The sequence below is a fragment of the Streptomyces sp. NPDC002809 genome (assembly GCF_040295435.1).
In the GTDB taxonomy this organism is placed as follows: domain Bacteria; phylum Actinomycetota; class Actinomycetes; order Streptomycetales; family Streptomycetaceae; genus Streptomyces.
The window spans coordinates 1-56,014 of record NZ_JBEOVJ010000016.1 but is presented as its reverse complement, the minus strand read 5'-3'; the positions used below and the strand labels follow the sequence as shown (position 1 = coordinate 56,014).

Here is a 56,014-nt window from a genome sequence, read left to right as displayed (position 1 = left end):
CCCGCAGGGGACCGGGAGATAGCCGGCACCACCTTCCGCTTCCCCGGTGCCGCCGCCGGGGCCAAGAACAACATCGTCGCGCTCGGGCAGCGCATCGAGGTACCGCCGGGGCGATACCTCTCCGGCCTCTTCCTCACCTCGTGCAGTTACGGGGCCGCATCCGGCAGAGCCACGGTGCACTATGCCGACGGCACCACCGCGTCCCCGGGCCTCGCAGGGCCGGACTGGTACTCAGGTAGCGGCGAGCTGACCGCCGCCTACCGGTACACCTCCGACGGTACGAAGGACCCGCACCCGGTCTCCCTCGCCGTTTCGGAGATCGCGCTCGACCCGACGAGGGAAGCCGTCGCTCTGACGCTTCCCACCACCCGGCCCGCCGAGGAGAACAAGTCCAGCCTGCACATCTTCGCCCTCTCCCTCCAGCCCGCAGCGGAAGGAAGGGCGCTGGCGGTGCGCGACGCACACTCCACCGCCTCGCTGCTTGACCACGGGGCCCAGAGCGTCGAGGCGACCGTCGTCAACGCGGGCACGGTGGGCATCCTCGCCGCCGACGGCCTCACGCTCTCGGTGGACGTCCCCGGAGCGCGTACGGTCGCACCCGCCCGCATCACCCGGCTCGCCCCCGGTGACCAGGCCCGCGTCCGCATCGGCATTCGCAACAGACCCGGCACCTCTCCCGGCACCGCCCAGGACGGCAACGTGGTCGCACGCGGCCGCGGGAGGCAGGCGGCAACGGTCCGGCGCTCGCTCACCCTCGGCGTGCCCGACTACACGCCGACGGACGCGTCCCTCTCCACCCACCAGGCGCCCTACTGGTTCCAGGACGCGAAGTTCGGCATCTTCATCCACTGGGGCATCTACTCCGTGCCGGCCTGGGCGCCGGTCGGCACGCAGTACGCCGAGTGGTACTGGAACCAGATGCAGGACCCCGGCAACCCCACCTACGCGCACCACCGCGACACCTACGGCGAGTCCTTCGCCTACGACGACTTCATCCCGCTGTTCCGCGCCGAGCGCTTCGACCCCCGCTCCTGGGTGGAGCTGTTCCGGGACGCGGGCGCTCAGTACCACGTCCTCACCTCCAAGCACCACGAGGGCTTCGCGCTCTGGGACACCAAGCTCTCCGACCGCAACTCGGTGAAGATGGGGCCCGGGCGCGATGTGATCAGGGAACTCTTCGACGCCTCGCGGCGCTACACCCCCGAACTCCACCGGGGGCTGTACTTCTCCATGCCCGAGTGGTTCAACCCCGACCACCCGTGGATGGGGCACGCCCCGCGCAACCCGTACACCCAGGAGCCCGTGCCGTACACCGGCCACACGGCGGGCAAGGACTACGTCACCGAGTTCCAGGGCCCGCAGATGCTGGAACTGATCGAGGGATACGACCCCGAGATCATCTGGTGCGACATCGGCGGCGACAACGACAGTCACCGCGTGCTGGCCGAGTACTTCAACCAGGCCAAGAACCGGGACCGTCCGGTCGACGTCACGGTCAACGACCGCTCCGGGATCGGGTCCCACGACTTCACGACGCCCGAGTACACCACGTACGACCAGATCGTCACCGCCAAGTGGGAGTCCAGCCGCGGACTCGACCCGTACAGCTACGGCTACAACGCGCAGACCCCGGACGAGAAGTACATGACGGCCGAGGAGATCGTGCACTCGCTCGTCGACATCGTCTCCAAGAACGGCAACTTCCTGCTCGACATCGGGCCCAAGGCCGACGGGACGATCCCCGACATCATGCAGCGCAGGCTGCGCGAGACGGGGGTGTGGCTGAAGACCAACGGGGAGGCGATCTACGACACCACCTACTGGTCGCGGATGCCGCAGCTCGGCGAGGAGCTGAGGTTCACCGTCCGTCCCGACCGGGCGTTCTACATCCACTCGCTGGTCAGGCCCGGGGCGACGCTGACTGTCGAGGCGCCGGTACCGGTGCGCACCGGCGATCGGATCACCCTGCTCGGACACGACCGGCCGCTCACCTGGCGCACGGCGGGCGGCTCGCTCGTGATCGACGTACCGGCTGCGGCCCGCAGGACCGGCGAGCACGCCTGGGTGTTCAAGATCGCCTGGGCGCGCTGAGCGGAGAGGGGCCGTCCGGCGGCTCCGGACGCATGAACTCCCGCACGTAGGTGCGGTGCCACCAGCACCCGGTGGTCCGCAGTTCGCGCCAGGTCGTGTACCGGTAGCGGTACACCCTGGCGCGCACGTGTGCCGGCGGTCGACCGGGGAACGGGTTGTGCCGCAGCAGCCGCAGGGTGTCCCGGTCGTTCTCCAGCAGCCGCTCCACGAACGGCCCGAACCAGGGCCGCGCGTACGCGGGCGAGAGAGCCGCGAACCACATCATCCAGTCGAGTCGCAGATGGTACGGGGCGAACTGGCGCGGCAGCCGCCGCGGATCGCCCGGCTTGCCGCGGAAGCCGTACTCCTGCCACACCGTGCCCGGGTGGATCACCTGCTCGCCGGTTCCCTCGACGACCACCTCCATGCGGACCCGGCTGATGCTGCCGAACGCGCCGTAGGTGTTGACCAGGTGCAGCGGGTCGAAGGAGCGGTTCATCACCTGCCGGCGCGAGAGCAGATTGCGGGCCGGGCGGTAGCTGAGGACCACGACCAGGGCGGTGACGGCGATGACCACCACCTCGTACCAGAGGGGCGCGCCGGCCTGCGAAGGCGGCTCCGCGACCGGGAACCAGTCGATGGCGGACAGGGCGAGGGCGATCGTCAGCCAGTTGAGCCAGGCGAAGTTGCCCGACAGCACCAGCCAGAGCTGGGTGAGGACCATCAGCCCGGCCGCCGCGCTCGCCACCGGCTGCGGGGTGAAGAGCAGCACCGGAACGAGGAGTTGGGTCACGTGGTTGGCAGCCACCTCGGCACGGTGCAGCGGCCGGGGGAGGCGGTGGAAGAACCAGCTCAGCGGGCCCGGCATCGGCTGGGTCTCGTGGTGGAAGTACAGACACGTCAGCTTGCGCCAGCACGCGTCCCCACGGATCTTGATCAGCCCGGCGCCGAACTCCACCCGGAACAGCACCCAGCGCAGCAGCCACAGCACGAGCACCGGTGGTGCCGTGTCCGCGTTGCCGAGGAAGACGGCGAGGAAGCCCGTCTCCAGGAGCAGCGACTCCCAGCCGAATCCGTACCAGACGCCGCCGATCTGCACGATCGACAGGTACAGCGCCCAGGGCAGGGCCCACAGGAGCATGGATCCCCACAGCGGTACGTAGCGGTCCGCGCCCGCGAGCAGGGCGACGGCGAGCACGCAGCCGGACCAGGCGACCACGGCGAAGAACCGGTCGGAGTAGTGGAGGCGGAACAGCCCCGGTGCGGCACGCCAGTCGGTGCGCCGCAACAGTTCGGGGGCGGGCAGCATGCCGCGCTCGCCGATCAGCGCCCGGAACTGGAGCGCTGCGGTGAGGAAGGCGGTCAGATAGATGACGGCCAGGGCCTTCTGGAAGAGGAGCCGGCCGAGCCAGTACCCGTCTGCGGTGAACCAGTCCATCTCTTCCAGTATCGGTCCGCCGCCGCGCCCCGGCGCCTCAGTCCCGAGGTGTGTTCCCCTCCGCGACGATCCGGCGCAACGTGCGGCCGAGCCGGCGCGCGTACCAGCGCTGGGCCACCGGCACGAGGGGGCCGGCGAGCCGGGAGTACCACCGGTCGGGCCGGCTGAACGCCATCACGGTGAACGAGACCGTGCCGTCTTCCGCGAGCTCGGCCACGAAGCACTCCTCGCCGCATTCGGGGTGGCGGGCGAGCGTTCCGTACGCGAAACCGATGCGCTCGGGACCGTACTCGGCCCAGACGACCCGGCAGGGCGCGCTGAACCGGAACGGGCCGGCCCCCAGCGCCACCCGAACGGACGCACCGGCCTCGGCGCGCGGAGCCGAGGCCGTGACCCGGGCCCCGGAGACGCGGTGCATGCGGAAATCGGTGATCGCGGCGCCCGCGGCCTCGAAGTCGGCGCGACCGTGTCCGATCCGGGCGCGGTGATGCAGGTGGTGGTAGCCGTCGGGCAGCGGGCCGAGGCGGGTGGCGCCCGCCTCCGGATACGTGAGGGTGCTCATGCGGTCCTTCCTCCGTGGGTGGTGGGGTGGTTCAGGCGCTGCCATGCGAGCACCGAGCAGAGGGCGAAGCCCAGCGCGTTGCCCACACCGTGTGTGGCGGCCATCCAGGTCAGGGTGGGGTGCGGGAGGCCGGTGGCCTCGCCCAGCGCCCAGCTCAGTGCGAGCACCATGGTCGCTGCGAGCACGGCGGCCGATGCGGCGAGCAGCAGCCGGGTGGCCCGGTCGCGGGCCGCGGGGCGTACCGTGCGCCACGTCAGGAAGGCGACGGTCCACATTCCCGCTGTCAGGACGACCGCCCCCGCCAGTTCGGCCCGGTCGCCGATGAAGTAGCCGATCAGGACGAGCAGGGTGCCCAGCGGAACGCTGAGCGCGGCGAACCTGCCCGCCGCACTGTCGGCGACGCGGCTCACCAGCCCCGAGACCAGAGCGGCCGCGAATCCGGCGAAGTGGAAGTGCGGCACGGTGAGCGCAAGAATTCCGAGGCCGAAGCCGAACAGCGGGCGCCCCGAGCGTTCGGCGACCAGCGCGGTGGCGGCGACGGCCGGGGTCATCAGCGCGGTGCACAGCGCGACCTCGGCGGGTGCCGTCCGCCATGACAGCAGCGGTTGCGGGCACCGGACGACACGGGCCGGGGCGTGCAGGGCGAGAAGGGCGGCGCCGAGTCCGTAGCCGAGGGCCAGGACGGTTGCGGTGGGTCCGCGCGGCAGCCAGAGGGCGACGGCCCCCGGCACGGCGAACACCGGCCACAGCCGCCGCATCCGTTCCAGCTCCGGCACGTCCGCCAGTCGTAGACCCGCGGGCACGATCACCAGCATGCCCAGCATCACGATCAGCCCCACCAGGACCGACATGGCTTCGCCCCCCTCGCACTTGAACGCGTTCAACTGCTCGATGTCCCGACTCTAGGGCTTTTCTTGAACGCGTTCAAGGTGGTGGTCGCGCGTCTCCCCGAGCCCCTGCGCCCGCCAAGTGGCTCCGGCTTGCGGGGGAGGGGGAACTACGGCAGACATGAGGGAACCACCCGGGACCGGTGACCAGGCAGGAGACCCCTTCGTGCACGCACCGATACGCATGCGCCGCGCCGTGCTCGCCGTGCTCTCCGCCGCAATCCTCGTCACCGCGGGCTGCGCCCGGGAGGCGGGGGGCGGCGGACAGGGGACCGAAGGCACGGCCGACGCCGAGGAGGTCCTCCTCCAGCCGGCCGCCGCGCAGGGCCCCGACCCCTTCACCAGGTCCACGGTGGAACCGGCCGGTGCAGCGCCGGCCGCAACTCCCACGGCCGCGCCACGGACGCCCGCGCCCGGCGACGGGGCCCCGCACACCCTTCCCGGATCGACCCCCGGCCTCTACGGGGGCACCCGCTCCGTCGCTTCCTGCGATGTCGGGCAGCAGATCGGCCTCCTCGCGGCCGACCCGGCCAGGGAAGAGGCTTTCGCGCAGTCGGCGGGCGTGTCCCGCGCCGGCGTCCCGGACTTCCTGCGCGGCCTGACGCCCGTGGTCCTGCGCGCCGACACCCGGGTGGGCAACCACGGCTTCCGTGCGGGCTCCGCCACCACCTTCCAGTCCGTGCTCCAGGCAGGCACCGCCGTGATGGTGGATGGCCGTGGCCTCCCGCGCGTGCGCTGCGCCTGCGGCAATCCGCTGAGCCGGCCCGCCGGTGCGGGGGACACAGGGAGTGGACAGGGCGAGCGGTGGACGGGCTACGACCCGGCGCGGATCGTCACCGTCGCACCCGCCGGGAAGGCGGTCACGGACCTGGTCGTCGTCGATGCGGACCACAACAGCTGGATGGAGCGGCCGGTCGGGGACGAGGGCGCCCGGGACCACACCCCCGAGGTGCCGCCGCCCTACGCTCCCGGCACCGACATCACCGGGCCGCTGCCCGACGCGCCTCCGAGGAAGCCGAAGAAGCCGGGGGAGCCGGCTACGCCGACCCCGTCGCTCTCCACCCCCGTGCCCGGGGACTGCCCCACTCCCGGCTCCCCGACACCGCCCGGCGAGGCTGTCGCCTCGACGGAGGAGCCGAGCGGCACGCCGGCACCGACGCATTGCCCGACGCCGACGGACGTGCCGTCGGACGGTGCCACGGACGGATACCCCGACCCGTTCCCGGAGCCTCCGACGGACGAGCCGACCGGCACCCCCGTCGACCCTGACGATCCGCCGCAGGACCTGGTGCCGCTCATGACCGACGAGCCGCAGACTGCGATCCGGCTGCCGTGGCAGGACGTGGCGGAGGGCGTTCCGGAGGACGGCTCGGAGCCCGTCGGCGGCTGACGGGCGGGCCGCGGCACGGCCCCGCGTTCCGGTGTGAGGGGAAGGCGATCACTCCTGCGTCGGCAGCCAGTTCCCGTGAAGGCCGAGCGGGACCCGTACCGGGATCCTCACCCGGGCGACCGGGCCGGAGCCGGGGTCGTCGGCGGGGATCACGAGCAGCCAGCTGCTGTTGTCGGTGCGGTCGGTGGCGTACGTCATCCAGTGGCCGCCCCCGCCCGGCCCGGTGCCCGGCGAGGGCGCGAAGACCGGTTCGCCGACGGACAGATCCCCGGCCTGCCACACCACGCTCGTCCCCGACGCGTCCCTCCCGTCGTACCAGCGCAGCGCGTCGAACTCGCCCGGGAGCAGATCCGGGTTCCCGGAGTCCGCTGCGACGGCCAGCTGTTGGTGCGGTCGGCCGATCAGACGGTCGTCCGTGCGGGGGAGTTCCATCCTGGCGTCGTCCAGCATGGTCCGGTGCATCGTGCCGGCCACGGGGTCGATGACCGCGCGGACCAGACCTGCGGTGTTGGGCGCCTGTGAACCGTCCGGCGCGCCCAGGGAGAGGCGGGTCCACTGCACGTAGTCCAGTACGACATCACCGCCGCCGGTCTCCGTGTCGTAGGCGTTGACCGTGTGCCACAGCCAGAAGGCCTCGTCGGACGCCCACCGCACAGGACCGCCGTCACGGGGGACCAGGGCCACCCGGGTGCCGCGTTCGGGCCGCCAGTCGATCATGGATCCACCGTTCATCGCCGCGGCGATGTCGAAGAACACCGGTGCCAGCACGATCACCAGGAACCGCCCGGTCAGCCCCATGTCGTGGATCATCATCGGTTCGTCGAGCCCGTCGACGGCGGTGGGACCGCGGGTCACGGTGCCGGTGGGGCCGATGGCCGACCAGGTGAGGTAGGGCGGTTCCAGGCCGTAGCAGAAGACCATCATCTCGCCGGTGACCGGATCGATCTTCGGGTGCGCGGTGATGCCTGCCGGCAGCGCCCCGCCGAACGTCTCCTTGCCGACCGTCTCCAGCTCCGGCGTCATCAGGAAAGGGCAGTCGGATTCGGCGAGGGCCAGCAGGCGTCCCGCGTGGCGCACCACGTTGATGTCCGGCAGATCCCGGAAGGTGCCGGCCAGCTCCGGTTCCACGTCCGGGACCTGAGGCATGATCATCGATTCGATACCGCCCCACAGGGCCCGGCCCGCGCGTTCTTCGGCGACCACGGCCGGTGTCCGTACGAAGCGGTTGCGGTACCGGGCCCGGCCGCCGGACAGCCACACCCCGTGCAGCATGCCGTCCCCGTCGATCGGGTAGAGGAACGAACCGATGGGGCTGAAACGGGGATTGGGGCCGTTGCGCAGGAACAGACCGTCGAGCTCGTCCGGCAGTTCGCCCAGCACCTGGAGTCCGGTCTCGTCGACCTCGTCGGTCACCGGGGCGAACCGGCCCGAAAGGTGGACGACACGGGTCGGGTCGAAGGTCTGTGAGGCATGTGCGGCCATGGCGGCCTCCCTTGCCGGGACGTGTGCGCACCTGGATGCTCGTCGTGCCGATCCTTCATTCAATCTCCCGGCCGGACCCGCTGCAACGCGGGTCCGCAGGAGCGGGGATGCGGCGGGCGGGCCCCGGCGCCACCATGGAACGTGCGGCAGGGTGCCGTGCCGGCGGCAGGGTGCCGTGCAGGGCCACACCCGGAGGTGTCCCGTGACCCAAGCCAAGTCCGGGCGGCGAACCGGGAACCTGTTCTTCGCGTTCGCCCCGTGGATCATCTTCGACGTCATCGCGGGTCCCAGCACCTGGGAGTACGCCGCGCTGGCCGGCCTCGTCGCCGCCGTGGTGCTCAACCTGCCCGATCTGCGCCGGGGTTCCTACAAGGTGCTGGAGATCGCCGGTATCGCGTTCTTCGCGGTCCTCAGCATCCTGGCGCTCGTCCTGGACCGGCAGGATCTGGACTGGCTGGAGCGGTACGCCCAGGTCCTCTCCAGCGGGGTGATCGCGTCGGTGGCCCTAGGATCGCTGGCGTTCGTCCCGTTCACGGAGCAGTACGCGCGGGAGACCACACCCCGCGAGGTGTGGGGCACGCCCGTCTTCCGACACGTCAACCGGGTGCTGACACTGGTCTGGGGAGGGGTCTTCGTCGCCACCGCGCTGCTGGGCCTGCTCGCGGTGCACACGTCGTCCGGCTCCGACTGGTACAGCTGGGTCATCCCCGTGGTCCTGCTGGTCCTGGCGGTCCGCTTCACGGAGCGCTACCCGGACCAGGTGCGCGAACGGTCCCTGAGGGCGCGCGGCGCTCCGTGAGGCCGCCCGAGCCACCGCTTTTGGTCCAGACCTATTGACGGAAGGTCTGGACCACTTTACGTTGGGCGCGTCCGTGGTCCTGGCCTTGATTGTCAGGGGCATGCCAATTTGGAAGGGGTGTCGCCGTGTCCGGTCGTACATCACGTCTGCTGGGGGTCGGTCTCGCGGCGGCATGCATCGTGCCGATGCTGGTCGCCGCCACACCGAGTTCCGCGCAGGAGGACACCTGCGCGGTCAAGTCGAAGCCGTCGGGCAAGGTGCTTCAGGGGTACTGGGAGAACTGGGACGGCGCGTCCAACGGTGTGCACCCGCCCCTGGGGTGGATCCCGGTCACCGACAGCCGTATACCGCAGCACGGCTACAACGTGATCAACGCGGCCTTCCCGGTGATCCTCCCGGACGGCACCGTCCTGTGGGAGGACGGCATGGACTCGACCGTGAAGGTCCCCACTCCGGCCGAGATGTGCCAGGCGAAGGCGTCCGGGCTCACCACCCTGATGTCCATCGGCGGTGCGGCCGCCGGCATCGACCTCAGCTCCAGCGCCGTCGCCGACCGTTTCGTCGAGACGGTGGTGCCGATCCTGAAGAAGTACAACTTCGACGGCATCGACATCGACATCGAGACCGGCCTGACGGGCAGCGGCAACATCAGTCAGTTGTCCGCCTCGCAGGCCAACCTGATCCGCATCATCGACGGCGTGCTCGCGCGGATGCCGTCCAACTTCGGTCTGACCATGGCACCGGAAACCGCCTACGTCACCGGCGGCAGCATCACGTACGGATCGATCTGGGGCGCGTACCTGCCCATCGTGAAGAAGTACGCGGACAACGGCCGGCTCTGGTGGCTGAACATGCAGTACTACAACGGCAGCATGTACGGCTGCGCGGGCGACTCGTACTCCGCCGGCACCGTCGAGGGCTTCACGGCGCAGACGGACTGCCTCGACAAGGGACTCGTCATCCAGGGCACCACCATCAAGGTGCCCTACGACAAGCAGGTCCCGGGTCTGCCCGCCCAGCCGGGTGCGGGCGGCGGCCACATGGCGCCGAACCTCGTCTCGCAGGCCTGGAACCACTACGGCGGCAGCCTCAAGGGCCTGATGACCTGGTCCTTGAACTGGGACGGCTCCAAGGGCTGGACCTTCGGCGACAACGTGAAGGCGCTGCAGGGCCGTTGACGTCCCCGTAACGGCGAAGGCCCCGGAACACCCCTGGGCGGGGTCTTCCGGGGCCTTCACCGGCGTGTCAGTTACCGGGCTCGGAGGCGTCCAGCATCGCGTCGCGCTCCACGACCTTCACCCGCTCGCGGCCCTGCGCCTCGCCCAGGGCGCGCTCGTGCGCGTCCAGGCGGTACCAGCCCTCGCGGGTCGTGTAGCGGACGCCGCGGGACTCCAGGAACTCGGTCACGGCCGCCGGCTCGGGCTGTGCCGGAGCGGGCAGCCGGCCGGTGGTGTGGTCCTCCAGCAGGCAGGCGACCGTTTCGTTGGCGTCGCCCTTGGTGTGCCCGATCAGACCGATCGGTCCCCGCTTGATCCAGCCGGTGACGTACACCGACTCCATCGGCTCACCGCCGGCCAGAACCCGTCCTGCGGCGTGCGGAACCGTCCCGGACGCGACGTCGAAGGGGAGCTTGGGCAGCTCCTGCGAGTAGTAGCCGACCGCACGGTAGACGCTCTGCACGTCCCAGTCGTTGAACCGGCCGGTGCCCTTCACGTTGCCGGTGCCGTCCAGCTCGGTGCGCTCGGTCCGCAGTCCTACGACCTTGCCGTCCTCGCCGAGGATCTCCACGGGGGACTCGAAGAAGTGCAGGAAGAGCTTGTGCGGCCGGTCGCCGACGTCGCGGATCGCCCAGTTCTCCAGGGTGGAGGCGACCATGTTGGCCTGCTTGTTCCCGCGCCTGGTCTCGATCGAGCCCGCGTCGTAGTCGATGTCCTCGGGGTTGACGATGACCTCGATGTTCGGCGAGTGGTCCAGCTCCCGCAGCTCCATCGGGCTGAACTTGGCCTGGGCGGGGCCGCGCCGTCCGAAGACGTGCACCTCCAGTGCCTTGTTGGCCTTGAGGCCGTCGTGGACGTTGGCGGGGATCTCGGTCGGCAGCAGCTCGTCGGCGGTCTTGGCGAGGATGCGGGCGACGTCCAGGGCCACGTTGCCCACGCCCAGCACGGCGACCTTCTCGGCCTCCAGCGGCCAGGTGCGTGCCACGTCCGGGTGACCGTCGTACCAGGAGACGAAGTCGGCGGCACCGTGCGAGCCGTCCAGGTCGCCGCCCGGTATGTCGAGGGCGCGGTCGGCGTCGGCGCCGGTGGAGAAGATCACGGCGTCGTAGAACGTGCGGAGCTCGTCCAGGCCGATGTCGTTGGGGTAGTCGACGTTCCCGAAGAGCCTCAGCTGCGGCTTGTCCAGCACCTGGTGCAGTGCCTGCACGATGCCCTTGATCCGCGGGTGGTCCGGGGCCACGCCGTAGCGGATCAGGCCGAAGGGGGCGGGCATCCGCTCGAACAGGTCGATGGAGACACCCGGGTCGGCGGCGGCGTCGGATTTGAGCAGCGCGTCCGCTGCGTAGATGCCGGCGGGACCGGCTCCGACGATGGCGACGCGGACGGGGCGTGTCATGGAGGGCTGTTCCTTAGGACGGGCGAGCAGGGGCGGGGCGGGCCGTGGTAAGGCTTGACTTACTCCGCCCCGACGCACACGTTAGCCGCTGGTCCTGCCCGGTTTCGGAGGGGGGCGGTGTTCTGCGGCGATATCCGGCAGCCCGCACCTTTGCCGGCCCTTGAAATCCCGCGGAATCCCCGGGAAAACGCTCCCGTCAAGCGTCTCGAAAATGTGTTTCATCGCACGTTCACCTGGTGGACGGTTCGCTCGAAGAATCGGACAAATGGTGGCAGAGTGACCCACATGGATGATCGGGTAGCGGGTGCCCTGTCACTCCCGGACGACTGGCCCGCCCACCCGGACCTCAGTCTCGCCCTGAACCGTATGGGCAGCTTCGACTGGGATCTCGACAGTGGCCTCATGCACATGGACCAGGCGGCCCTCGACGTGTTCGACCTGAGGGCCGACGAGTACGACAACAAGCCGACGACGCTCGGGATCCGGGTGCCGCCGGACGAGGGCGTGCGGCTCGACGCCATGGTCACCGAGGCGCTCAAATCAGGCCTGACCAACTACGGGGCGTACTTCCGCATGGTGCGGCGCGACGGCAGCCTGCAGTGGACGCACACCCAGGGCTTCGTCCGCCGAGACACCACCGGCCGGCCGCGTCGCATCATCGGCATCGTCCGGGACGCGACCCAGGAGCTGGCCGACTCCACCGCCCGCCGTGACCTGGACGTGGAGCGGCGGCGGCGCACCAGTCTGGTGGAGGCCACCACGGCCGCGCTGGCCCACGCCCGTACCGTCAAGGACGTCATCGACGTGCTCAAGAACTCCCAGGGGCTGGCCCATCTGGGGGCGACCAGTCTGGTCATGGGGCTGATCGAGGCCGGGCGCATCCATCTGGTGGCCGACGGGCCCGAGGGGGCCTTCGTACCGGGTACCCGGTACACACGGACGGACGAGGACTACCCGATGAGCGAAGTGGTCCGCACGCTCGGACCTCGTTTCATCGAGTCCGCCGAGGACTTCGCCGATTCGTACCCGGTCCTGTGGCCCCACATCAGCCATCTCGGCATCACCTCCGCCGCCTATCTGCCGCTGATCGCCCAGGCCCGCCCGATCGGCGCACTGGGGCTGCTCTACAGCGACAAGAACGGATTCACCGGCGACGAACGCAATCTGCTGGTCGCCCTCGGCAGCTCCATCGCCCAGAGCCTCCAGCGCGCCATGCTGTACGAACAGGAGCACGACCTCGCCGAGGGGCTCCAGCAGGCGATGCTGCCGCGCCGCATCCCCGAGGTGCCCGGTGCGCAGATCGCCGTGCGCTACCGCTCGGCGAGGCTCGGCCGGGACATCGGCGGCGACTGGTACGACGTCATCCCACTGCCCGGTGGCAGGGTCGGCACCGTCATCGGGGACGTGCAGGGCCACGACACGCACGCCGCCGCCGTCATGGGGCAGCTGCGCATCGTGCTGCGCGCCTACGCGGCCGAGGGGCACAGCCCCGCGACGGTCATGGCGCGGGCCTCGGTCTTCCTGCACGAGCTGGACACCGACCGCTTCGCCACCTGCACCTACGCCGAGGCCGACCTCACCACGGGCGTGGTGCAGGTGGTCCGGGCCGGTCATGTGGACCCGCTCGTGCGGGATGCCGACGGAAACTGCCGCAAGGTGCTCGTCGAGGGCGGGCTGCCGCTGGGGCTCTCCGCGGAGTTCGGACGGCTGGAGTATCCGGTCAGCACGGTGGAGCTGGACCCGGGGCAGACCATGGTCCTGTTCACCGACGGCCTGGTGGAGCTGCCCGGAGCCGACCTCGACGAGGGTATGCAACTGCTCACCGCGATGATCAGGAACGGCCCTCAGGACCTCCAGCGGCTCGCGGACCAGCTCTGCGAATCGGTCGACGAACGCGGCGGCGAGGACGATGTGGCGGTGCTGCTGCTGCGCCGCAAGGCCGCCCACGCCCCGCAGGCCGGCGGCCGGCTCCAGCAGCACGTGGGGCAGAACGACCCGGAGGCGCTCAGCTCGGCGCGGCACATGATCCGTGCGGCTGTGCGGGCCTGGGGTGCGAAGGAACGGGCCGACGAGGTGGAGCTGGCCGCGGACGAGCTGACGACCAACGCCCTGATGCACACCGACGGCGGCGCGATCGTCACCATCCGGGTGCTCACCGGGCCCGAGCGCCGCCTGCGTGTCGACGTCGAGGACCGGTCCAGCGCGCTGCCGCGACGCAGGGACGCGGGCGAGTCGGGCGTCTCGGGCCGCGGGCTGATGCTCGTCGACCGGCTGGCGGACGCCTGGGGTGTCGAATCGCGGGGCACCGGCAAGTGCGTCTGGTGCGAATTCGTCATCCCGCCCCGCGACTGATCCGGTGAAGGGCACTGCTGTTCACGGGGACAGAAACATTACTGAAAAGTAACAGAAAGTAACATGTCTGTACTTGACCGTAACCGATCGCGAGGGATTGACTGCGACTTCGTCAGTCTTCGTCTTCCATGACATTTCGCCTTCCATGACATGAGGACCTGTTGGGAACTGAGCTACTGGCACCTCTCGATCTGGCCTTCTGGCACCTCGAGTCCGATGCGCATCCCATGCACCTGGGTGCGCTCGCCGTCTTCTCGCCGGGGGACCGCCGGACCCCTGCCCCCGACGACCTTCTCGAACTGCTCGGCACCCGGGCCGCCGCCATTCCCCGGTTGCGGATGCGGGTGCGTGACGTGCTGCTCCCCGTCGGGGGCGCGGCCTGGTCGGTGGACAAGGACTTCGACGTCCACCGGCACGTCAAGCGGGTGCGCCTGCCCGAGGCGGAGACCGCCGGTGCGGGCGAGGCCGGATTCATGGCGGCCGCAACCCGGCTCGCGGGCGAGCTGATGGAGCAGCCGCTGCGCAGAGGGCTGCCGCCCTGGCAGATGTACGTCATCGGCGGCGCCCCGGACGGCCCCTTCGCCGTACTCGTCAAGCTCCACCACGCGCTCGCCGACGGGATGCGTGCGGTTGCCATCGGCGCCGGGATCTTCGACGAGATCGCCTCGGTCGCGGGCCGGGCCCGGCCGGGACCGCCGGCCGGCCGGGTCCGCCCCGTGCCGCCGCGCTCCTGGATGCCCGGACCCCGCCAGGTCGCCGGTCTCGCCCTCGGGCGGATCGAGGACCTCGGCCGGGCCTTCGGCGTCGGAGCCTCGCTGGTACGCGCCAGCCGACTCGATCTGCGCGGCGCCCCGTCGCTCAGCGCCAGCTCCTCCGGTACCCGGCGCCTCGCCACGGCCGATCTCGACCTCGAATCCGTGCAGCGGATCCGCCGGGCGGCGGGCGGCACGAGCAACGACGTACTGCTCGCGATCGTGGCGGGCGCGCTGCGCCGCTGGATGCTGGAGCGCGGCGAACCGCTGCCCGGCGCCGATCCGCGCGCCCTGGTTCCCGTCTCCCGGCGCCGCCCCGGCGGAGCGGCCACCGGCAACCGGCTCTCCGCCTATCTGCTGGGCCTCCCCGTCTCCGAACCCGACCCCTGGGAGCGGCTGCGGGCCGTCCGTGGCGCCATGGACCGCAACAAGTCCGCCGGGCCGCTGCGCGGAGCCGGGGCGGTCGCCGTGCTCGCCGACCAGCTGCCGTCGCTGGCCCACCGCTTCGGCGCGCCGCTCGCCGGGAACGCCGCCCGGATGCTCTTCGACGTGCTGGTGACCAGCGTGCCGCTGCCGCGCTCGGCCCTCTCGCTCGGCGGCTGCCCGCTGCGCGCGCTCTACCCGATGGCTCCGCTGGCCCGCGGACAGTCCCTGGCCATCGCGCTGACCACCTACGGCTCCACGGTGCAGATCGGGCTGGTGGCCGACGGCAAAGCGCTGCCCGATCTGGAGCGGCTGGGGCGCTGCGCCGAGGACGAGGTGGCCGAACTGCTGACCCTGCTGCCCGCGCACGCCACCTCATAGATCGGACTGATCGCGGAGCAATCGCCGCGGTTGATGCCCTCCAGGGTGTTGACGCGCCCAAGTGATCCGATGAATATTCACTGTATGCAGGAAGTGATCTTCGGGGAGGGCAGCGGATACATGCGGCGCAACAGGCTGGGAAACAGCGCGGTCGAGGTCACCGAGCTGTCCTTCGGGGCGGCTGCCATCGGCAATCTCTTCAGCGCCGTGGAACCGGCACAGGCCGCGGCCGCGGTCGACGCGGCCTGGGACGAGGGCGTCCGCTACTTCGACACCGCGCCGCACTACGGGCTCGGCCTCTCCGAGCGACGGCTCGGCGAGGCCCTGCGCGCCCGGCCCCGCGACGCGTACGTCCTGTCCACCAAGGTGGGCCGCGTGCTCGACCCGCTGCCCGGCGGCGGGGCCGCCGCGTCCGAATCGCTCTCCGAGGGCTTCGCCGTCCGCGCCACGCACCGCAGGCGCTGGGACTTCAGCGCCGCCGGTGTCCGCCGCAGCATCGAGGACAGCCTGGAACGCCTCGGGCTCGACCGCATCGACATCGCCTATCTCCACGACCCCGACGACCACGCGGAAGCCGCCTTCGGCGAGGCCTACCCGGAGCTCGAGAAGCTGCGGGCCGAAGGCGTCATCGGCGCCATCGGCGCCGGGATGAACCAGACCGCGATGCTCACCCGCTTCGTCGTCGAGACCGACGTCGACGTGGTGCTCTGCGCCGGCCGCTACACCCTCCTCGACCAGTCGGCCCTGGCCGGTCTGCTGCCCGCGGCCGCCGCCCGCGGCCGCAGCGTCGTCGTCGGCGGCGTGTTCAACTCCGGCCTCCTCGCCGACCCGCGCCCCGGCGCCACGTACGACTACGCCGCCGCGCCACTGAACCTCCTCGACCGGGCGCTGCGCCTCAAGGCCGTCACCGAGGGCCACGGCGTGCCCCTGCGCGCCGCCGCCCTGCACTACCCGCTCGCCCACCCGGCTGTCGCCGGCGTACTCGTCGGCACGCGTTCCCCGGACGAGGTGCGCGACGCCGCCGCACTGCTCCGCCGGGAGATCCCCGACGCACTCTGGGACGACCTGCGCTCCGAAGGCCTGCTGACCGAGAACGGACACTGACATGCGTATCGCCCTGCACACCAAGGTCCGTGCGGACCGCATAGCGGAGTACGAGGCCGCGCACCGCGAGGTCCCGGCCGAACTGACCCGTGCGATCCGGGCCGCCGGAGCCACCTCCTGGACGATCTGGCGCAGCGGCACCGACCTGTTCCACGTCATCGAGTGCGACGACTACAGCAGGCTCCTCGCCGAACTGGAACAGCTCCCCGTCAACGTCGCCTGGCAGGCCAGGATGGACGAACTCCTCGACGTCGCACACGACTACTCCTCGGACGGCGCCGAAGCGGGTCTCCCCGTCGCCTGGGAGCTCTGAGATGACCGGCCGGCCCCGCATCGTCGACGCCCACCACCATGTGTGGGACCTCTCGGTACGCGACCAAAACTGGATCACCGGCGAGGAACTGGCGCCCCTGCGACGCGACTTCACCCTCTCCGACCTGGAGCCGGAGGCCCGGGCCAACGGCGTGTGCGCGACCGTGCTCGTCCAGACCGTCACCGTCCCGGAGGAGACCCCCGAGTTCCTCGCGCTCGCCGACGGCAGCGAGCTGGTCGCCGGCGTCGTCGGCTGGGCCGATCTCACCGCTCCGGACATCGCCGACACCCTGGCGGCCCTGCGCGAGCTGCCCGGCGGCGACCGGCTCGTCGGGCTGCGCCACCAGGTGCAGGGCGAACCCGACCCGCGATGGCTGCTGCGCGCGGACGTCCGGCGCGGACTGGCCGCGGTGGCCGACGCCGGACTCGTCTACGACCTGGTGGTCCAGCCCCACCAGCTGACCGCCGCCGTCCGTGCCGCCGAACTGCTGCCCGGTCTCACCTTCGTACTCGACCACGCGGGCAAACCGCCGGTCGCCACGGGTGAGCTTCGTCCCTGGGCCGACGACGTGCGGGCGCTCGCCGCCCTCCCCAACACCGCGTGCAAACTCTCCGGCCTGGTCACCGAGGCGGACCCGCACAACTGGACCGTCAAGGACCTGCGCCCGTACGCCGGCACCGTCCTCGACGCCTTCGGGCCCGACAGGGTGATGTTCGGCTCGGACTGGCCGGTGTGCCGCCTCGCGGCGTCGTACACCGAGGTCGTCGATGCCGCACTCGTGCTCCTCGACGCCCTCGCCGAGGACGAGCGGGACGCCGTTCTCGCCACCACCGCCGAGCGCGTGTACGGCCTCCGGTAGGCGCCGGGGCGACGGCTGCGGCAGGCTGGGAACCATGCCCGAACTGCCGGAAGTCGAAGCCCTGCGGGTCTTCCTCGACGACCACCTGGTCGGCAGGGAGATCGACCGCGTCCTGCCGCTCGCCATCAGCGTCCTGAAGACGTACGACCCTCCGCTCACGGCCCTGCACGGCGGTACGGTCACCGGCGTCCGGCGGCACGGCAAGTTCCTCGACATCGCCGTCGGACCGCTGCACCTGGTCACCCACCTCGCTCGCGCCGGCTGGCTGCACTGGAAGGACTCCTTCCCCGCCACCCCGCCGCGCCCCGGCAAGGGCCCCCTCGCGCTGCGGACCGTACTCACCGGCGGCGACGGCTTCGACCTGACCGAGGCAGGCACCACCAAGCGCCTCGCCGTCCACCTGGTCCACGATCCGGCCGAGATCCCCGGGGTGGCGCGGTTGGGGCCCGACCCGCTCGGCCCGTCCTTCGACCGGGACGCGTTCGCCGCGCTGCTCGACGGGGAACGGCGCCAGATCAAGGGCGCCCTGCGCGACCAGTCGCTCATCGCCGGCATCGGCAACGCCTACAGCGACGAGATCCTGCACGTCGCGAAGATGTCACCGTTCAAACTCACCGCACACCTCTCCGACGACGAGATCACCCGGCTCCACACAGCCCTGCGCACCACGCTGGACGACGCCGTCGCCCGTTCCAGCGGACTGGCGGCGGGACGGCTCAAGGCCGAGAAGAAGAGCGGCATGCGGGTCCACGGGCGCACCGGCGAGGCCTGCCCGGTCTGCGGGGACACCATCCGCGAGGTGTCCTTCAGCGACTCCTCGCTCCAGTACTGCCCGACCTGCCAGACGGGTGGCAAGCCCCTGGCGGACCGCCGGCTCTCCAAGCTGCTCAAGTAGGAGGGCCCCTTCCGGCGGATCGCGGCGGCGACGCGGCGAGATCGTCAGTGTGAGTCGCAGTCGCAGCAGCCCCGCCAGCCGGTGTGATCGGCACAGTGTGAGCCGTAGCCGCTCCGCCGGCCGGTGTGATCGTCAGCGTGTGAGCCGTAGCCGCTCCGCCGGGCGGCGTGATCCTCAGCGTGTGAGCCGCAGCAGCCGCCGACCCGCCGCCGTACGCACCTCGAACCCGGCGATGGCCCCGGGCCGCAGCGCCACGCCGCCGCTCACCCGGCGCGGCCCCTCGCCGCCGCCGGCCGACGACCAGGTGGTCACGGTCTCTTCGTCCCCGTCCCGCCCCACGGCGACCAGGGAGCACACACCGGTGTCCGGCACCCCCGCCACCTCCAGGCCGACATCGGCACCCCACTCCCGAGCCCTTGCCGTCACGACGGCCGTCATCCCGGAACCCCGGTCCGCGCCCGTCCACCGACCGGCTTCCCGCTCCCCGCCCGGCCCCGCGAACGGCACCCCGGCAGCCAGTACCACAGCCGCCGTCGCCGCCAGCCGTCGGCGCCGCGTCCTGCGCCGCCCTGCCGCCACCGCCCGGGTGGCCCGCCGCTCCAGCCCGGGACCCGCCCGCACCACCGGATCGACGCCCGGCGGCGTCAGCCGCGCATACCACCGCAGGGCGGCTGTCAACCCGCCAAGCTCCACCACCCCGCCCGCGCACAGGGGACAGCCCTCCAGATGCTCCTCGAAACGGAAGGTGTCGGCGGCGCCGAGCACGCCCAGGGCATAGGCGCCGACATCGCGACGGTGGGGCGGGGTGCACATGCCGTCCCGTACGGAAACAGCCCGTGAATCACTCAGCCCAGCACCCCCGCACTCCGTCGCACACCCCTTGAGGGCTGTTCCGTAATCCCTGGCGGGCGCACGACGACGGCTACGGCGCCCCGCCGCGTTGTCGGAACGCCCGAACACATCCGGGATGCGAACGCCGCTCCGCCTTGCGATGCACCGCATCCGACGCCGCGCGCTGATCCACCGCGGATTACGGGCAGCCCTTAAACTCCGGCCATGCTCCGCGTACTCGCCGTCGACGACGAAGAACCCGCTCTGGAGGAACTGCTGTACCTCCTGCGCGCCGATCCCCGGATCCGCAGCGCCGAGGGAGCCACCGGGGCCACCGAGGCGCTGCGGCGCATCGGCGGTGCCGTCGAGGCCGGTCCCGACGACCCCGCCGCCATCGACGTCGTCTTCCTCGACATCCACATGGCGGGCCTGACCGGACTCGATGTCGCCCAGTTGCTGGCCGGGTTCGCCGCGCCCCCGCTCATCGTCTTCGTCACCGCCCACGAGGGCTTCGCCGTGCACGCCTTCGACCTCAAGGCCGTCGACTACGTCCTCAAACCCGTACGGCGTGAACGTCTCGCCGAAGCAGTGCGCCGCGTCGCCGAGCAGGTCGGTGAACGCTCCGCGCCCGCCCACGACACGGCACACGACCAGATCCCCGTCGAACTGGGCGGTGTCATCCGCTTCATCCCGATCGACGACATCGCGTACGCCGAGGCCCAGGGCGACTACGCCCGGCTGCACACCGCCACCGGCAGCCACCTCGTCCGCGTCCCCCTGACCACCCTGGAGGAGCGCTGGCGCACCCGCGGATTCGTCCGGATCCACCGCCGTCACCTCGTGGCGCTCGGCCGGATCGACGAACTGCGCCTGGACGCGGGCAGCATGAGCGTGCGCATCGGCACCGCTTCGCTTGCCGTCAGCCGCCGGCACACCCGCGCGCTGCGCGATCTGCTGATGCGGCAGACCGGCCGCTGACCAGCGTCTACCCGCGCCCGGACCCCTTCCCAGCGGGGTCGGGTGCTGCGTACACTCCGGCCCCATGTCCGCAGAGCCAACGCCCCGGCGTGAAGTGGTGACGGGGGAGCCCCGCCGGGTGCGTCCGCTGCCGCGCTACCGCACCCAGTCGGAGATCGACGAGCAGACCGCACTGGGCGGTGCCTACGTCCGTTCGCTGATGCGCAGCCAACTGCGCGCCGGACTCACCGCCTTCACCGCCCTCGCCGTCGTCGTCGGCACCCTGCCCCTGGTCTTCGAGGCCCTGCACAGCTCCGCCGTCGTCTGGGCCGTCCTCGGCTTCGCCGCGTACCCGCCGCTGACGCTGCTCGCCTGGTGGTACGTGCGCCGGGCCGAGCGCAACGAACGCGACTTCGCCCGGCTCGTGGAAGGCCGCCCCGCACAGTGAGCCGCACATACGCGGTGGCGGCCGTCGCCGCCGTCGTCCTCGCCACCGTCCTCGTCGGCGGGTTCGGGCTCCGCATCTCCCGTACCACCTCCGACTTCTACGTCGCCTCGCGCACGGTACGGCCCCGGCTCAACGCGGCCGCCATAAGCGGCGAGTACCTCTCCGCCGCCTCCTTCCTCGGCATCGCCGGTCTGGTGCTGGTCCACGGACCCGACATGCTCTGGTACCCGGTCGGCTACACCGCCGGCTACCTGGTGCTGCTCGTCTTCGTCGCCGCGCCGCTGCGCCGCTCGGGGGCGTACACCCTGCCCGACTTCGCCGAGGGCCGGCTCGAATCCCGGCAGGTGCGCAGACTCGTCAGCGTGCTCGTCGTCGGCGCCGGCTGGCTCTATCTCGTCCCGCAGCTCCAGGGCGCCGGACTCACCCTCAAGATTCTTACCGGGGCGCCCGGCTGGCTGGGCGACGTCCTCGTCGCCTCCGTGGTCGTCCTCGCCGTCGCCGCCGGCGGGATGCGCTCGATCACCTTCGTCCAGGTCTTCCAGTACTGGCTGAAGCTGACCGCGCTCCTCGTCCCCGCCATCTTCCTGGTGCTCGCCTGGCAGGGCGACGGGCGGCCCCGCGTCACCTTCGACGAGCAGCTCTCCGTCTTCCGCGCCGACCATCCGCTGTACGCCACCTACGGGCTCATCGTCGCCACCTTCCTCGGCACCATGGGCCTGCCGCACGTCGTCGTCCGCTTCTACACCAGCCCCAACGGCCGCGACGCCCGCCGCACCACCGTCGCCGTCCTCGCCCTGATCGGCGTCTTCTACCTGCTGCCGCCCGTCTACGGAGCACTCGGCCGCCTGTACGCACCCGAGCTCATCCAGGGAGGCGACGCGGACGCCGCCGTACTGCTGCTCCCCGGCCGGGTCATCGGCGGCCTCGGCGGCGACCTGCTCGGTGCGCTCATCGCGGGCGGTGCCTTCGCCGCGTTCCTGTCGACCGCCTCAGGTCTGACGATGGCCGTCGCCGGCGTCATCACCCAGGACGTCCTGCCCTCGCGCGGGGTACGGCACTTCAGGCTGGCCACCGTCCTCGCCATCTCCGTCCCGCTGGCCGGTTCGCTGATCGTCAGCCGGGTACCGGTCGCAGACTCGGTGGGGATGGCGTTCGCCGTGTCGGCGTCCTCCTTCTGCCCGCTCCTGGTCCTCGGGATCTGGTGGCGGAGGCTCACCCCGCCCGGCGCGGTGGCGGGGCTCGTCCTGGGCGGCGGTTCCGCCCTGCTCTCCGTCGCCATCACCGTCAGCGGGGCGGTGCGCCCGCCCGGCTGGCCGCACGCCCTGCTCGCCTGGCCCGCCGTCTGGTCCGTGCCCGTCGGCTTCCTCGCCATGATCCTGGTCTCGCTCGCCACACCGGGGCGGATACCCGCCGGCACCAACGCCGCGATGAGCCGCTTCCACCTGCCCGAGGCGCTGACCGCGGGGAGGCACCGGTGACCGGGGCCGGATACGCCGTCATAGTGCTCCTCGCCCTGCTGCTGTTCGGCGGCGGCCTGCTGACCGGCCGGCGCACCGCGCGCCCGGTCCGTACCAGCGACGTCGGCACACCCGTCGAACACGCCACGTTCGAGACCCTGCACACCGCCTCGCTCGCCGCGCCCCCGCTGCGCGCCGGACTGACCGAGGAGAGCGCCCGCAGATCGGCCCGCCGACTGCGCTCGCTGCTCGGCACCGACGCCCTGTGCCTCACAGACCGCGACCGGGTCCTGGTCTGGGACGGCGAGGGCGACCACCACGGCCGTCACGTCATGGAGGAGGTGGGGGACCTCCTCGCCAGCGGCCGCGGGACCGCCTTCCGCAGCGAGTGCGACGACCTGGACTGCCCGCTGCGCTGGGCCGTCGCCGTGCCGCTCACCGTCGACCACCGGGTTCTCGGCACCCTGATCGCCTACGCCCCGCGCGAGTCCGCGGTCCTGGCGAGGGCGGCGGGCGAGGTCGCCCGCTGGGTCTGCGTACAGCTGGAACTCGCCGAACTCGACCGCTCGCGCACCCAGCTCATCGAGGCCGAGATCAGGGCCCTGCGCGCGCAGATCTCCCCCCACTTCATCTTCAACTCGCTGGCGGCCATCGCCTCGTTCGTCCGCACCGACCCCGAGCAGGCCCGCGAACTCCTCCTGGAGTTCGCCGACTTCACCCGGTACTCGTTCCGCAGCCACGGCGACTTCACCACCCTCGCCGACGAGCTGCACTCCATCGACCAGTACCTGGCCCTCGTCCGGGCCCGCTTCGGCGAACGGCTCTCGGTCACCCTCCAGGTCGCCCCCGAGGTGCTGCCGGTGGCCCTGCCCTTCCTCTGCCTCCAGCCCCTGGTCGAGAACGCCGTCAAACACGGACTCGAAGGGGCCGTCACCTCCAGTCGCATCACCATCAGCGCCCTGGACGCCGGCTCCGAGGCCGAGGTCGTCATCGAGGACGACGGCACCGGCATGGACCCGGAACGGCTGCGCCACATCCTGCGCGGCGAGGGCGGCAGATCCACCGGCATCGGACTGCTCAACGTCGACGAACGGCTGCGCCAGGTGTACGGGGACGACTACGGGCTCGTCATCGAGACCGGCATCGGCGCCGGCATGCGCATCACCGTGCGGCTGCCGAAGTACCGTGCCGGGGTGCACGGTTCCTGAGCGGCTCCCGGCACGACTCCCAAGGACGCCGTGCGGGCCGGGTGCGGACTCAGTACAGGTGGATCGCCAGATGTCCCAGCGGCAGCCCCAGCTGCCAGGCCGGAGTCCACACCTGGACGGCGTCCTGGCCGTCCGGTTCCTCCCGGCCGGCAGGGGCCTCCCACGGCAGCGGGCCGATCGCGTCGAGGTCGGCCGCCAGCAGCTCGGTCTCCTCCAGCCACCGCCAGGCGGCCCGCGCCAGCGTCAGATCGGGGCCCGTGCCGCCGGGTGCCGCCTCCAGTGCATCGAGCCGCTCACACACCCAACGGCGCCAAGGCGTCCCGCACGCCGTCAGCAGCCGCAGCTCGTCCACCCGGGTGGCGGGCAGCGCCTCGGCCACCGCACCGTCGGAGAGGAACACGGTCAGGGCGAGCGCATCGCGCCCCGCACGGTACTCCAGACTCGCCGGCTCCATCAGATCGCCGGTCCGCAGCAGTTCGTCGGCGATGTACTCCGCGTACATCCAGGCCATCGGGACCAGCAGCCCGCCCCCGTCGGCTCCGTCATGACGTTCCGGACACATCCCGTCTCGCCTCTCTCCTCAATCGGGGCCGGGCCGGGGGCTGCCCGGCGGACCGGGGCACGACCGGCCCCACACGCAGCATTGAACCGGGAGAGCGCGCCCCGCGTGGCCAGAAGGGCAGGATCCGTCGGACCCGATCCGTCACAGACATGAGGTTGCGATGACCGCAGACCCAGGGGAGGAACCACATATGCGGCAGTTGCTCGGCGCCTACGTCCTGGACGCGCTTCCGGCCGCGGAGACGCGCACCGTCGCCCGGCATCTCCAGAGCTGCGACCGCTGTGCCGCCGACTACGTGGCGGTCGCGGAGGCGGCGGCACTGCTGCCGCTGCTCAGTGAGGAGGACCTGCTGGACTGACTTCCGCTCCCCGCCCAGGACGACGATGCCGCGAAGGACGGGGATTCCTGCCACGGCCGGCTGGCCGCCTCGGCGGGTTCCCGCTTCTTCACGCCGCGCCGGGGTCAGGGATCCCCGTCCTGCCCGTACTCGACGGACTGACACCACAGGTCCGCCACTACTGGCGGGCCCGGCACCTGTGGTCGGGCTCCTACTTCGCCGGGCCGGTCGGCAGGGCCCCGCTACCGCGTCCGTCAGTACACCGAGCAGCAGAACCGTCCGCTCCGCCATGCCGCTCGGAGCCATGCTTCAGAATCGCTCACCACAGGGCTGAAGCCCCGATGCGCTGCGATCAGTTCCGGTAGCCGGGCAGGTTACGGGAGAGCAGGCGCAGCGCGTAATAGGAGCGGGACTTCACCGTGCCGGCGGGTATCCCGAGCACCGCGGCGGTCTCGCCCACGCTCAGCCCCCGGAAGTAGATCTGGACGAGCACGGCCCGGTGCTCCGGGCTGAGGGTGCGCACCGCTTTCCGCACGTCGAGCGCGGCGACCGTGGACTCCGCGGGGTCCTCCCGGCCCGGGGCACCCTCCAGCACGGCGTCGCTGACCTCGGTCGGCCGGGCCAGTCGCGACCTGCGGGCGTCGATCGCCAGCCGGCGCCCGACCGTGAACAGCCAGGGCCGCATCGATTCGTACGGGCCGTCGAAGGCCTCCGGGTGCTGCCAGGCACGCACCAGCGTCTCCTGGACGAGATCCTCGGCCCGCTGCCGGTCGCCGAACGTCAGGCCGAGCAGGAAGTGGAACAGGGCGGGGCCGTGCTCACGCTGCAGATCCGCGAGTGCCCGCGCATCGGTCTTCGTCGTGGCCATGGTGAACGCCCTTCCCCGCGGAGGCCCCTGTCGCCTCGCTGCTGACTGGCGTATACGAACGCATTCACGCCCCTGGGGACAGGACAAACGCGGCCCTGTGCGACGAGCGGTCGCACAGAGCGGCGAATGGTGCGGTGAACGGTCGGGCGGCGGGGGAGCGGGGCGGAGGAGGGGGAGGGCGGCGCCGGTGAAGCGGCGCGGGGAAGAGGGGGAGGGCGGCGCCGGGTGGAGCGGCGCTGGGGAGGATGATGCCGGAGCTACGGGACCACGGTGACGGGCCAGCGCCCGGCTTTCACCAGGCGTACGGCCACCGAGCCGATGAACCGGTGGCCCGCCGATTCGGACGCGCCCACCACGACGGCGTCCGCCTTGAGTTCGTCCGCCGCCGTCACCAGCCCGTTGTACGGATCACCGCGGAAGGTGTGGAACTCCCAGCGCACATCCCATATGTCCTTCATCCGCTCCGTCGACTCCCGGATCTCGTTCACCAGGCCCTCCGCGACGTCTCCGGTCGCGTCGCCGACCGGCGCACCGAGTGCGGCACCCGCCGTCAGTACGGGCTGTACGTAGACGAGGGCGAGCATGGCCCGCTGCCTACGGGCGAGGCCTGCGGCGTACGCCGCGGCGCGCATGGAGGAATCGGAGCCGTCGAGGCCCGCGACGATCACTTTCGGACCGTCTGTGCCACGTTCGAACTGGTGGGGCTGCTGATCTGTCACGGCAGTGAGGTTATCGGCTCCCCCGGACGGTCCCGGTCCGGGATCCCGAGTGCCCCGGCGCGATGCTGCCGGATGCGCGGACGCGCTCCCTCCATCGGGTGCAAAACCCTCCGTGGGCGGTGTCGTTGAGGAGGGTGACAGAGCGGACGTGCGAGCAGTTGGTCATGAAGAATGATCAGATGCCGCCGATGCGCAGAACGCTGCTGAGGCTGGCTGCCGGGCTGGGCGCCGCCGCTGTCGTGCGCCTGGTCGCCGCGGACTCCGCCGGCACCCCGTTCCGGCATCCCGCGTCGCCGTCGGCCGCCGCCGGTCCGCAGGCAGCGGCCCTGCGGATCCGGCCGCTCGCCTACCGGCTGAGCCCCATGACCGCGAACAACCCGCCCCGCTACCGGCCGGCGGCACCGCCGGTCCGCACCCGGCCCTTCGAGGAGCTGCCCGATATCGGCCGGGCCATGGTGCTGAGCTTCGACGACGGACCGGATCCGCTCTACACCCCGCACATCCTGGACACGCTGCGGAAGCACGACGTACGGGCCATGTTCTTCCTCTGCGGGGAGATGGCCCACGACAACGAGGACCTGGTACGCAGGATCGCCGACGAGGGCCACACCGTCGGCAACCACTCGTGGACCCATCCGCTGGTCACCAAGCTCTCCCGGGCCGGCATCACCGACGAGCTGGGCAGCACCAGCGACGTGATCGAGAAGCTCACCGGCGCTCCGCCGCTCTGGTACCGGGCGCCCTACGGGGCCTGGAACCGGAACTCGTTCGAGATCGGGGCCGCGCTGGGCATGGAGCCGATGGCCTGGACGGTGGACACCCTGGACTGGACCGAACCGGGCACCGACAGCATCGTGCGCCGGGTCAGGGACGGTGCCGCCCCCGGGGTCGTGGTGCTCTCGCACGACGCGGGCGGCAACCGTTCGCAGAGCGTCGCCGCGCTGCGTCGCTATCTGCCGCAGCTGCTGGACGACGGGTACCGGATCACGGTGCCGCGGCGTCGCTGAGGTGTGCGACGGCTGCTGCCGGGGACCGGGCTGGGTTCCCGGCAGCAGCCGTCAGCGGGTTTCGACCAGGCGGGCGAAGGCCACCACGTTGCCGTCGTAGCCGTTGGCCTTGGTGTACCCGCCGCCGCAGGTGATGACCCGCAGCTCCGCCTGTCCCGTGTCGCCGTACACGCGGGCGCCGGGGAAGTCGTTCTTGGCGAAGACCTCGACGCCGTACACCTCGAACACCGCGACCTTGTCGTCACTGCGGGTGACCTCGACGCGGTTGCCCTTCTTCAGCGAGCCCAGCCCGTAGAAGACGGCGGGTCCCGCCTGGTTGTCGACATGGCCGACCATGACGGAGGTACCGAGCTGTCCCGGCGCGATGCCGTTCTGGTACCAGCCCGCCAGGTTGGGGTCCTGAGGGGGCGGTGTCTCGATCCAGCCGTTCTCGTCGAGGTTCACATCGATGACCGGTGCGTCGACCCCGATCGACGGGATGGCCACGCGTGCGACGGGCGCGTAGGCGAGTGGCTTCACCGCCGGTCCGGCCACGGGGGCCCCCGGAGCGACCTTCTGCTGGCCCACCGAGGTGGCGGCCACCGGCTGTGGCGGGCCGGGTGAGAGGTCCGCGCCGTTCTGCATCAGCGCGAGACCGGTGAGCATCGCCAGCGCGAGTGCGCCCCACGGCGAGTGTCTGATCCGTTCGGGGTGCCAGTTGTCCCGGCCCATGGTTCTCCCTTCGTCGCGACGAGGGGAACGCTAGGCGGGGGGCGGTCGCGCGGCATTCAGGGAAGTGCGAACGGGTGGCGGCTGTGGGGCGGGCTTCTTATCGGAGTAGTGGTCGGATAAAAATTCTGACGCTCTGTGACCTGCGCGTCCATCAGATTCACAGGTGTCCGCACGGTGTGTCGGATCACCGGGGTGGAGCAGTGCCGAAATGCGGTGGATCAAGGATCTGGTGAGGGTTCGTCATGGGAGGCGTACTCGTCGATCCATCCCGGTGTACAGAGCTCCGGGGCGCTTCCCGCTGGAGGTTCGAACGATGCGTGCTACACGCGCTCTCGTTGTCGCCGCGACCGCCGTTGCTGCTCTCGGGCTCGGTGCCCCGATGGCCGCAGCCGGTGGAGACGTCGGAAACGGACAGAACAACGGCAACACCCAGAACGACTGGAACGACCCGGGCGACTGGGACAACGGAGACGGCAACGGGAACGGGAACGGCAACGGGAACGGGAACGGCAACGGGAACGGGAACGGGAACGGCAACGGGAACGGCAACGGGAACGGGAACGGCAACGGGAACGGGAACGGGAACGGCAACGGGAACGGGAACGGGAACGGCAACGGCCGCAACAACGGCCCGAACAACGTGACCGTCGACCCCGAGCGCGTGCACCAGGGCGCGGCGATGCAGGTCAGCGCCGAGGGCTGCGGGCGGGGCGGCAGCGTCTCGTCCAACGCGTTCCGGACCACGCGGCTTTCGGCGGGCCGGGTCGGCCACGCCAGGGTCCGGATCTTCAACGACGCGACGCCCGGCTCCTACAACCTGACGGTGCGCTGCGACGGTACCGACCGCACGGCCGGACACCGCTTCACCGTGCTCAACAGCCGCGGTGCCCAGGGCGGCTTCGGCGGTTCGATGGCCGCGAGCCCGACGGAGATGGGTGTCGGCGCGGGCCTGGTCGCCTCGGCGGCCCTCGGCGGAGGCATGTACATCATGCGCCGCCGGAGGACGAGCCATGGGGCGATCTGACCGTAGAGACGCTCCCACCGGCCCGATAACCGAAGTCGCCCCGAGTCCTCCAAGAGGACCCGGGGCGACTTTCGTTACGTCGGCGGCGCCGTCAGTGCGAACGGTTCTCCTTGCGCCGCCGCACCACGAAGACGGTGCCCGCGGCGGCGGCCACGGCCAGCGCGGTGCCGGCCACGATCTGGCCGGAGTTCATGCTGTCGATGCTGCCGCCGAGACCGCCCTGAACACCGGCCGGGGAGGCCGAGGACACCGCGGAACTCGTCGAGCTCGTGGTGGGCGTGCTCGTGGCGGCGCTGATCGTGAGGTTCACCTTGGCCGTGGAGCTCGGCGAGGTGTTGCAGGTGAACGTCACCTCATATACGGCGCCTGGCTTGGCGTCCCAGTCGACCGTTGCCCTGCCGGTGCCGTCCTTGGGGATGGTGACGGTGTCGAACACCCCCGAGGACGCCGTGGCCGTGGTGGAGCACCCCTTGGCCGCCAGGGTGACCTGGCCGCCGGGTGCGATCACAGAAGGCGTGACGGTGTAGCCGGGCCCGCTGTTGGACGGACCGCCCGTGGTAGCGGCATACGCGGTCACGGCCGGGGCGGTCAGGGCGAGTGCTGCGGCGCCGAGCAGAGCGACGGGGGTGACACGTATTGCGCGCATGGTGAATCCTCCGGTTCCCCGAGGCGCAGCTGCGGAACGGGTTTCCACAAAGTGTCAGAAATGCACCTCGATGCGGACAACGCTAGAAGTGGTGCATTTCGCCCGCGATCGGGGTCCGGCGAATGGGGCACCGGTGTCCCCCGGGCGGCGCACCGCCGGGGGACGGGTGCTCCTATCCGTCCGCCGCGCCGGGGAAGAGATCGAGGAACGGTGCGGCGGTGGCGGAGATGCCCCGGCCGAAGGGGGAGTCGAAGTCCCAGATCAGGAAGAGGAGGAAGGCGATCAGCACGCTGAAGAGGCCGGCCAGCAGGAGTTCGCGGAACGTACGCCGGATCTGCAGGGTGAAGATCAGCCCCACCGTCACCAGCGCCCCCGTGATCAGCCCGAACCAGACGACGCCCGGCATCGTGGCACCGGCGCTCTGCCCCCGGGCGTTGCGGGCGTCGTCGGCTGCGGCGACCTGGTCGACGAGCGGTTGATAGGCCTGCCCTTCGTGGTCCGTCTTCGGCCGGTACTCCGTGACGTCGGCGCGCAGCTGTCCGAGAAGCTCGGCGCCCCGGTCGCTGAGCGTGCCGTGCTTACTCATGGTCCGCCACTCGTCGTGCACGACGTAGCTGACGTAGGCGTCGACGTCTGCGCGGATCCGGGTACGGACGTCGGCCGGGTAGACGGACGAACGCACGCTGACCTCGTGCAGCGCCTGGGCCTCCTGGCGTACGTACTCCTGGGCGGCGCCGCGGCCCTCCCACACGCCCGCGATGGCGAGGCCCAGCACGATCGCGTAGACCACCCCGATCATCATCGTCATGTACTCGATGACGTCAGGGGTTTCGGACGGATCGTCGTCCTCGGGCAGCCGGCGGTTGTTGAGTACGGCGATGGTCAGTACGACGGTGCTGGCCGCGGCCATGGCGAGGGTGAGAACCAGCCATTCCGACATGAGTGCCTCCGGAGGTCATCGGGAACGGGGCCGCAGCACGGCGACGGCGAACACTGCGGGGGCTGTGATCATCAAGGTGAGTGTGACCAGGGAGGTATGGCGTTCCGGTGCCTTCCGTACGGGTCTGCGGTACGAGGGGAGTGCCACGGGCGCGGGGGGCGCCGGGCGTGCGGACGGGGAGGGCGTGGGTGTCGGAGACGGGGTGGGCTTTGGAAGGGGTGGGGGTGGGGGCGGTGCGGGCGCGACCACGGGTGGTGGTGGCGGAGGTGGTGGAGGAGGTGGTGGAGGGGGAGTTGGCGCAGGAGGAGATGGAGGAGGCGGAGGCGGAGGCGGAGGTGAGGGCGGAGGCGTGGGCTTCGGCTTCGGAGTCGGCGGGGGAGCTGGCTCGGGTTCCGGACCCGCGTGGCAGGCCCCGTCGCCGCTGTCCGCCACCGCCGATCCGCCGTCACCGTCACCGATCGAGGCATACGCGCAGCTGTCGGCCACCGCCGGCGCCGGGGCGGTCAACAGCCAGGTGAGGGCGACGGCTGCGGTGAGCCGCCCGATGAGTGATCCGTACACGACGGGGAGCATGTTCCGGGCCGTGGCCGGACACGCCGGACATCCGCCGGATTCCCCTGATGGAGGGGACCTGGGGCACTCGAGGTTTGCGGCTCGGGAAGAATCTGCGTACGCATTGAACAAAGAACGGCCCGGCGCCCGTACCTAGGGCCATGAACGGCGCGCACCCGCGCCGCAACTGGCGGAAGTAACACGGGAGTTGACATGAACACCTGGCGAAACGCCTCGCTCGCGGTGACCGCGGTGACTCTGTTGGCGCTGACGACGGCGTGCGGTCAGGACAAGGGCACCGAGTCGCCCAACGGGCAGAACGTGGGCAACGCGAGTCCGGCCGGTCAGGCCGCGGACAGCTTCGGATCGGACAGCGGATACGGCTCCGGCGCGGCGGCGGAGCCCGCCTCGGCCGAGGAGGCAGGTCAGCTCGCCGTCCGGGACAGCGAGGAGCTCGGCAAGGTCGTGACGGACAGCGAGGGATTCACGCTCTACCGATTCGACAAGGACACCGCGAGCCCGCCCAGGTCGAATTGCGAAGGCGACTGTGCGAAAGCCTGGCCGCCGGTACCCGCGGGCAATGTCACCGCCGCGGCCGGGACCGATGCCGCTCTGATCGGGAAGGTCACCCGGGCCGACGGGGTGCAGCAACTCACGCTGGCCGGCCGGCCGATGTACCGGTACGCCAAGGACGCGGCGCCGGGCGACGCCGAGGGGCAGGGAGTGGGGGGAACCTGGTTCGCCTCGGCGCCCAACGGCAAGAAGGCGGCGGTGAACGCCGACGGTCCTTCCGGCGCGCAGCCGGCGGGCCTCGCGGGCCTCTCGGTGCGCAAGGATCCGGAACTCGGCGATATCGTCGTGGACAAGCGGGGGATGACGGTCTACCGGTTCAAGAAGGATGTCGCGTGGCCGATGAAGTCGGCCTGTACCGGAGCCTGTCTCTCGAAGTGGCCGGTTGTCGCACCTGTCGAGAAGAATGATGTGAAGGGTGTCACGACGAAGGGTTTTGTCACATTCGACCGGCCCGACGGACTCAAGCAACAGGCCGTCGACTGCTGGCCCGTCTACACCTTCTCCGGAGACGTCAAACCCGGTGACACCAACGGCCAGGGCGTCGGGGGGACATGGTACGCGGTTTCCCCGCAGGCCAAGCTGGTCGGGGCGGCGAAGTAGTCCGGAAATAAACTTCTTGCGTGATCCCGTCGCCGAATGTCACGGGCAGCGACGGGACGGTTGCACATGCCACGGGTGTGTGACCAATAACGGACCGCTAATTTCCGTTTCCGCTCGCTCTCCTGGCGGTGGGTCAGTAGCCTCTGGTCAATACTGACCATGAACATGGCCGGATCACCGAGGCGACTTGTTGGAGACATCGATGGAGCGTCCCGCCTGGGCACCGCAAGGCATTGACATTTCAGTGCCGAGCGTGTCTCGAATGTATGACTTCTATCTGGGCGGATCGCACAATTTCGAGGTGGATCGGGAAGCGGCCCGCAAGGCCATGAAGTTCATGCCGGGACTTCCCAAGATCATGCAGGCGAACCGCGCCTTTATGCGCCGGGCCGTGCGCTTCGCGCTGGACGAGGGCGTCACACAGTTCCTGGACATCGGTTCCGGGATACCGACCTTCGGAAACGTTCACGAGGTCGCCCAGACGATCGACCCGCAGGCCAAGGTGGCTTACGTCGATCACGATCCGGTGGCGGTCGCCCACAGCCAGGCCGTGCTCGAAGGCAATGACCGCGCGGTCATCGCCACCGCCGACCTGCGCCGTCCCGAGGAGATCCGCGACCACCCCGAGGTCTCCAAACTCCTCGACCTGGACCGTCCGGTGGCGCTGCTGCTCGTCGCCGTACTCCACTTCGTCGAGGACGCCGACGACCCGCACGCGGCCGTCGCCGCCCTGCGCGACATCCTGGCCCCCGGAAGCCTGCTCGTCGTCACCCACGCCTCGTTCGAGGGGATCCCGTTGACGAGGGAGGAGGCCGGCGGCACGGTGGGGGTGTACAAGAAGATCCGCAGCCCGCTGGTCATGCGCTCCCGCGACGAGGTCGGCCGGTTCTTCGACGGCTACGAGATGGTCGAGCCCGGACTGGTGTCGATGCCGAGCTGGCGCCCGGAGAACCCCGCAGCGCAGGACAACGAGGACCCATACGCCTTCTCGGGCTTCGCTGGAGTGGGACGCAAGGCGTGAGTATTCCCGCCCAGGCGTCCGGAGCTCCGGACGCGGAGCCGGACGGTCCCGAGGACCGGCTCCGGAGATTCGCCACGATCTGGAGCCGGGCGATCTTTCCGTCGACGGCCACCTCCTTGACCCGGCCGGAGTTCGAGCAGCATCTGCTCCCACTGGCCCGTGCGCTCAGCGACACACTGCACGCCCGCCCCTTCGATCCGGCGTCCGCGAGCGGGGTGGGCAGCGCCCTCGTCGCAGCGCACTGCACGGACCCGGACGCGCTCAGCTCCACGCTCGGCGTCGTCGACTCGTATCTGGTGCTCTACTGCGGAAGCAACGGCCCGGACGCGCTCTCGACCGAGGACAGCCGGTCGCGCTGCGCGCGCATCCAGCACGCGGTCGCGGGGGGTTTCTCCCAGGCGCTGCGCGAGCGGACGCTCGCCGAGCAGGAGGCGATCGCCCGCTCGGCGCTCACCGCACGCTCGCACGCCGAACAGGCCCTGCATGCGACCGAGGCGCGCTTCAGGGCCGTCTTCAAGGACGCGGCCATCGGTATCGGGATCGCCGACCTGGACGGCAATGTGCTGGAGATCAACGACACCCTCACCCGGATGTTCGGCGGTCTCGAGAACCACGTCCTGAGTCACCGCGTCAACGAGTGGGTCCATCCGGAGGACTCCCCGCAGGTCTGGAAGTACTACAACGAGCTGGTCCGCGGCGAACGCGAGCACTACCGGGTCGAGAAGCCGTACTACCGCAACGACGGCACCGTCCTGTGGACCAATCTGACGGTGTCTCTGCTGCGCGACTCGGAGGGCCGGCCGGAATACCAGCTGGCCCTGATGGAGGACACCACCGAGCGACGGCTGCTCAATCTGCGGCTGCGGTACGAGGCCACGCACGACGCGCTCACCGGCCTGCCGAACCGGACGCTCTTCTTCGAGCGCCTCGAGAAAGCGCTCTCGGCGGGTGACGGAAGCCGCTTCGGCCTCTGCTATCTGGACCTGGACGGTTTCAAGGCGATCAACGACAGCCTGGGCCACGCATCGGGCGACCGGCTGCTGGTCGAGGTCGCCGACCGGCTGCAGAGCTGTGCGACCGCACCCGGCGAGATGGTGGCGCGCCTGGGCGGCGACGAGTTCGTCGCGCTCACCACGGGCGCCGAAACCGAAGAGGAGGTCGACGAGCTGGCGTGCCGGATCCTCGGTGTGCTCGCCACGCCGATCCGGATCGACGGGCGCGAGCTGACCGTTCGCGGGTCCATCGGAGTCGTCGAGGGGCCGGCCGGCGAACGCAGCGCCGCGGAGGTGCTGCGCAGTGCCGACATCACGATGTACCGGGCCAAGTCCGCGGGAGGCAACCGCTTCGAGCTCGCCGATGCGGAGGCGGACGCCCGCGCGATCACCCGGCACGGTCTGACCACGGCGCTGCCGGCCGCGCTGGAGCGCGGCGAGTTCTTCATCGAGTACCAGCCGCTCGTGCACCTCGACGACGGTTCGGTGCACGGCGCGGAGGCGCTGGTGCGCTGGTGCCACCCGCAGCACGGGGTGCTGGGGCCCGACCGGTTCATCACGCTCGCCGAACACACCGGGCTGATCGTGCCGTTGGGCCGCTGGGTCCTGGAGGAGTCGGTACGGCAGGCGAACTTCTGGCAGGAGCGGCACACCGACGGCGGTCCGCTGCGGATCAACGTCAACCTCTCGCCGGCCCAGCTGCACCATCCGCGGCTGGTCGCGGAGACCGTCAACATCCTGGAGCGCTCGGGTCTCGAACCGGGGGCGCTGTGCCTGGAGGTCACCGAGTCGGCGCTCATCGGGGCGGACGAGGACCTGCTGAAGCCGCTGCGGCAACTGGCGGAGATGGGCGTCGACATAGCGCTCGACGACTTCGGTACGGGGTACTCCAACCTGGCGAACCTGCGGCGGCTTCCGGTGAGTGTCCTGAAGCTGGATCGTTCCTTCACCCAGGGGATGCAGCACCATCCGGCCGACCCGGTGGACCTGAAGATCGTCGAGGGGATCGTCTCGCTCGCCCACAGCCTGGATCTGGCCGTGACGGTGGAAGGCGTGGAGACGAGGGCCCAGGCGGATCAGCTGCGGCAACTGGGCTGCGACACCGCCCAGGGCTGGTACTACGCGCGCCCCGGCGCGCCGGACCGGATCCACTCCCTGCTGCTGGCCGACGCGGTGTGAGGCGGCCGTTCCACATGCATGCCCCCGGCCGCCGGATCAGGTCCGTCCGGCGGCCGGGGGCGGGGTCTGTGCCCTGCTGGCCAGGAGTACCCGCTGCAGCTCCCGCGCCGCCCGTGGCGGAGCCACGTCGCTGCGGTGCGCCAGGGCGATGGTGCGGCGCAGCCCCGGCCGCGCCAGCGGTGTCGTCCGCAGATCGTGGCCGGCCCGGTCGGCGACCATGCTCGGGACGACCGCGACACCCAGGCCGGCGCGGACGAAGCCGAGTACGGCGTCCATCTCGCCGCCCTCCACCGTGAAGGACGGTTCGAAGCCCGCGGAGCGGCAGGCGGCGACCGTGAGCTCCCTCAGGTCGTAGCCGTGCCGGAACATCACCAGGGGCTCGCCCTGAAGATCAGCGATCCGGACACTGCCGCCCCGGCCGGGGCGCGGGCCGTCCGTCGAGGAGACCACCACCAGATCCTCCTGGAGCAGCTCGACCGTGGTCAGCGCCGGTGAGGCCGCGGGCAGCGGCAGCACCACCAGGGCCAGATCGAGCGTGCCGCGCGCCAGTTCCCGTACCAGGTCGTGCGAACCGCCCTCCTCCAGCAGCAGCTGGATCCCGGGGTGCAGGTCATGGAAGGCGCGCAGCACGTCGGGCAGCAGGCCCGTGCAGATGCTGGGCGTCGCGCCCAGCCTGACCCGGCCCCGTCGCAGCTGGGCCAGCTCCTGGACCTCGTGCCGTGCGGTGTCGGCGTCGGCCAGGATGCGCCGGGCGAGGGGCAGCAGGGCCTCGCCCGCGTCCGTCAGTGCGATGTTTCCCCGGGCCCGGCTGAACAGCTCGGCACCCAGCTCGTTCTCCAGGGCCCTGATCTGCTGGGAGAGCGAGGGCTGCGAGACGTGCACCGCCTCCGCGGCGCGGGTGAAGTGCCTGGCCTCGGCGACCGCCACGAAATACGTGAGCTGCTGGAAGTGCATACACGCACCCTACCGCCGATGATAGTCAAAGCCTATGGAGATGAGCTGTTCCATGTCTTGGACTGATCGGGCCCTTCGGCCCTAGCGTCGTGTCCATGGCATTGGCAACACGGACGGACCGACGGCCGTCCATGACGCGCACGCTCTGGGACTCGTCCGTCGGCAAGAAGACGATCATGGCCGTGAGCGGTCTGATCATGCTCCTCTACTTGGTCGTCCACATGGTCGGCAACCTGAAGATCTTCTTCGGGGCCGACGAGTTCAACGGCTACGCGCACTGGCTGCGTGTGATGGGCGAGCCGTTCCTGCACCACGAGTGGGCGCTGTGGATCGTCCGCGTCGTGCTCGTGGCCGCGGTGGTACTCCACGCCGTCTCCGCGTACCAGCTCAGCCGGCGTGATCTCAGGGCGCGCCCCGACAAGTACGTCCACAGGAAGCCGCGCGCGAGCTATGCCACCCGCACCATGCGCTACGGCGGCATCATCATGGCGCTGTTCATCGTCTGGCACATCCTCGACCTGACCACCGGCACCGTGCACTCGGGCGGATTCCAGTCCGGGCACCCGTACCAGAACGTCATCGACACCTTCTCCACCTGGTACGGCAACGTCATCTACATCGTCGCCATGCTCGCCATGGGGCTGCACGTCCAGCACGGCTTCTGGAGCGCGGCGCAGACCCTCGGTGCGGGCCGCGCGACCCGCGACCGCGTCCTGAAGACCCTCGCCAACGTCCTCGCACTGGTGCTGACAGTGGGCTTCATCTCCGTACCCGTCGCCGTCATGACCGGAGTGGTGAGCTGACATGAACGACTACACCGACTACGTGACCGGCGCCCCGGTCATCGACACCAAGGCCCCCGAAGGGCCCGTCGCCGAGCGCTGGGACACGCGCCGCTTCGAGGCCAAGCTGGTCAACCCGGCCAACCGCCGCAAGCACACCGTCATCGTCGTCGGCACCGGCCTGGCCGGCGGTTCGGCCGGTGCGACGCTGGCCGAACAGGGCTACCACGTCGTCCAGTTCTGCTTCCAGGACTCGCCCCGCCGGGCCCACTCGGTCGCCGCCCAGGGCGGCATCAACGCAGCGAAGAACTACCGCAACGACGGCGACTCCGTCCACCGGCTCTTCTACGACACCGTCAAGGGCGGTGACTTCCGGGCCCGCGAGTCCAACGTCCACCGGCTCGCCCAGATCTCCGTCGAGATCATCGACCAGTGCGTGGCGCAGGGCGTCCCCTTCGCCCGCGAGTACGGCGGCCTCCTCGACAACCGCTCCTTCGGCGGCGTCCAGGTCTCCCGTACCTTCTACGCCCGCGGCCAGACGGGGCAGCAGCTGCTCCTCGGTGCCTACCAGGCGCTGTCCCGGCAGATCGCCGCCGGCAACGTCGAACTGCACTCCCGCACCGAGATGCTCGACCTGGTCGTCGTCGACGGCAAGGCCCGCGGCATCGTCGCCCGCGACCTGGTCACCGGAAAGATCGAGACGTACTTCGCCGACGCCGTCGTACTGGCGAGCGGTGGCTACGGCAACGTCTTCTACCTCTCGACCAACGCAATGAACTCCAACACCACCGCCATCTGGCGCGCACACCGGCGGGGCGCGTACTTCGCCAACCCCTGCTTCACCCAGATCCACCCCACGTGCATCCCGCGCACGGGCGACCACCAGTCCAAGCTGACCCTGATGAGCGAATCGCTCCGCAACGACGGCCGCATCTGGGTGCCGAAGGCCAAGGGCGACGACCGTCCCGCCAACGAGATTCCCGAGGACGAGCGCGACTACTACCTGGAGCGCATCTACCCCGCCTTCGGCAACCTCGTGCCCCGCGACATCGCATCCCGCGCCGCGAAGAACGTCTGCGACGAGGGCCGCGGGGTCGGACCCGGCGGCCAGGGCGTCTACCTCGACTTCGCCGAGGCCATCGAGCGGATGGGCCGGGCCAAGGTCGAGGAGAAGTACGGCAACCTCTTCGACATGTACGCGCAGATCACCGCGGAGAACCCGTACGAGACCCCGATGCGGATCTACCCCGCCGTGCACTACACGATGGGCGGACTCTGGGTCGACTACGACCTCCAGACCACGGTCCCGGGGCTGTTCGCGATCGGCGAGGCCAACTTCTCCGACCACGGGGCCAACCGGCTCGGCGCCTCCGCGCTGATGCAGGGGCTCGCCGACGGCTACTTCGTCCTGCCGTCGACCATCAACGACTACCTGGCCCGCAACCCCCACCACGACGAGGTCGACGCCTCCCACCCCGCCGTGGAGGAGGCCGTGGCCGAGACCGAGGACCGGCTGAACCTGCTGCTGGCCGTCGACGGCGACCGCACCCCCGATTCCTTCCACCGGGAGATCGGCGAACTCATGTGGGAGTACTGCGGAATGGCCCGCACCGAGGAGGGGCTGCGCAAGGCCCTCGACCGGATCCCCCGGATCCGCGAGGAGTTCTGGCGCCGCATCAAGGTGCCCGGCACCGGCGAGGAGTTCAACCAGTCGCTGGAGAAGGCCAACCGCATCGTCGACTACCTGGAGCTCGCCGAGCTGATGTGTCTCGACGCGCTGCACCGGGCGGAGTCCTGCGGAGGTCACTTCCGCGAGGAGTCGCAGACCCCGGACGGCGAGGCCGCCCGGCGCGACGAGGAGTTCTCCTACGGCGCGGCCTGGGAGTTCACGTCCACCGGCGACGCCCCCGTGCTGCACAAGGAAGACCTGGTCTTCGAGTACGTCCACCCCACTCAGCGGAGCTACGCATGAAGCTCAACCTGCGCGTCTGGCGCCAGAAGAACGCCGACGCCCCCGGCGCCATGTCCACCTACCAGGTGGACGGCATCTCGCAGGACATGTCGTTCCTGGAGATGCTCGACACCCTCAACGAGGAGCTCATCCTCGCCGGCGACGACCCCGTCGCCTTCGACCACGACTGCCGTGAAGGCATCTGCGGCGCGTGCAGCCTCGTCATCAACGGCGACGCCCACGGCCCGGAGCGCACCACCACCTGCCAGCTCCACATGCGGTCCTTCGAGGACGGCGACACCATCGACATCGAGCCGTGGCGGGCCTCGGCCTTCCCGGTCGTCAAGGACCTGGTCGTGGACCGTTCGGCTTTCGACCGGATCATCCAGGCCGGCGGCTACATCTCCGCCCCCACCGGCACGGCACCCGACGCGCACGCCACGCCCGTGCCCAAGCCGGACGCCGACTTCGCCTTCGAGCACGCCGAGTGCATCGGCTGCGGAGCCTGCGTCGCCGCCTGCCCCAACGGTTCGGCGATGCTGTTCACCTCGGCGAAGGTCAACCACCTGAACGTCCTGCCGCAGGGCGCCCCGGAGCGTGAGACCCGGGTCCTGGACATGGTCGGTCAGATGGACAGTGAGGGCTTCGGTGGCTGCACGCTCACCGGGGAGTGCGCCACGGCGTGCCCGAAGGGCATCCCGCTGCCGTCGATCTCGGCGATGAACAAGGAGTGGCTGCGGGCCACGCGCAAGGTCCACCGCTGAGCGCGGTGACCGGCTCCCGGTCCCGGAGGCCGCCCGCCTCCGGGACCGGGAGGTCCTGTGTGTGCGGCAGGGTCAGGAGGTCACGGAGAGATCGTCCCCGTAGACCGTGCCCTGCCCGTACCAGCCGTGCAGATAGACGGTCACGGTGCCGCTGGACCCGGTGGTGAAGGCCACCGACTGCTTGGCGTATCCGCTCGACGAACCCCAGGTGCTCGCCGACGCGCCGCCCCGGACACCGAGGTATCCGTAGCTCCCCTGCACCCATCCCTGAAGCGTGTACTTCGTGTTGGGGGACAGGGTGAGCGTCTGGGTGCACTCGCCGGTCTGCGAGGACGTGGCCGCAGCGGCGAGGGCGTGAGTGCCGCCGTGCACCGGGGTGGAGACGACCGCGCCGCCGGACTCACAGGTCCAGGGGCCGAGCGAGCCGGTCTCGAAACCGCCGTTCACCAGCGAACCCGTGCCGCCGCCCGGACCGGACACCGTCAGGGTGAGGCTCGCCGCGTGGCTGAGCGTGCCCGACGCACCGGTCACGGAGATCGTGTAAGTGCCGGGCGTGGCCGACGCCGACGCGTTCACGGTGAGGGCCGACGTGCCCCCGGCCGTGACCGACGCCGGGCTGAGCGCCGCCGTCACACCGGCCGGCGCCCCGCTGGTCGTCAGCGCGACTGTCTTGGCGCTCCCCGAGGTGACCACGGTCTTCACGGTGGCCGTGGTCGAGCCGCCCGGTGCGACCGTCGCCGATGCGGGGGTGACGGCCACCGAGTAGTCGTCCGTCACCGGACCGGTGCCACCGCTCGTGAACGGGGCGAAGGTGTGGCTGAAGTACCAGGTGTCCTGGGCGATCCCGGAGCAGGTGTCGCTCCCGCCGGTGCCGGGGCAGCCGCCGTTGTCGCGCTGGAGAGCCCAGAACGACAGGGTGCTGACGCCCTTGGAGACGGCCCAGTTGTAGACCGAGGTGGCGTCGGCCGTGGTGAACGTCTCGGCCGGGCCGTAGTCGTCGATGCCCGGCATCTCGATGATGCCGGTCATGCCCCACAGTTGCGCGTCGGTCTTCGACGGGTACAGATCGGCGAGTTGGCCCTTGAGGCCGGTGATCGACGTCTGGGTGTCCTGCGCCATGTTGTGCGAGGCGCCGTCGTAGTAGTCGAACGTCATGAGGTTCACGACATCGACCTTGGCGCCGTTGGACACCGCGTTCTCCAGGACCGCGAGACCGCTGTCGGCCAGACCGCTCGTGGTGGTGGGCAGGGTGTACGAGATCTGCACCGAGCGCCCGTTGGCGGCCGCCCAGTCCTGGACCTTCTTGATCGCCTTGTTGCGGCGGTCGATCCCGGCGCTGTTATCCAGGGAGTTGTCCTCGATGTCCATGTCGAGGCGGGACACGTCGTAGGTCGTGATGACCTTCTCGTACGCCGCCGCGATGGAGTCGACGTTCGTACAGCTGTCCGCGATCTCGGTGCCGCCGTTGTCGGCCGAGTAGCCGCCGAACGACGGGATCACGTCGCCGCCGCGCGAGCGGATGGTGGTGAAGTCGGCGCCGAACTCGGACTGGGCGATGGGGGTGCCCGAGTCGCCGTTCCAGTAGGGGGTGCAGGAACCGCGGGCCTCCGTCTGGATGAAGGCCATGGTCAGGTACTTGGCGCCGGACGCCTGCGAGAGCGCGGCCGGGCTGTCGCCGTTCCACGCCTCGAAGTACGGGGCGAAGACGTGCGCGGGCAGGGGGGTGGCGGCGGTCGCGGCGGCCTGTGCGCCGGCGCCTGATCCGAGGACCAGGCCTGCGGTCGCGACGACGGTGGCCAAGGCGCTCAGGACGGCGCCGACTGTTCTTGGACGTCTCATGGGGCAGCTCCCAGCGGGGTGGGACAACGGGGTATCGCACGGGTCTGCCGCGCCCGGTGAGGGGCGCGGCCCGTTCCTGTGATTCCCGGCCGGGGTCACGTGCCGCACGGAGAGGAACGACCGTGAGGCATGCCCATGATTGGTCTGGACCAGCTAACTGTCAACGTTCTTTACTGTTTCATTCCTCTTTGCTTGCCGGGGCGCACAACTCATTTGTCTTGCTGAGGAGTTGTGGCTATTCGAGGTGGAGTGCCGCCCGAAGGTACGCCGCCGTCCGGCTCTCCCGCGCGCGGGCCACGTCCACCGGCGGTCCGGAGGCCACGATCCGGCCACCGCGGTCGCCGCCGCCCGGCCCGAGGTCGATCACCCAGTCGGCGCCCGCCACCACGGCCATGTCGTGCTCCACGACCACCACGGTGCTCGCCGCGTCGACCAGCCCGTGCAACTGCCGCATCAGCACCTCGACATCGGCCGGATGCAGCCCCGTCGTCGGCTCGTCGAGCAGGTACAGGGTGTGGCCACGACGGGCACGCTGCAGTTCTGCCGCCAGCTTGATCCGCTGCGCCTCGCCGCCCGACAGTTCCGTCGCCGGCTGCCCGAGCCGCAGATAGCCCAGCCCCACGTCGAGCAGTGTGCGCAGGCTGCGCCCGGCGGCCGGCGTGTCCGCGAAGAAGCCGGCCGCCGACTCCACCGTCAGGTCCAGCACCTGAGCGATGTTCAGCCCCCGCAGGGTGACCTCCAGCGTCTCCGGGTTGTACCGCGCGCCGTGGCAGTCCGGGCAGGGCGCGTACGTGCTGGGCAGGAAGAGCAGCTCCACCGAGACGAACCCCTCGCCCTGGCAGGTCTCGCACCGCCCGCCCGTCACGTTGAAGGAGAACCGGCCCGCCCGGTAGCCCCGCTCGCGCGCCACGTCGGTGGCGGCGAACAGCTTGCGCACGACGTCGAAGAGCCCGGTGTACGTGGCCAGGTTGGAACGGGGCGTACGGCCGATCGGCCGCTGGTCGACCTGGACCAGGCGGTCCACCGCATCCAGCCCCTCGGCCGAGGCGCATCCGGGCGCCGCCCGCTCCGGCCGCGGCTCCGAAGCGTCCGCGGTCCGCCGGTCGGCCAGCACACCCGCCAGTACCTGGCCGACCAGCGTCGACTTGCCGGAGCCGGAGACGCCCGTCACGGCCGTGAACACCCCGAGCGGGAAGGCGGCGTCCACACCGCGCACGTTGTGCCGGTCCACCCCGTGCAGCCGCAGCCACCCCGAGGGTGTGCGCACCTCGCGTTCGGGGACGGGGGCGTCGTCGAAGAGGAAGCGCCGAGTCGCCGACTCCGCGACGTCGGCGAGCCCGGCCGGCGGCCCGCTGTGCAGCACCCGGCCGCCGTGCTCACCGGCCAGCGGCCCCACGTCGACGAGCCAGTCCGCCTGCCGCACCACATCCATCTGGTGCTCCACGACGAAGACCGTGTTCCCGGCCTCCTTGAGCCGGCCGAGCACCGCGAGCAGCGACTCCGTGTCCGCCGGGTGCAGTCCGGCCGACGGCTCGTCCAGGACGTAGACGACCCCGAAGAGCCCCGACCGCAACTGGGTCGCCAGCCGCAGTCGTTGCAGTTCGCCCGAGGACAGCGTCGGAGCCGTGCGGTCCAGACTGAGGTAGCCGAGTCCCAGCTCGGTGACCGTTCCGATCCGGGCCAGCAGATCCCCCGTCAGTACCCGGGCGGTGTCGTCCCCGCCCGCCGCCGACAGCACCTCCGCGAGTCCTGTGAGCGGAAGGCCCGCCAGCTCCGCGATCGTACGGCCCGCGAAGGTCACCGCGAGGGCCTCGGGCCGCAGCCGGCTGCCGCCGCAGACCGGGCAGGGAGCACTCGTCAGGAAGCGCTCGGCCTTCGCCCGAAGTGTCCGGCTCCGGGAGTCGGCGAAGGTGTGCATCACATAGCGCCGCGCGCTCATGTACGTACCCTGGTAGGGGCGTTGGATGCGGCCCGCATCGCGCACCGGATGGACCGTCACCACCGGCTGCTCGTCGGTGAACAGGATCCATTCACGGTCGGCCGGGTCGAGCTCGCGCCACGGCCGGTCGATGTCGTAGCCGAGGGCGTCCAGTACGTCGCGCAGGTTCTTGCCCTGCCACGCCCCCGGCCAGGCGGCGATCGCCCCGGCCCTGATCGACAGCCCCGGGTCGGGGACCAGGAGCTCCTCGGTGGTGCTGTGGACCCGGCCGAGACCGTGGCACCGGGGGCAGGCCCCGGCGGCGGTGTTCGGCGAGAACGCGTCCGAGTCCAGCCGCTCGGCCCCCTCCGGGTACTCCCCGGCCCGCGAGAACAGCATCCGCAGGGAGTTGGACAGGGTGGTCACCGTACCGACGGACGACCGGGCGCCCGGTGCGGAGCGGCGCTGCTCCAGCGAGACGGCGGGCGGCAGTCCGGTGATCTCGCCGACCTTCGGTGCACCCACCTGGTGGATGAGCCGCCGGGCGTACGGCGCGACGGACTCGAAGTAGCGGCGCTGGGCCTCCGCGTAGATCGTCCCGAAGGCGAGCGAGGACTTGCCGGACCCGGAGACGCCGGTGAAGACGGTGAGGGTGTCGCGTGGGATGTCGACCCGGACGTCCTGCAGATTGTGCTCGCGTGCGCCGCGGACCCGGACGTACGGATCGTGGGGGGTGGCCATGAGGGTGGGGCTCCGTACGGTTCGGGGCGGGCTGATCTGGACAAACGGTTTGATTCTAGGCTTCGGTGCGCGGCCGGGAAGCGCGGAGGCCGACCGGTGTCGCGGTTTGCGCCGTGCCGGGTCGTCGAACGCTGTCGCACCTTGGTTTGCTGGGCGCATGAGAGACGACGCCCGGCCGTTGGCCGTATTCGATCTGGACGGCACGCTCGCTGACACCGGCCACCGGCAGCACTTCCTGGAGGGGCCCCGGCGCGACTGGGCCGGTTTCTTCGCCGCCGCGCCCGACGACCCGCCCCTGCCCGAAGGCGTACGGCTCGCTGTGAGCAGCTCCGAGGAGTGCGAGGTCGTCTACCTCACCGGACGCCCGGAGCGCTGCCGCAAGGACACCGTGGCCTGGCTGGCCCGGCAGGGGCTGCCCGAGGGGCGGCTCCACATGCGGCGCAACGACGACCGGCGGCCGGCCCGCAGGACCAAGCTGGAGATCCTGAAGCGGATGGGGCGGGACCGCGAGGTGCGGATGCTGGTGGACGACGACGAGCTGGTCTGCGACGCCGCCGAACAGGCGGGATTCACGGCGGTGCGGGCCCGCTGGGCGCAGACCTCGCCCGCGTTGAAGGACGCTCAGGAGCGCGAGGGGCGCACCTGAGCGAGGGCGGGAGCCGTCTGTTGTGCGGGGCCCGGGGGTGGCCGTTGCTGCCGGGGACCGGGGCCGGATCCGTCACTCCTTGTCGTCGAGCCTGAAGCCCACTTTCAGGCCGACCTGGTAGTGCTCGATCTGGCCATCTTTGATCTGTCCGCGCACCTGGGTGATCTCGAACCAGTCGAGATTGTGCAACGTTTCCGAGGCTCTTGCGACGCCGTTGCGGATGGCCGCATCGACGCCCTCATGGGAGGTTCCTACGATCTCGGTGACGCGATACGTGTGATTCGACATGATGTGTCCCCTCTCGTCCCTACCAAGGTGCCCCACCTTGGCGCGGTTCGCGAGAGGTCGCGGAGCGGCGGTCCTTCCGGAACGGCCCTTGACCAAAGTATTGGTCCATACCAAAATCCAGCCACGCCCGTGCGAGCGCAGCCCGCAGTCCCCCACACCGGGTCCGCAATTTTGTCCTGCCGTTTCGCAGAAGGTGACCCTCGTGAAGAACCGCATGCTTGTCGGAGCCATCGCCCTGATTTCCACCGTTGCGCTGGGCGGGTGCGGAATGATCCCCGGGTCGGACGGTTCGGGCGGCAAGAAGGTCACGATCTGGCTGATGAAGGACAGCGTCAGCGCCGACTTCCTGGAACGCTTCAAGAAGTCGTACGAGGAGGAGCACTCCTCGGTCGAACTGGAGTTCAAGATTCAGAGCTGGAGCGGAATCGGACCGAAGGTTCTCGAAGCCCTCAGCGGTAAGGACACCCCGGACGTCATCGAGGTCGGGAACACTCAGGTCGCCCAGTACGCGGAGAGCGGCAACCTGCGCGACCTCACCCTGGAGTCGATGCGTGATCTGGGCAGCGAGGACTGGCTGCCGGGCCTCGCCGAGCCGGGCAGCATCGGTGGTGTCCAGTACGGAATCCCGTGGTACGCGGCCAACCGTGTAGTGATCTACAACAAGGACCTGTTCGAGCAGGCGGGAATCAAGAGCCCGCCGAAGACGCGCGCACAGTGGATCGAGGACACCGGCAAGCTGAACCGCGACGGCAACCAGGGCATGTATCTGCCCGGCCAGAACTGGTACGTGCTTGCGGGATTCATCTGGGACGAAGGCGGCGAACTCGCCAGCGACAAGAACGGCGACTGGCAGGGCACTCTGGGCACCTCCGCCGCGCTCAAGGGCATGGACTTCTACTCCGAGCTCCAGGCGCTGGGCGACGGCCCCAAGGACGCGGACGAGGAAAAGCCCCCGCAGAGCGATGTGTTCGCCGAGGGGAATGTCGCGCAGATCATCTCCACCCCCAGCAGCGCGACACTGATCGAGAAGGCGAACCCCGAACTCAAGGGAAAGCTCGGCTACTTCCCGATACCGGGCAAGACCGCGAAGGCGCCCGGTTCCGTATTCACCGGCGGCTCCGACCTGATCATCCCGCAGAAGGCGGACCAGCGCAGCGCGGGGTACGAGGTCATCAAGGCGCTGGCCGGGGCGAAGTGGCAGGAGGAACTCGCCAAGGCCATGAGCTACGTTCCCAACAAGCCCTCCCTGGCTCATGTCATCGAGGGTGAGCAGAGCACCGCCGCGATGGCCGAAGGAGCCGCACGGGGCCACGCGACCCCGAACTCGCCGCAGTGGGCGGCCGTCGAGGCCGCCAACCCGATCAAGCCCTTCATGACGGCGGTCCTCCAGGGCGGGGATCCCGCGACCGAGGCGAAGACCGCGTCCGAGAAGATCACCGCGCTGCTCGCGGGCAGCTGACCCGGCAGCCGTCGCACACCCCCGCGCGGTACGGCGGGGTGACCGCGCCCTTGCGGGGTACGGCGGTCCCCCTCGCGCAGCGGGGTGCGGCAGGACCGCCGCACGGCACCGCGGGGTGCGGCCGGCCGCAGCGCACCGCGGGATTCAGCCGTCGCACATCCCGGCTCTCCATGGTGGTCACGTCGAATCCAGCCGGTCACGGAAGAAGTAGGAGGGGCCGGGTCCCGCGACTGCGCGGGGCCCGGCAGCCGCCCTTGCCGACCCGTCCCCGGAGTCCGTCATGCATGTGCTGCCCACCGCTTCCCCTGCCACCCCCGCCGCCGTCCCGTCCGTTCCGGCGCAGCAGTCCGACCGGACCGTCACCGACGGGCCGCCGCGCTACCGGGTCTCCCTCGCCGTGGACCAGGCGGAGATACGCGCCGCCCAGCGGCTGCGCCACCAGGTCTTCGCGGCCGAGTTCGGCGCCCGGCTGGACGGCCCCGAACCCGGCCTGGACAGCGACGCCTTCGACGCGTACTGCGACCACCTCCTGGTCCGGGAGGCGGCCACCGGCAAGATCGTCGCCACCTACCGGCTGCTGCCGCCCGACCGCGCACGGATCGCCGGACGCCTCTACGCCGAGAGCGAGTTCGACCTCACCCGGCTCGCGTCCGTCCGTGACGACCTGGTCGAGGTCGGCCGCTCGTGCGTCCACCCGGCCCACCGGGACGGCGCCGTCATCGCGCTCATCTGGGCCGGTCTCGCCCGGTACATGGAGCGCAGCGGACACAACTGGCTGGCCGGCTGCTGCTCGATCTCCCTGTCCGACGGCGGGACGGCGGCCGGCCGGGCCTGGGAGACCGTACGGACGAAGCACCTGGCACCCGAGGAGTACTGGGTCTCCCCGCACCGCCTCTGGCAGCCCCCGGCCGCGCTCCCGGACGGTCCCGGAGGGCTGTCCTCGCTCCCGCCCCTGCTGCGCGGCTATCTGCGGCTCGGCGCGCGGGTCTGCGGAGCACCGGCCCACGACCCCGAGTTCAACGTCGCCGATCTGTACGTCCTGCTTTCGCTGCGTGCCACCGATCCCCGCTACCTGCGCCACTTCCTCTCGCTCGCCCCGCAGCAATGAGCACCTGGCTGCCCGTCTCGCCCTGCACCCCGCCCGGCTGCGCCACCCACGACGGCGCCGCCCGGCACCCGGTCCCGGCAGCGGCCCTGCTGCTCGCCGGCTGCGCGCTCACCCTCACCGGCGCTCTGTGCGCCCCGCCCGCCCTGCTCCTGGGCCGCGTCCGCCGGGAGCGGCTGACCCGGGCGTGGGCGCACGGGGTGCTCCGCGCGTTCGGGGTGAGGATGCACGTCGTCGGCCGGCCGGAGGGACACCGGGACGGGCCTGGGGTCCTCGTCGTGGCCAACCACGTCTCCTGGCTGGACATCCCTCTGGTCGCGGCAGTGTGTCCCGGCCGGATGCTGGCCAAGAGCGACATCAGGAACTGGCCGCTGCTGGGACCGCTGGCCGCGCTCGGAGGCACCCTCTTCGTCGAGCGCGAACGGCTGCGCGCGCTGCCCGCGACCGTGCAAGCCCTGGCCTCGGCGCTGCGGGGCGGGGCCAGGGTCGTGGTCTTCCCGGAAGGCAGCACATGGTGCGGCCGCGGGCCCGGCGGCCGGTTCCGGCCCGCGGCCTTCCAGGCGGCGATCGACGCCGAAGCCGCGGTCCAGCCCGTCCGCATCCGCTACCGCGACGCTGCCGGGGTGCGCGGGGCCGCCGCGGGGGCCGCCGCGTTCGTCGGTGACGATCCGCTGGCCGTGTCCCTGTGGCGGGTGGTGCGGGCGGCCGGACTGACCGCCGAGATCCACGTCATGCCGCCGATCCCGGCGAGCAGCGTCCACGGCCGCCGCGCACTGGCCGGACTGGCTCAGTCCACTGTGGCCAGCGACAGCGCGAACCTGCCTGCCGAGTCGGTCCACCACTGACTCAACCGAAGGCCCGCAGCGGCGAGTTCATCCCGCACACCGTCCTGGCGGAACTTCGCCGACACCTCCGTCCGCACCTCCTCACCGGCCTCGAACGACACCAGCAGATCCAGTTCCGGAATCTTCACCGTGAGCGCCCGGCGGGCCCGCAGCCGCATCTCGATCCACTCCTGCTGCGGGTTCCACCGGGCCACGTGCTCGAAGTCGTCCGGTGCGAAGTCGGCGCCCAGCTCCCGGTCGACGACCGACAGGACGTTCCGGTTGAAAGCGGCCGTCACTCCGGCCGCGTCGTCGTACGCCGCGACCAGCACCGCCTCGTCCTTCACCAGATCCGTCCCGAGCAGCAGCGTGTCACCGGGGGAGAGCAGCGACCGCACCGAGGAGAGGAACGAGGCCCGCTCGTCAGGCAGCAGATTGCCGATGGTGCCGCCGAGGAACGCCACCAGCCGGGGACCCGGAGTGGCGGGCAACGACATCTCCGCCGTGAAGTCGGCGATCAGCGCGTGCACGGACAGCCCCGGCCGCTCCTCCAGCAGCGCCTTCGACGCGCCGCGCAGCGCGCTCTCGCTCACGTCGACCGGCACGTAACTGTGCAGCTCCGGCAGCGAGTCCAGCAGGTGCCGGGTCTTCTCCGAGGAACCCGATCCCAGCTCCACGAGCGTCCGGGCACCGGAGGCGGCGGCGATCTCGGCCGCCCGGTCGATCAGGATCTCCCGCTCCGCGCGCGTCGGGTAGTACTCGGGCAGCCGAGTGATCTCCTCGAACAGGTCACTGCCGCGGGCGTCGTAGAACCACTTGGGCGGCAGCGTCTTGGGGAGCCGGGTCAGACCGTGCAGCACATCGGCGCGCAGCGCCGCGTCCGTCGCGTCCACCGGCAGGGTACGGGTCAGCAGAAAGGGACTCACTCGGTGGGCTCCTTGAGCGGGGTCAGCAGAACATCGGCGCGGGTCGCGGTCAGCAGCGTTCGGTCGGGGACCTCGCACCAGCGGGGATCGTCGTCGTACGGCTCCGAGGCGACGACCGTGTGCCGGCCGGGCTCGGCCAGATACCACAGGGTGTCTCCCCAGGCCGTCGCCACGATGGTGCGGCCGTCGGTGAGCAGCAGGTTGAGGCGGGAGCCGGGTGCCGCCTCGGCGACCTCCCACACCGTGTCTGCGACTGCCTGCGGGAGCGCGTCGCCCGCCGCAAGCCGGTGCTGCACGAGCGCCCACACCAGTGCGGAGTCGCAGCGGGCGGTGAGCCGGAGCAGCTCGGCCGGGGGAAGCGTCGCCGCCAGCGGGGCCACCGATCCCGGCCAGCCCTTCACCGCTCCGTTGTGGCTGAACAGCACACCGCCGCCGCTGAAGGGTGCAGCCGCCGCCTCGCCGTCCGGGTCCGCCTCGGTGGCGTCCCGGACCGCGCCCAGCAGGGCCTGGCTGCGCACCACCCGGGCCAGATCGGCGAAGGTCTGGTCGCCCCAGATCGGGCCCTGCCGACGGTACCGGCCCGGGACCGGGTCCCCGTCCGCGTACCAGCCGACACCGAAACCGTCCGCGTTGACGGTCCCGTGCCGCTGTCGGCGCGGCTCCCAGGACTGCCGGACCAGTGAGTGCACCGGCTGTGTCAGCACCACGCCCAGGGGCACCTCCGGCCCTACATAAGCGATATGACGGCACATCAGAGATCCCTGGCCGTACGGAATCCGGAGAAGATCTGGCGCCGCACCGGCAGGTCCCAGTTGCGGAACGTGCCCCGGCAGGCCACCGCGTCCACCGCGAACGATCCGCCGCGCAGCACCTTGTGGTCCGGGCCGAAGAACACCTCCGAGTACTCGCGGTACGGGAACGGCGCGAAGCCCGGATAGGGCAGGAAGTCGCTCGACGTCCACTCCCACACGTCGCCGATCAGCTGACCGGCACCGGACGGTGAGCGCCCGGCGGCGTACGCTCCCGCGGGTGCGGGCCGCAGATGGCGCTGCCCGAGGTTGGCGCGCTCCGGAGTCGGGTCCGCGTCGCCCCACGGGTAGCGCCGGGAGCGCCCGGACGCGGGGTCGTGGCGGGCCGCCTTCTCCCACTCCGCCTCGGTGGGCAGCCTGCGGCCGGCCCAGCGGGCGTACGCGTCCGCCTCGTACCAGCTCACGTGCAGCACCGGCTCGTCCGCCGGGACGGGCTCGGTCACCCCGAAGCGGCGGCGCAGCCACTGCCCGGCCTCCCGGTGCCAGAACAGCGGCGCCGCCAGCTCGTGCTCACGCACCATCGCCCATCCCTCGGACGCCCACCAGCGCTGCTCCGTGTAGCCGCCGTCCTCGATGAACGCCCGGTAGGCGCCGCAGGTCACCGGCGCGGTGTCGATGAAGAAGCCGGGGACCTCGCGCCGGTGCGCGGGACGCTCGTTGTCGAGTGCCCACGGCTCTGTCGAAGTGCCCATGGTGAACGGCCCGCCCGGGACGAGGACTTCCGCCGGAAGGGAGGTCGCGTCGGTGGCCCGGGGCGGCTCGGGCGCGCTCAGCGCGGCGGGGCCCGAACGCAGCTGATGGGTGATCAGCATGGTCTCGTCGTGCTGCTGTTCGTGTTGCGCGATCATGCCGAAGGCGAACCCGGCCCGCAGCAGCGGGCGGCCGCCCAGCGGCGTGGACTCCAGTACGTCCAGGGCCCGTCCGCGTACCTCCGAGGCGTAGGAACGGGCCTCGGCGGGCGCCAGCAGCGGAAGGGAGGGGCGGGACGCCCGGGGATGCTCGAAGGCGTCGTAGAGGCCGTCGATCTCCGGGCGCATGGCCTCCCGGCCGGCGACGCCGCGCAGCAGCCACAGCTCTTCCTGGTTGCCGATGTGCGCGAGGTCCCAGACCAGGGGCGACATCAACGGCGAGTGCTGGGCGGTGAGTTCGTGATCGTCCACACTGTCGGTGAGAAGTGCGGTGCGCTCACGGGCGGTGAGCAGCGCGGCGAGCGCGCGCTCCCTGAGGACCTCGGGGTCCTGGGCGTCCGGGCTCTGCGGCCCGTACGGCGAAGGTGCGGGGGAGTCGGTCATGAGAGGGTCCCCTTCGGGTGGGCCGAACCGTGGCGCCGGTCCGTTGTGAGCAGTTCCCGCAGGTCGTCGGCCGGGCAGCGGCCCCGGGCGACGTAGCGGTCGCGGAAGCCGGCCACCGCGTCCCGCACGGCCTCCGTGGCGCCCATCCGCGGGAGTGCCTCCAGGGCCAGCTCGAAGCAGGTGGCCGCCGCCGCCCGCAGCTCCGGATCGGCCAGCCCGTCGCGGGCGGCCGCGACCCAGAGCGGATTGCGCGGTGCGGCCAGGGGGCCCGCCGTCTCGGCCAGGGGTTTGACGGTGCGGTACACGGTCTCGGCGGCCTCCGGGTCGTCGAACAGGGCAGTGGTGACGGCCAGCGGCACGATCCAGCCGTCGTCACCCGGCTGCGCGTCGATCATGCGCAGCTCCAGATGTCCGCGTGGGCGCACCGGCGGGAACAGCGTGCTGATGTGGTAGTCGAGATCGTCCCGGACCGGGCGCTGCGGTGCCCCGTGGCGGATCCAGTCACGGAAGGTGAGCCCCTTGGGCACGGTCCACGGCCCCTCGTCACCCCGGATACACATGACGGGCGTGTCGAGGACGTAGGCGGCCCAGGCGTCCCGGGGCGGCAGCTGCCCGGCCGGGGCCAGCGTGCGCAGCGGATCGAGGTCCGCCCACAGCGACTGACGCGTCGAGCGCCACGGCGTCGGCCTCCCCAGCCGGAAAGGCGAGTTGGCGAACGCCGCCACCAGAACCGCACCCAGCAGATGGGACAGCTGCCAGCGCCGCCCGTACCCGAGCGGTCCCGGCTCCTCCTCTCCGGCGTCCAGGCACACCTGGACGGACGCGGTCGTGCACATCATGGCCCGGCCCGCCGGGCCCGACCGGTCGAACGCGAGCTCCATGGCGTCGTAGCGGGGCCGGTGCAGCAGCCGGTTCGGCGGATTCCAGGGATCGACGCCGAACCCGGCCGGAGCCAGGTCCAGCCGGCCGAGAGTGTTACGTACGGCGACGAGATCGGCGGCCGTGTCGTTGATGCACGCCATGAGTGATTCGGCAGGGCGCGAGCTGAGTTCCAGCTGACCGCCGGGTTCGAAGGTGAGCGCCGCGTTCAGGGGCAGCGCCCGGACGGCCGTCGAGGCCGCTTCGAGACGGTGGTGCGGGACAGGAAGGTGAGGCAGCTCGCGATCGTGCAGGAGCCATTCGAGCTCGACCCCCACGATGCGAGGCGGTCCTGTCTTGAAGCAGATACATCGCAGTAAATCCTCCGCCTCGCCTTCGCCGATGGGCGTGGCCTGTTCGGGCGGACGGTGTTCGCCGGGTGCGTCGGATGACATGGCCGGGCCTCCTGTTCCGGTGCGTCCGTCCTACCCAAACCCCTGTCGGGAGATCGCACAAGAGTGCCTTGTGCGTCGGAAAATCACTTGCGTCCCTGCCGTGGAGGCGTCGACGATGCCCCGTATGCACCATAAGGGGGAGGGCCGATGAGCGCCCGGCTGCGCGGCATCGCGCGAGAGACCGAGGCCATCGTCGAGGCGGGCCGCTACCGCACACCGCAGGGCCGGGAGGTCGGCATCGAGCGTGCGCTGGCCGCCGCCCTTTCGGGCACCAGGCTGTACGGCCCCGAGCCGGTGCATGTCGCCGCGCTGGACGGGAACCGCACACCGCGTATCGAGGTGACCGGAGAGAGCAGCCTCCGTGCGGCCGCCCGGATGACCGGTGAGGGACCCGGCAAGGTCGCCGTCCTGAGCTACGCCTCCGCCCGCAACCCCGGCGGGGGGTACCTCAACGGGGCGCAGGCGCAGGAGGAGGCCCTGTGCCGCGGGTCGGCCCTGTACGCGACGCTGTTGCGGACCCCCGACTACTACGCCCACCACCGGGCCGAACGCAGCGCCTTCTACACCGACCGGGTCATCCACTCACCGGGCGTTCCCGTCTTCCGCGACGACCGCGGACGCCTTCTCGACACCCCGTACACGGCGGGATTCCTCACCTCGCCCGCACCCAACGCCGGGGTGATCCGCAGCCGGACCCCGGAGCTGGCGCACCACATCCCCGCAGCCCTTGCCGCACGCGCCGAACGGGTGCTGGAAGTCGCTGCGGTGCGCGGCTACCGCAGGCTGGTGCTGGGAGCCTGGGGATGCGGCGTGTTCCGCAACGACCCGGCCGAGGTGGCGGGTGCCTTCCGTGCCCTGCTCACCGACGGCGGCCGCTTCGCGGGCCACTTCGAGCAGATCGTCTTCGGCATCCTCGACCGGAACGAGGACTCGCCCACCCGCGCCGCATTCGATCGCATGTTTGATTGTGGGGGTAACTCTCACGCTGACGTTGAGCCATAGGGTTCGCCGTCAGGCGGAGCACCGGGCCTGGACCGTTCGGGTCCGGCGGGCCCGTCACGGCGGCGGGCCGGCGGCGTCCGTGACCGGGCGAGGCTGCCGTGACGGACCCGCCGGCAGCCGTCAGCGCCAGTCGTAGAGCTCCCGCAGCCGCCCGACGACCAGGTCGAACCTGTCCCGGTCGAGCGCGCACGCCTCACGCCGCATGCCGTCCTCGTGCACCCGCAGCACCCGGTCCAGATCGACCCAGGACGGACGGCCCGAGCTGTCCCAGGGGCCCGCTCCCAGCGCCACCCATTCCCGGTCCTGGTCATGCTGCTTACTGGACAACTGCACGGCGAGCAGGGTGCCTGCCGCCTCGCGGGCGACCACGAGAACCGGACGGTCCTTGCCGCGCCCGTCGTTCTCCTCGAACGGCACGAAGGTCCAGACGATCTCGCCCGGATCGGGGTCGCCGTCCCGGTCGGGGGCGTACGAGGTACGAACGGGACCCACGTCGCGCGGGTCGGCCTGGGAGGTTGCGGCGGGACCGGCCTGGCCGGGGAAGGCGGCCGTGCCGTCATTGCTGTCGCTGCGGTGCTGGATGGTCATCGCAACACCGTAGGACCTGCACGGCTCCTCGTGGGGAGCGGGTCCGCCGTACGGTCCGCGGACCGCGACCGACACACCCCCGCATCCGGCGCGTCCGGACCTCGACCTGAGGTTCACACCCGGTCCGGGCCCCGGCGCGTCCCCGTGCCGAACGGGTCTGGAAGACTGCCCGACGCCATGAGTCAGTTACCCAAGCAGCCCGCCGAAGGCCCCGTTCCGACCAGCGCCGACGTGGCGCGTCTCGCCGGCGTCTCCCGGGCCACCGTGTCGTACGTACTCAACAACAACTCGGCCGTACGGATCAGTGATCCGACCCGCCGCCGGGTGCGGGAGGCCGCCACCGAACTCGGCTACGTACCGCATGCGGCAGCCCGTAGCCTGCGCGCCGGACACTCACGCATGGTGCTCCTGCCGACCGCGAACCTCCCCTCCGCGCCGCTGCACCACCGCTTCCTGCACGGGCTGGAGTCCGGCCTGCGCCGCCTCGACTACACCGTCGTCCAGTACGGCTCGATCGGCCTGGACCCGGGAGACGCCGCCCGTGCCTGGGCCGAACTGCGGCCGGTCGCCGTCATTGCGCCGGCGTCGGTCCCCCTTGCCCCGCAGAGCATCGCCGTGCTCCGGCGCTCCGGCGCGAAGGCGGTCATCACCCTCGGGCCGCAGCCGGTGCCCGGCGCCCACGCGCTGATCACCGATCAGCGGGAGGTGGGCGGCAGCGCCGTCCGGCACCTGCTGGAGCGCGGCCGGCGCCGGATCGGCGTGGTGATGCCCGCAGAACCGGGTCTCGACCTGTTCGCCGGCCCCCGACTGGCCGGTGCCCGGCAGGCCGCCGCGGCAGGCGGGGCCCGGATCGAGGAGCTCCCGCTGCGGTACACGGAGGAATCGGCTGCCGGGCTGGCCGCCCGTTGGCGCACACTCGGTCTGGACGCCGTCTTCGCGTACGACGACAGCTACGCGATGCTGCTGATGCGGGCCCTCCAGGACGCAGGCGTCGAGGTGCCCGCGGAGACCGCTGTGGTCGGCGCGGACGATTCCATGCTGGGAAGGCTGCTGCGGCCCAGGCTCAGCAGCGTACGGATGGAACTGGCCACGTTGCAGCCGCTGGCCGACCTCGTCGACCGGCTGGTTCAGCACCCCGGGACGGAACCGGAACGGCACGACCTGCTGAGGGCGCGGACAGTCCACCGCGAGTCCAGCTGAGACGGCCGCCAGCGCGGCGACATGCGCGGCGGACGCCCCTTGCTTAGCGTCATGACCATGAGCCATCCGCAGAGTTACGAGATCCTGCTGGTCCCCGCGTTCACCGACCGCAAGGGCACGGCGGACAAGGGAGCAGGCGCGAAGGATTCCGGTGCCGGGGAATCCGGGTCCGGTGATGCCGGTCCCGGAGATTCCGGCGACGTCGGCGAGGCCGGCGCGCAGGACGCCGGGGTGCAGGAGGCCGGGGCCGAGGAGCCGGCGACGGAGGACTCGGACGCCCTGGACTCGGACGCAGAGGGCTCCGGCAGCCGGGCTGTCGGGAGCGTCCGTCCCGGCACGGCCATCCGCTCGGCGGTCGTGGCCGCCACCGGTGAGACGGGCGAGTCCGGCTACCCCCGTTACGCCGGCGACGGCATGGTCGCCGACATCGACCCCGTGACGCACACCGTCGAGGCGCTGCTGATCGACGGATCGGAGCTCGACTACGGACTCTCGGTCCGCGTCTCGGAGCGGAAGGCGGACGGCTGACGCCGGCCTGCTCCCGGCACCGCGACAGTCAGGGCCCGGCCGGGGGCGGGCCGGGCCGGGCAGTAGCGGGGGCGGGGCCCCGTAAATATTTTTCGTGATAAGGTGCACCAAGGGAATTGGGGACGGAACGGAA

51 protein-coding genes and 1 pseudogene (1 of these 52 cut by a window edge) are annotated in these 56,014 nt (G+C 71.0%); 31 read left to right on the top strand and 21 right to left on the bottom strand.

Annotation, left to right across the window (positions count from 1 at the left end; all coding sequences use genetic code 11):
- Nucleotides 1-2,091, top strand: the 3' portion of a protein-coding gene (locus ABT025_RS13095; RefSeq protein WP_350993147.1) for an alpha-L-fucosidase. Its footprint begins 264 nt before the window's first position; the window shows 2,091 of its 2,355 coding nt (coding positions 265-2,355); its start codon lies beyond the left edge, outside the window; it ends in the stop codon at nt 2,089-2,091.
- Here the strand turns inward: ABT025_RS13095 and ABT025_RS13090 are convergent.
- The 3 genes from ABT025_RS13090 to ABT025_RS13080 are packed head-to-tail and all read right to left on the bottom strand — an operon-like array spanning nt 2,069 to nt 4,921.
- Nucleotides 2,069-3,508, bottom strand: a complete 1,440-nt coding sequence (locus ABT025_RS13090) for a lipase maturation factor family protein (RefSeq protein WP_350993145.1) — start codon at nt 3,506-3,508, stop codon at nt 2,069-2,071. The genes ABT025_RS13095 and ABT025_RS13090 overlap by 23 nt on opposite strands.
- A 37-nt stretch (nt 3,509-3,545) precedes the next feature.
- Complete coding sequence (locus ABT025_RS13085; protein WP_350993143.1) at nt 3,546-4,070, bottom strand: DUF1990 domain-containing protein; 525 nt, start codon at nt 4,068-4,070, stop codon at nt 3,546-3,548.
- Nucleotides 4,067-4,921, bottom strand: coding sequence for a YndJ family protein (locus ABT025_RS13080; protein ID WP_350993141.1), 855 nt, complete (start codon nt 4,919-4,921; stop codon nt 4,067-4,069). The genes ABT025_RS13085 and ABT025_RS13080 overlap by 4 nt, the downstream gene beginning before the upstream one ends.
- Before the next feature lie 202 nt (nt 4,922-5,123).
- On the opposite strand from ABT025_RS13080, the gene ABT025_RS13075 reads away from it, so the two are divergent.
- Nucleotides 5,124-6,347, top strand: coding sequence for a DUF6777 domain-containing protein (locus ABT025_RS13075; RefSeq protein WP_350993139.1), 1,224 nt, complete (start codon nt 5,124-5,126; stop codon nt 6,345-6,347).
- Nucleotides 6,348-6,395: 48 nt separating this feature from the next.
- Here ABT025_RS13075 and ABT025_RS13070 read toward each other — a convergent pair whose 3' ends face one another.
- Nucleotides 6,396-7,829, bottom strand: a complete 1,434-nt coding sequence (locus ABT025_RS13070) for a carotenoid oxygenase family protein (protein ID WP_350993138.1) — start codon at nt 7,827-7,829, stop codon at nt 6,396-6,398.
- Between the two features lie 202 nt (nt 7,830-8,031).
- Here ABT025_RS13070 and ABT025_RS13065 point away from each other — a divergent pair, with 202 nt between their 5' ends.
- Together ABT025_RS13065 and ABT025_RS13060 are read left to right on the top strand one after the other, a co-directional pair.
- Nucleotides 8,032-8,628 carry a hypothetical protein gene (locus tag ABT025_RS13065; RefSeq protein ID WP_350993137.1) on the top strand — a complete coding sequence of 199 codons (597 nt, stop codon included), beginning with the start codon at nt 8,032-8,034 and terminating at the stop codon, nt 8,626-8,628.
- A 185-nt stretch (nt 8,629-8,813) separates the two neighbouring features.
- Nucleotides 8,814-9,806 carry a chitinase gene (locus ABT025_RS13060; RefSeq protein WP_350993272.1) on the top strand — a complete coding sequence of 331 codons (993 nt, stop codon included), beginning with the start codon at nt 8,814-8,816 and terminating at the stop codon, nt 9,804-9,806.
- A 67-nt stretch (nt 9,807-9,873) separates the two neighbouring features.
- Here the strand turns inward: ABT025_RS13060 and ABT025_RS13055 are convergent, their stop codons facing one another.
- The gene (locus ABT025_RS13055; RefSeq protein WP_350993135.1) at nt 9,874-11,241 is read right to left on the bottom strand and encodes an FAD-dependent oxidoreductase; all 1,368 of its coding nucleotides are present in this window, start codon (nt 11,239-11,241) and stop codon (nt 9,874-9,876) included.
- Between the two features lie 285 nt (nt 11,242-11,526).
- Here ABT025_RS13055 and ABT025_RS39490 point away from each other — a divergent pair.
- From ABT025_RS39490 to ABT025_RS13025, 7 genes and pseudogenes are all read left to right on the top strand, one after another.
- Nucleotides 11,527-12,432, top strand: a pseudogene (locus tag ABT025_RS39490) (PAS domain-containing protein); the annotation flags it as partial.
- A 69-nt stretch (nt 12,433-12,501) separates the two neighbouring features.
- Nucleotides 12,502-13,593, top strand: a complete 1,092-nt coding sequence (locus ABT025_RS39485; RefSeq protein ID WP_502971937.1) for an ATP-binding SpoIIE family protein phosphatase — start codon at nt 12,502-12,504, stop codon at nt 13,591-13,593.
- Between the two features lie 161 nt (nt 13,594-13,754).
- Complete coding sequence (locus ABT025_RS13045; RefSeq protein WP_350993131.1) at nt 13,755-15,149, top strand: wax ester/triacylglycerol synthase family O-acyltransferase; 1,395 nt, start codon at nt 13,755-13,757, stop codon at nt 15,147-15,149.
- Between the two features lie 120 nt (nt 15,150-15,269).
- The gene (locus ABT025_RS13040; protein WP_350993270.1) at nt 15,270-16,253 is read left to right on the top strand and encodes an aldo/keto reductase; all 984 of its coding nucleotides are present in this window, start codon (nt 15,270-15,272) and stop codon (nt 16,251-16,253) included.
- A gap of 1 nt (nt 16,254) precedes the next feature.
- On the top strand, nt 16,255-16,566 hold the full coding sequence (locus ABT025_RS13035; RefSeq protein ID WP_350993129.1) for an L-rhamnose mutarotase: 312 nt from the start codon (nt 16,255-16,257) through the stop codon (nt 16,564-16,566).
- A 1-nt stretch (nt 16,567) separates the two neighbouring features.
- Nucleotides 16,568-17,425: an amidohydrolase family protein gene (locus tag ABT025_RS13030; RefSeq protein WP_350993127.1), complete on the top strand. Its 858-nt coding sequence runs from the start codon at nt 16,568-16,570 to the stop codon at nt 17,423-17,425.
- A 34-nt stretch (nt 17,426-17,459) separates the two neighbouring features.
- Nucleotides 17,460-18,320 carry an Fpg/Nei family DNA glycosylase gene (locus tag ABT025_RS13025; RefSeq protein WP_350993125.1) on the top strand — a complete coding sequence of 287 codons (861 nt, stop codon included), beginning with the start codon at nt 17,460-17,462 and terminating at the stop codon, nt 18,318-18,320.
- A 174-nt stretch (nt 18,321-18,494) separates the two neighbouring features.
- Here ABT025_RS13025 and ABT025_RS13020 read toward each other — a convergent pair whose 3' ends face one another.
- Nucleotides 18,495-19,133 carry a zf-HC2 domain-containing protein gene (locus ABT025_RS13020; protein WP_350993123.1) on the bottom strand — a complete coding sequence of 213 codons (639 nt, stop codon included), beginning with the start codon at nt 19,131-19,133 and terminating at the stop codon, nt 18,495-18,497.
- A 243-nt stretch (nt 19,134-19,376) separates the two neighbouring features.
- Between ABT025_RS13020 and ABT025_RS13015 the strand changes: the two genes are divergently transcribed.
- From ABT025_RS13015 to ABT025_RS13000, 4 genes are all read left to right on the top strand, one after another.
- The gene (locus ABT025_RS13015) at nt 19,377-20,129 is read left to right on the top strand and encodes a LytR/AlgR family response regulator transcription factor (protein ID WP_350993121.1); all 753 of its coding nucleotides are present in this window, start codon (nt 19,377-19,379) and stop codon (nt 20,127-20,129) included.
- A 64-nt stretch (nt 20,130-20,193) separates the two neighbouring features.
- A complete protein-coding gene (locus ABT025_RS13010) occupies nt 20,194-20,556 on the top strand; it encodes a COX20 family protein (RefSeq protein WP_350993119.1) in 363 nt (120 codons plus the stop codon).
- Complete coding sequence (locus ABT025_RS13005; protein WP_350993114.1) at nt 20,553-22,034, top strand: sodium/solute symporter; 1,482 nt, start codon at nt 20,553-20,555, stop codon at nt 22,032-22,034. The genes ABT025_RS13010 and ABT025_RS13005 overlap by 4 nt, the downstream gene beginning before the upstream one ends.
- Entirely contained in the window at nt 22,031-23,221 is a 1,191-nt protein-coding gene (locus ABT025_RS13000; RefSeq protein WP_350993112.1) for a sensor histidine kinase, read from the top strand. Before ABT025_RS13005 ends, ABT025_RS13000 begins: the two co-directional genes overlap by 4 nt.
- Nucleotides 23,222-23,270: 49 nt before the next feature.
- Here ABT025_RS13000 and ABT025_RS12995 read toward each other — a convergent pair whose 3' ends face one another.
- The gene (locus ABT025_RS12995) at nt 23,271-23,783 is read right to left on the bottom strand and encodes a hypothetical protein (RefSeq protein WP_350993110.1); all 513 of its coding nucleotides are present in this window, start codon (nt 23,781-23,783) and stop codon (nt 23,271-23,273) included.
- Nucleotides 23,784-23,943: 160 nt separating this feature from the next.
- Between ABT025_RS12995 and ABT025_RS12990 the strand changes: the two genes are divergently transcribed.
- Nucleotides 23,944-24,141 (top strand): zf-HC2 domain-containing protein, encoded by a 198-nt coding sequence (locus tag ABT025_RS12990; protein ID WP_350993108.1) that lies wholly within the window; start codon nt 23,944-23,946, stop codon nt 24,139-24,141.
- A gap of 331 nt (nt 24,142-24,472) precedes the next feature.
- Here the strand turns inward: ABT025_RS12990 and ABT025_RS12985 are convergent, their stop codons facing one another.
- The gene (locus ABT025_RS12985) at nt 24,473-24,988 is read right to left on the bottom strand and encodes a sigma-70 family RNA polymerase sigma factor (RefSeq protein ID WP_350993106.1); all 516 of its coding nucleotides are present in this window, start codon (nt 24,986-24,988) and stop codon (nt 24,473-24,475) included.
- A gap of 257 nt (nt 24,989-25,245) precedes the next feature.
- Entirely contained in the window at nt 25,246-25,707 is a 462-nt protein-coding gene (locus ABT025_RS12980; RefSeq protein WP_328897771.1) for a universal stress protein, read from the bottom strand.
- Between the two features lie 164 nt (nt 25,708-25,871).
- Here ABT025_RS12980 and ABT025_RS12975 point away from each other — a divergent pair, with 164 nt between their 5' ends.
- Nucleotides 25,872-26,714, top strand: a complete 843-nt coding sequence (locus tag ABT025_RS12975; protein WP_350993103.1) for a polysaccharide deacetylase family protein — start codon at nt 25,872-25,874, stop codon at nt 26,712-26,714.
- A gap of 51 nt (nt 26,715-26,765) precedes the next feature.
- On the opposite strand, the gene ABT025_RS12970 is transcribed toward ABT025_RS12975, so the two are convergent.
- Complete coding sequence (locus ABT025_RS12970) at nt 26,766-27,425, bottom strand: class F sortase (RefSeq protein WP_350993101.1); 660 nt, start codon at nt 27,423-27,425, stop codon at nt 26,766-26,768.
- A gap of 313 nt (nt 27,426-27,738) precedes the next feature.
- On the opposite strand from ABT025_RS12970, the gene ABT025_RS12965 reads away from it, so the two are divergent.
- On the top strand, nt 27,739-28,449 hold the full coding sequence (locus ABT025_RS12965) for a hypothetical protein (RefSeq protein ID WP_350993099.1): 711 nt from the start codon (nt 27,739-27,741) through the stop codon (nt 28,447-28,449).
- Nucleotides 28,450-28,540: 91 nt separating this feature from the next.
- Here the strand turns inward: ABT025_RS12965 and ABT025_RS12960 are convergent, their stop codons facing one another.
- Nucleotides 28,541-29,095 carry a hypothetical protein gene (locus tag ABT025_RS12960; protein WP_350993097.1) on the bottom strand — a complete coding sequence of 185 codons (555 nt, stop codon included), beginning with the start codon at nt 29,093-29,095 and terminating at the stop codon, nt 28,541-28,543.
- A 172-nt stretch (nt 29,096-29,267) separates the two neighbouring features.
- Entirely contained in the window at nt 29,268-30,035 is a 768-nt protein-coding gene (locus ABT025_RS12955) for a bestrophin-like domain (RefSeq protein ID WP_350993095.1), read from the bottom strand.
- 765 nt (nt 30,036-30,800) lie between these two features.
- Here ABT025_RS12955 and ABT025_RS12950 point away from each other — a divergent pair.
- The 3 genes from ABT025_RS12950 (at nt 30,801) to ABT025_RS12940 (ending at nt 34,952) form a co-directional block, all read left to right on the top strand.
- A complete protein-coding gene (locus ABT025_RS12950) occupies nt 30,801-31,760 on the top strand; it encodes an SCO0930 family lipoprotein (protein WP_350993093.1) in 960 nt (319 codons plus the stop codon).
- 202 nt (nt 31,761-31,962) lie between these two features.
- Nucleotides 31,963-32,781 carry an SAM-dependent methyltransferase gene (locus ABT025_RS12945; RefSeq protein ID WP_350993091.1) on the top strand — a complete coding sequence of 273 codons (819 nt, stop codon included), beginning with the start codon at nt 31,963-31,965 and terminating at the stop codon, nt 32,779-32,781.
- Nucleotides 32,778-34,952: a putative bifunctional diguanylate cyclase/phosphodiesterase gene (locus ABT025_RS12940; protein WP_350993089.1), complete on the top strand. Its 2,175-nt coding sequence runs from the start codon at nt 32,778-32,780 to the stop codon at nt 34,950-34,952. Before ABT025_RS12945 ends, ABT025_RS12940 begins: the two co-directional genes overlap by 4 nt.
- 36 nt (nt 34,953-34,988) lie before the next feature.
- On the opposite strand, the gene ABT025_RS12935 is transcribed toward ABT025_RS12940, so the two are convergent.
- On the bottom strand, nt 34,989-35,906 hold the full coding sequence (locus ABT025_RS12935; protein WP_350993087.1) for a LysR family transcriptional regulator: 918 nt from the start codon (nt 35,904-35,906) through the stop codon (nt 34,989-34,991).
- A 95-nt stretch (nt 35,907-36,001) separates the two neighbouring features.
- On the opposite strand from ABT025_RS12935, the gene ABT025_RS12930 reads away from it, so the two are divergent.
- The 3 genes from ABT025_RS12930 to ABT025_RS12920 are packed head-to-tail and all read left to right on the top strand — an operon-like array spanning nt 36,002 to nt 39,403.
- Nucleotides 36,002-36,709, top strand: coding sequence for a succinate dehydrogenase (locus ABT025_RS12930; protein WP_350993085.1), 708 nt, complete (start codon nt 36,002-36,004; stop codon nt 36,707-36,709).
- Between the two features lies 1 nt (nt 36,710).
- Nucleotides 36,711-38,660: a fumarate reductase/succinate dehydrogenase flavoprotein subunit gene (locus ABT025_RS12925; RefSeq protein ID WP_350993083.1), complete on the top strand. Its 1,950-nt coding sequence runs from the start codon at nt 36,711-36,713 to the stop codon at nt 38,658-38,660.
- A complete protein-coding gene (locus tag ABT025_RS12920) occupies nt 38,657-39,403 on the top strand; it encodes a succinate dehydrogenase/fumarate reductase iron-sulfur subunit (protein WP_350993080.1) in 747 nt (248 codons plus the stop codon). The genes ABT025_RS12925 and ABT025_RS12920 overlap by 4 nt, the downstream gene beginning before the upstream one ends.
- 72 nt (nt 39,404-39,475) lie before the next feature.
- Here ABT025_RS12920 and ABT025_RS12915 read toward each other — a convergent pair whose 3' ends face one another.
- Nucleotides 39,476-41,242 carry a glycosyl hydrolase family 18 protein gene (locus tag ABT025_RS12915; protein ID WP_350993078.1) on the bottom strand — a complete coding sequence of 589 codons (1,767 nt, stop codon included), beginning with the start codon at nt 41,240-41,242 and terminating at the stop codon, nt 39,476-39,478.
- A 235-nt stretch (nt 41,243-41,477) separates the two neighbouring features.
- Entirely contained in the window at nt 41,478-43,901 is a 2,424-nt protein-coding gene (locus ABT025_RS12910; RefSeq protein ID WP_350993076.1) for an excinuclease ABC subunit UvrA, read from the bottom strand.
- A 157-nt stretch (nt 43,902-44,058) separates the two neighbouring features.
- Between ABT025_RS12910 and ABT025_RS12905 the strand changes: the two genes are divergently transcribed.
- The gene (locus ABT025_RS12905) at nt 44,059-44,547 is read left to right on the top strand and encodes a phosphatase domain-containing protein (RefSeq protein WP_350993074.1); all 489 of its coding nucleotides are present in this window, start codon (nt 44,059-44,061) and stop codon (nt 44,545-44,547) included.
- Between the two features lie 72 nt (nt 44,548-44,619).
- Here ABT025_RS12905 and ABT025_RS12900 read toward each other — a convergent pair whose 3' ends face one another.
- Nucleotides 44,620-44,835 (bottom strand): dodecin, encoded by a 216-nt coding sequence (locus tag ABT025_RS12900; protein ID WP_350993072.1) that lies wholly within the window; start codon nt 44,833-44,835, stop codon nt 44,620-44,622.
- A 202-nt stretch (nt 44,836-45,037) separates the two neighbouring features.
- Between ABT025_RS12900 and ABT025_RS12895 the strand changes: the two genes are divergently transcribed.
- From ABT025_RS12895 to ABT025_RS12885, 3 genes are all read left to right on the top strand, one after another.
- Nucleotides 45,038-46,294 carry an extracellular solute-binding protein gene (locus ABT025_RS12895; protein WP_350993069.1) on the top strand — a complete coding sequence of 419 codons (1,257 nt, stop codon included), beginning with the start codon at nt 45,038-45,040 and terminating at the stop codon, nt 46,292-46,294.
- A gap of 280 nt (nt 46,295-46,574) precedes the next feature.
- Complete coding sequence (locus ABT025_RS12890; RefSeq protein ID WP_350993067.1) at nt 46,575-47,402, top strand: GNAT family N-acetyltransferase; 828 nt, start codon at nt 46,575-46,577, stop codon at nt 47,400-47,402.
- Nucleotides 47,399-48,244: a lysophospholipid acyltransferase family protein gene (locus ABT025_RS12885; RefSeq protein ID WP_350993065.1), complete on the top strand. Its 846-nt coding sequence runs from the start codon at nt 47,399-47,401 to the stop codon at nt 48,242-48,244. The genes ABT025_RS12890 and ABT025_RS12885 overlap by 4 nt, the downstream gene beginning before the upstream one ends.
- Here the strand turns inward: ABT025_RS12885 and egtD are convergent.
- Genes egtD through egtA form a run of 4 tightly spaced genes read right to left on the bottom strand, consistent with a single transcriptional unit; the run spans nt 48,187 to nt 52,563 of the window.
- Nucleotides 48,187-49,149, bottom strand: a complete 963-nt coding sequence (gene egtD, locus ABT025_RS12880) for an L-histidine N(alpha)-methyltransferase (protein ID WP_350993063.1) — start codon at nt 49,147-49,149, stop codon at nt 48,187-48,189. The genes ABT025_RS12885 and egtD overlap by 58 nt on opposite strands.
- Nucleotides 49,146-49,901, bottom strand: coding sequence for an ergothioneine biosynthesis protein EgtC (gene egtC, locus ABT025_RS12875; RefSeq protein WP_350993061.1), 756 nt, complete (start codon nt 49,899-49,901; stop codon nt 49,146-49,148). The genes egtD and egtC overlap by 4 nt, the downstream gene beginning before the upstream one ends.
- A complete protein-coding gene (gene egtB / locus ABT025_RS12870) occupies nt 49,901-51,250 on the bottom strand; it encodes an ergothioneine biosynthesis protein EgtB (RefSeq protein WP_350993059.1) in 1,350 nt (449 codons plus the stop codon). The genes egtC and egtB overlap by 1 nt, the downstream gene beginning before the upstream one ends.
- The gene (gene egtA / locus ABT025_RS12865; protein ID WP_350993057.1) at nt 51,247-52,563 is read right to left on the bottom strand and encodes an ergothioneine biosynthesis glutamate--cysteine ligase EgtA; all 1,317 of its coding nucleotides are present in this window, start codon (nt 52,561-52,563) and stop codon (nt 51,247-51,249) included. The genes egtB and egtA overlap by 4 nt, the downstream gene beginning before the upstream one ends.
- A 147-nt stretch (nt 52,564-52,710) precedes the next feature.
- Between egtA and ABT025_RS12860 the strand changes: the two genes are divergently transcribed.
- Nucleotides 52,711-53,565, top strand: a complete 855-nt coding sequence (locus ABT025_RS12860) for a TIGR02452 family protein (protein ID WP_350993055.1) — start codon at nt 52,711-52,713, stop codon at nt 53,563-53,565.
- Nucleotides 53,566-53,685: 120 nt separating this feature from the next.
- Here ABT025_RS12860 and ABT025_RS12855 read toward each other — a convergent pair whose 3' ends face one another.
- Nucleotides 53,686-54,153, bottom strand: a complete 468-nt coding sequence (locus tag ABT025_RS12855; protein WP_350993053.1) for a type II toxin-antitoxin system PemK/MazF family toxin — start codon at nt 54,151-54,153, stop codon at nt 53,686-53,688.
- A 177-nt stretch (nt 54,154-54,330) separates the two neighbouring features.
- On the opposite strand from ABT025_RS12855, the gene ABT025_RS12850 reads away from it, so the two are divergent.
- Nucleotides 54,331-55,353 carry a LacI family DNA-binding transcriptional regulator gene (locus ABT025_RS12850; RefSeq protein ID WP_350993051.1) on the top strand — a complete coding sequence of 341 codons (1,023 nt, stop codon included), beginning with the start codon at nt 54,331-54,333 and terminating at the stop codon, nt 55,351-55,353.
- Between the two features lie 279 nt (nt 55,354-55,632).
- A complete protein-coding gene (locus ABT025_RS12845) occupies nt 55,633-55,881 on the top strand; it encodes a hypothetical protein (RefSeq protein ID WP_502971936.1) in 249 nt (82 codons plus the stop codon).
- Nucleotides 55,882-56,014 lie beyond the last annotated feature (133 nt).

What these genes read in the sequence shown, in the direction of transcription:
- ABT025_RS13010 (WP_350993119.1), top strand. Translation starts at nt 20,194, where the DNA reads ATGTCCGCAGAGCCAACGCCCCGGCGTGAAGTGGTGACGGGGGAGCCC.
- ABT025_RS12965 (WP_350993099.1), top strand. Translation starts at nt 27,739, where the DNA reads ATGCGTGCTACACGCGCTCTCGTTGTCGCCGCGACCGCCGTTGCTGCT.
- ABT025_RS13040 (WP_350993270.1), top strand. Translation starts at nt 15,270, where the DNA reads ATGCGGCGCAACAGGCTGGGAAACAGCGCGGTCGAGGTCACCGAGCTG.
- ABT025_RS12860 (WP_350993055.1), top strand. Translation starts at nt 52,711, where the DNA reads ATGAGCGCCCGGCTGCGCGGCATCGCGCGAGAGACCGAGGCCATCGTC.
- ABT025_RS12885 (WP_350993065.1), top strand. Translation starts at nt 47,399, where the DNA reads ATGAGCACCTGGCTGCCCGTCTCGCCCTGCACCCCGCCCGGCTGCGCC.
- ABT025_RS12985 (WP_350993106.1), bottom strand. Translation starts at nt 24,988, where the DNA reads ATGGCCACGACGAAGACCGATGCGCGGGCACTCGCGGATCTGCAGCGT.
- ABT025_RS13090 (WP_350993145.1), bottom strand. Translation starts at nt 3,508, where the DNA reads ATGGACTGGTTCACCGCAGACGGGTACTGGCTCGGCCGGCTCCTCTTC.
- ABT025_RS12915 (WP_350993078.1), bottom strand. Translation starts at nt 41,242, where the DNA reads ATGAGACGTCCAAGAACAGTCGGCGCCGTCCTGAGCGCCTTGGCCACC.
- ABT025_RS13080 (WP_350993141.1), bottom strand. Translation starts at nt 4,921, where the DNA reads ATGTCGGTCCTGGTGGGGCTGATCGTGATGCTGGGCATGCTGGTGATC.
- ABT025_RS12890 (WP_350993067.1), top strand. Translation starts at nt 46,575, where the DNA reads ATGCATGTGCTGCCCACCGCTTCCCCTGCCACCCCCGCCGCCGTCCCG.
- ABT025_RS12850 (WP_350993051.1), top strand. Translation starts at nt 54,331, where the DNA reads ATGAGTCAGTTACCCAAGCAGCCCGCCGAAGGCCCCGTTCCGACCAGC.
- ABT025_RS12930 (WP_350993085.1), top strand. Translation starts at nt 36,002, where the DNA reads ATGGCATTGGCAACACGGACGGACCGACGGCCGTCCATGACGCGCACG.
- egtC (WP_350993061.1), bottom strand. Translation starts at nt 49,901, where the DNA reads ATGTGCCGTCATATCGCTTATGTAGGGCCGGAGGTGCCCCTGGGCGTG.
- ABT025_RS39485 (WP_502971937.1), top strand. Translation starts at nt 12,502, where the DNA reads ATGCTGCCGCGCCGCATCCCCGAGGTGCCCGGTGCGCAGATCGCCGTG.
- egtA (WP_350993057.1), bottom strand. Translation starts at nt 52,563, where the DNA reads ATGTCATCCGACGCACCCGGCGAACACCGTCCGCCCGAACAGGCCACG.
- ABT025_RS13030 (WP_350993127.1), top strand. Translation starts at nt 16,568, where the DNA reads ATGACCGGCCGGCCCCGCATCGTCGACGCCCACCACCATGTGTGGGAC.
- ABT025_RS12925 (WP_350993083.1), top strand. Translation starts at nt 36,711, where the DNA reads ATGAACGACTACACCGACTACGTGACCGGCGCCCCGGTCATCGACACC.
- ABT025_RS12975 (WP_350993103.1), top strand. Translation starts at nt 25,872, where the DNA reads ATGAAGAATGATCAGATGCCGCCGATGCGCAGAACGCTGCTGAGGCTG.
- ABT025_RS13020 (WP_350993123.1), bottom strand. Translation starts at nt 19,133, where the DNA reads ATGTGCACCCCGCCCCACCGTCGCGATGTCGGCGCCTATGCCCTGGGC.
- ABT025_RS12935 (WP_350993087.1), bottom strand. Translation starts at nt 35,906, where the DNA reads ATGCACTTCCAGCAGCTCACGTATTTCGTGGCGGTCGCCGAGGCCAGG.
- ABT025_RS12970 (WP_350993101.1), bottom strand. Translation starts at nt 27,425, where the DNA reads ATGGGCCGGGACAACTGGCACCCCGAACGGATCAGACACTCGCCGTGG.
- ABT025_RS13055 (WP_350993135.1), bottom strand. Translation starts at nt 11,241, where the DNA reads ATGACACGCCCCGTCCGCGTCGCCATCGTCGGAGCCGGTCCCGCCGGC.
- ABT025_RS13025 (WP_350993125.1), top strand. Translation starts at nt 17,460, where the DNA reads ATGCCCGAACTGCCGGAAGTCGAAGCCCTGCGGGTCTTCCTCGACGAC.
- ABT025_RS12990 (WP_350993108.1), top strand. Translation starts at nt 23,944, where the DNA reads ATGACCGCAGACCCAGGGGAGGAACCACATATGCGGCAGTTGCTCGGC.
- ABT025_RS13060 (WP_350993272.1), top strand. Translation starts at nt 8,814, where the DNA reads ATGCTGGTCGCCGCCACACCGAGTTCCGCGCAGGAGGACACCTGCGCG.
- ABT025_RS12945 (WP_350993091.1), top strand. Translation starts at nt 31,963, where the DNA reads ATGGAGCGTCCCGCCTGGGCACCGCAAGGCATTGACATTTCAGTGCCG.
- ABT025_RS12900 (WP_350993072.1), bottom strand. Translation starts at nt 44,835, where the DNA reads ATGTCGAATCACACGTATCGCGTCACCGAGATCGTAGGAACCTCCCAT.
- ABT025_RS12950 (WP_350993093.1), top strand. Translation starts at nt 30,801, where the DNA reads ATGAACACCTGGCGAAACGCCTCGCTCGCGGTGACCGCGGTGACTCTG.
- ABT025_RS12995 (WP_350993110.1), bottom strand. Translation starts at nt 23,783, where the DNA reads ATGTGTCCGGAACGTCATGACGGAGCCGACGGGGGCGGGCTGCTGGTC.
- ABT025_RS13085 (WP_350993143.1), bottom strand. Translation starts at nt 4,070, where the DNA reads ATGAGCACCCTCACGTATCCGGAGGCGGGCGCCACCCGCCTCGGCCCG.
- ABT025_RS12920 (WP_350993080.1), top strand. Translation starts at nt 38,657, where the DNA reads ATGAAGCTCAACCTGCGCGTCTGGCGCCAGAAGAACGCCGACGCCCCC.
- egtB (WP_350993059.1), bottom strand. Translation starts at nt 51,250, where the DNA reads ATGACCGACTCCCCCGCACCTTCGCCGTACGGGCCGCAGAGCCCGGAC.
- ABT025_RS12855 (WP_350993053.1), bottom strand. Translation starts at nt 54,153, where the DNA reads ATGACCATCCAGCACCGCAGCGACAGCAATGACGGCACGGCCGCCTTC.
- ABT025_RS13035 (WP_350993129.1), top strand. Translation starts at nt 16,255, where the DNA reads ATGCGTATCGCCCTGCACACCAAGGTCCGTGCGGACCGCATAGCGGAG.
- ABT025_RS13015 (WP_350993121.1), top strand. Translation starts at nt 19,377, where the DNA reads ATGCTCCGCGTACTCGCCGTCGACGACGAAGAACCCGCTCTGGAGGAA.
- ABT025_RS12910 (WP_350993076.1), bottom strand. Translation starts at nt 43,901, where the DNA reads ATGGCCACCCCCCACGATCCGTACGTCCGGGTCCGCGGCGCACGCGAG.
- ABT025_RS12960 (WP_350993097.1), bottom strand. Translation starts at nt 29,095, where the DNA reads ATGCGCGCAATACGTGTCACCCCCGTCGCTCTGCTCGGCGCCGCAGCA.
- ABT025_RS12955 (WP_350993095.1), bottom strand. Translation starts at nt 30,035, where the DNA reads ATGTCGGAATGGCTGGTTCTCACCCTCGCCATGGCCGCGGCCAGCACC.
- ABT025_RS12905 (WP_350993074.1), top strand. Translation starts at nt 44,059, where the DNA reads ATGAGAGACGACGCCCGGCCGTTGGCCGTATTCGATCTGGACGGCACG.
- ABT025_RS13070 (WP_350993138.1), bottom strand. Translation starts at nt 7,829, where the DNA reads ATGGCCGCACATGCCTCACAGACCTTCGACCCGACCCGTGTCGTCCAC.